Raw genomic sequence first — 57,671 nt, 5'->3', positions numbered from 1 at the left:
TGGCGCACCGGGCCCCAGGAGATCTTCGCCAGCGCGCGACCCGTCTCGAACACGTCGGTAAAGGGCATCCAGTTCTCGCTCTCCAGGGTGGTCTCGACGTCCTCGTGGACCGGCGTGACGTAGTTGCCCGGGGAGTGGGACTTCTGCTTTTCCATCACCGTCGGGCTACACCGGGAGGCGACGGCCTCGAATCCCAGGTCCTGGTTCTCCGAGTTGGCGTTGACCATGACCGGTTTGACCTCGAGGTAGGTCCCGCGCTCCCCGCCCTCCGCGTAGGGGAGGTGATCGACGGCCGTGTTCTCGTCCAGAACCTGCGAGGCCGCGTCCTCGTCGTCGATCTCGGGGCCGCTCGTCCAGCCGCGGATCCACGGCCCGCACTCGATCATCGCGAGGTTGCCGTTGATGTACTCGGGGTCGTTGACCTGCCAGCCGGTCCCCAGCTGGTCGGGGTCGGCGATGGGGTCGTCGCTCGCCCACACCTGGTAGTAGTACTTGTCGAAGACGAGGCCGAGCGTGTCCGCGTCGACGTTCAGCGTCCAGCCGTCCCCGTCGGTCGCGTAGAGGTTCTCGGTGTGCTGGTAGACGTGGGACATCCACTCCTGGAACGCGCGGACGCCGCCGTCCTTGGTGCAGTTGTGGAACGGCGTGACGTCGGTCTCTGCCTTGATCAGCCGACCGATCTCGAGGAACTCGTCCGCCGTCTCCGGCGGGTCCTGTCCCAGTTCCTCGAGGATGTCGGTGCGGTAGATCAACGCGCGTCCGTTCCCGGTGTAGGGGAGCGCGTACAGTTCGCCCTGGTACGACATCGCCTCGATCGTGCTCTCGACGTAGCCGTCGTACCACTCCAGGGCCTCGGCCTTGTCCCCGATGGGTTCGATGAGGTCCGCCTCGATGTACTCGGTGAGGTGCGAGAGGACACCCTCTACGGAGTCGGGGTCGCCCGACCGAGCGCCCGTGAGGTACGCCGAGCGCATGTCCTCGTAGGTGTAGTCGGTGATCTGCAGCTGCTCGCCGGTGCGCTCCTCGAAGAAGCTCTGGATGTTCGATAACGCCGTTTCGAGGTCCTCCTCGTTGGAGGGGAGCCCCGCGTCCCAGTGGAGTACGTCGGCGCCGGATCCACCGTCACCGCCGTCACCTCCCCCGGTCTCTGTCCCGAGACTATCCCCGCCACCGTCGCCGTCTCCTTCCAGGCTACCACCGTCTCCGCCGTCGCCACTACACCCGGCCAGGGCGATACCAGCGCCCAGGCCGATGCTCTGTACGAGTTTTCGTCGCCGAAGGCTGTCCGGACTGCTGTCTGGCATTGCTTCGCATTGACAGTCGTGAAGGATAGGTATATATATTTCCATTAATTTCCCGACAATACTCTCCGGAACCGGCGCCCAGTCCCGGACGTCACTGATGGCGGGCCCGCTCGTCCCGGCCACCGGTATATTTATCCAGCGAACGCCACTGTGTCGACGCATGCCGAAGATCACCTTCATCGGTGCGGGTAGCATGGTGTTCGCCACGACGCTCGTCGGCGACGTCCTCTCGTTCGACGAACTGGAGGACAGCGAAATCGCGTTGATGGACATCGACGAGCACCGCCTCGAACAGACCGCGCGGGTCGCGGAGTCGATGGTCGACAACGCCGGCCTGGACGCGACCGTCGAGTCGACCACGGACCGGGTCGAAGCCCTGGAGGGCGCGGACTACGTGCTCAACATGATCAACGTCGGGGACACCGAGCCCTTCGAGAACGAGATCCGCATCCCGGAGAAATACGGCGTGAAGCAGGCCATCGGCGACACCATCGGACCCGGCGGCATCTTCCGGGCCCTGCGGACCATCCCGACGATGCTCGACATCGCGAACGACGTGGAGGAGGTGTGTCCCGACGCGCTCTTCCTGAACTACACCAACCCGATGTCGATCCTCTGCCAGACGCTGTACGACGCCACGGACGTCGAGACGGTGGGCCTCTGTCACAGCGTCCCCCACACCGCCGAGGCAATCTCCAGTTACGTCGACGTCCCGCAGGACGAACTCGACTACTGGGTGGCGGGCATCAACCACGTCGCCTGGTTCCTGACGGCCGAACACGACGGCGAGAGCATCTACCCCGCGCTCCGCGAGGCGATGGACGACCCCGACATCTACGAGCGCGACACCGTCCGCTTCGAGATGATGCGCCACTTCGGCTACTTCCCGACGGAGTCCTCCCATCACATGTCCGAGTACGTGCCCTACTTCCGGACCGACGAGGCGACCATCGAGGAGATGACGGGGACGGACTACGCCGAGCGCATGGAGACCGCCACCTACCTCGAGGGCTGGAAAGAGCGGTCGGCCCATCGCGACGACCCCGACATGGACGTCGACCTCGAGACGGTCGCGCCGGAGCGCTCCGAAGAGTACGCCTCCCGCATCATCCACGCCGTGGAGACCGACACGCCCCGGCGGATGAACCTCAACGTCTCCAACGAGACGAACGCCATCGAGAACCTCCCGAAAGACGTCTGCGTCGAGGTTCCCGTGCTCGTCGACGGGACGGGCGTCAACCCGTGTTCCGTGGGCGAACTGCCCACCGAAATCGCCCACTTCCCGCGCCAGCACGCGTCAATCCACCGCCTCGTCGTCGAGGGCGCACTGGAGCACGACCGCGAGAAGATCCACCAGGCGGTGAAACTGGACCCGCTGACGGCCGCGGCGTGTACGCTCGACGAGATTCACGAGATGACCGAGGAACTGCTCGCGGCGAACGAGGATCACCTCCCGCGACTGGAGTGACGAAGGACCTGCCGCGACTGGAGTGACGACCCCGAGTCCGGAGTGAGAATCGGTTCGCGAGCGTTACTCGGCTATTTCTGCGCCCTGGTCCGTCTCCACGCCGGTGAGCGACCCGAAGTCGTCGACCTCCGGCGGCGTCCGGTTCCTGACGGCCTCGCCCGTGTCGCCGTCGAAGAGGTGGATCTTCTCCTGCGGGAAGGTGACGTGGATGGTCCGGCCGGCCTCCAGTACGATGTCGCCCTCGAGCGTCGCGGTGTACTGCTGGTCGCCGACGTTCAGGTAGACGTAGGTGACGTCACCGAGCGGTTCCGTGACCTCGACCTCTGCCGGTATCGCGTTGCGAGTGTCGGCCGGAACGGCCTCGACGTCCTCCGGTCGGATGCCCAGGGTGAAGCGGTCGCCCGTGCCCTCGACGTCCGCGTAGACGTCGTCGTCGAGTTCGTACTCGAAGGTCTCGTTGACGAGCGTCGGCGACCCCGCCGTGTCCAGTTCCAGCTCGAAGAAGTTCATCGACGGCGAGCCGATGAAACTGGCGACGAAGCGGTTCGCGGGTTCGTGGTAACACTCCAGGGGCGTCCCGAGTTGCTGGAGCTGGCCCCCGTTGAGGACGGCGATGCGGTCGGACATCGTCATCGCCTCGGTCTGGTCGTGGGTGACGTAGACGGTCGTGACGCCGAACTCCTGCTGGAGCGACTGCAACTCGGTGCGCATCTGCGTCCGGAGCTTCGCGTCGAGGTTGGAGAGGGGCTCGTCCATCAGGAACACTTCGGGCTCGCGGACGATGGCCCGGCCGAGCGCGACGCGCTGTTGTTGCCCGCCGGAGAGCTCGTCCGGTTTCTTCCCCAGCAGGTCCTCGATCCCCATCATCGCCGCGACCTCCTCGACCCGCTCGTCGATCTCTTCCTTCGAGAGGTCGGTCGTCATCTTGAGCCCGAAGGCCATGTTGCCCCTGGCGGTCTTGTGGGGATACAGCGCGTAGTTCTGGAACACCATCGCCATGTCGCGGTTCTTCGGCTTGTTGTCCGTGACGTCGTTCCCGTCGACGAGAATGTCGCCCCGGGTCGGCGTCTCCAGGCCGGCGATACAGCGAAGGGTCGTCGACTTCCCACAGCCCGAGGGCCCGACGAGGACGATCAGCTCACCGTCCTCGATCTCCGCCTCGAAGTCGTCGACCGCGACGATGTCGCCACTGTCGTCGTTGAATACCTTCGTCAGGTTGCGAATCTCTAGCTCGCCCATAGTCGATGATGTAGGATGACGATGATAAACCTTTCCGCGGTGGGGCGGAGTAACGCGCCACACCAGGAGCGGGGCCGGGGACCGGTCCGCGACGGCTAGGCCCGCGACAGTTACGTCGGCGAGGAAACGGTGCGGGGCGCCTCGACGAGTTCGTCCGGGAGGTAGTCCGCGTTGGCCGCCAGCAGGTCGTCGACCATGTCGTCTATCTCGTCGAGCGTGCAGGCGGCCGCCGTCAGCGGGTCCAGTTTCACCGCCCGTCGGAGCGCGTCCTGGTCGTGGTCGAGGGCCGCTTTCACCGCGAGGCGCTGCACGCTGGTGTTCGTCCGGTTGAGCGCCACCAGCTGGGCGGGGAGCTCGCCGACGGAGCAGGGGTGGACCCCCTGGCCGTCGACGAGGCAGGGCACCTCGACGCAGGTGTCGTTCCCGAGGTTCGCGATGGCGCCCGCGTCGTTGCGGACGTTGATATTCATCCGCCGGCGCTCGCCCGTCTCCATCGAGTGGATGATGCGCGAGCCGTACTCCTCGGATCGCTCGATCTCCGGGTCGATGTCGTCGGCCGTCATCTCGCGGGCCTCCTGCTGGTACTCGCACCAGTGCTCGAAGTAGTGGCCCGTGGGCATCCAGTCGACGAAGTAGTCCTCGAACTCCTCGTCGACGGTGTACTCCTCGATGGTCGCCTCCTCGGTCCGGAAGTACGGCACGTACTCGGACATGTGGTTGCTCGACTCCGTGACGAACGCGCCGAAGTGGCGGAGAATATCGAAGCGGACGTTGTCACGTTTGTACGTCTCCGGGTCCTCGGCCGCCTCGTACAGCCCCGGATAGATGCTCTCGCCGTCGTGTTCGACCTCGAGGAACCACGCCATGTGGTTGATGCCGGCCACCCAGTAGTCCAGTTCCTCGCGCGGAACGTCTGCGTAATCTGAGACGGCCTCGGCGGTGTGCTGGACGCTGTGGCAGAGGCCGACGACGTCGATATCGGTGGCCTCGTCGACGGCCCAGCACAGCATCGCCATCGGGTTCGTGTAGTTGAGCAAGAGTGCGTCGGGACACAGCTCCTCCATGTCGCGGGCCAGGTCCAGCATGACGGGCGCGGTCCGCAGGAACCGGAAGACGCCGCCGGGACCGAGCGTGTCGCCGACGGCCTGGTTGACGCCGTACTCCTGGGAGATGCGGATCTCGTTCTCGAAGGGCTCCCGGCCGCCGACGTGGATCATGTTTAGCACGTAGTCGGCGCCGTCAAGGGCCTCCCGCCGGTCGGTCGTGGTCTCGATGGTCGCGTCGACGTCGTTGTGTTCGACCATCTCCCGTCCCGCCGTCGCGACCCTGTCGAGTCGCTCCTCGTCGATGTCCATCAGGGTGATCGTGCTCCCCTGCAGCTCCGGGTACGAGAGGACGTCGCCCATCAGGTTGCGAGCGAAGACGATACTGCCGGCGCCAACGAAGGCTATCTTCGGCATACCCGAAGATGTCCTGTCGACCAGATAAATCATGGGGGTGCCTCGCACGGACGGCGCCCCGGTGGCGGGGTGAACGGAAGCGACCGGGACGGAACGCCGGTGTCGGAGCCGAAGGCGGGATCGGATGCAGAACCTAACAGTCGTTCTCGGCACTGACAGCGGGGGTAGTCGCCGCGTACCGCCCGCCTGCCACGGGTGGAAAGGGGTTCGGATCAGCCCGCTTCAGACCGCCTCGAGGACTGCGGCCATCGCCTCGTCCGGGTCGCCAGTGGGCGAGAACTCGCAGCCGACGTAGCCGTCGTAATCGGCGTCGTCGATGGCGTCGAAGACGTTCGCGTAGTTCAGTTCGCCCGTCCCGGGTTCGTGCCGGCCCGGGACGTCGGCGACGTGGATGTGACCGATCTCGTCGACGTGCTCCGTGATCGTATCGATGACGTTGCCCTCCGTTATCTGCTGGTGGTAGACGTCGTAGAGGAGCGCCACGGCATCCGAACCGACTTCGTCGACGATCTCGAACCCTTCCTCGCTCGTGGTCAGGTAGTAACCCGGGTGGTCGACGGTCGTGTTGAGCGGTTCCAGCGCGATAGTGACGCCCGCGTCCTCGGCGTCCGGGGCGACCTGCGAGAGCACCTCGACGACGTTTTGGTGCTGGGTCCGGCGGTCCAGGCCGTCCTGGTCCGGGCCGGTCGTCGCGATCAGCGTGGGGATTCCCAGGTCGGCCGCCGTCTCGATCGACTCGCGGATCGTCGCGACGGCGTCGTCGGCCGCCGCCGGGTCGGTCAGCTCGCCGCCGGCGACGCAGGCGACGACGTCGACGCCCGCCTCGTCCGCCGCTGCCTCGATGGCGTCGAGGTCCTTCTCGCGCCAGTCCCAGAACTCGACGGCGTCGACGCCGGCGTCGGCGGCCCGGTGGACCCGCTCGTGGAACGGCTCGTCGTCGTACACCATCTCGATACAGACCGACAGGTGGACCATCTACTCCTCCCCCGCCGGTGCGGGCGTCAGGTCGCCCGCGTCGAGCATCGCCTGGAGCGGGTTGTCGTCGATGGTCAGCGGGAGGTCCACGCGGCCGCGACGTCGGGACGACTCCCACGTCGCGAAGATGAGTTCGGTCGCGTTGAGCGCGTTCTCGGCGCCGAGTTCCGGCGTCTCCCCCTCGCGGAGACAGCGCACGTTCTCCGCGATGGCGCGGTCGACGAAGGCCCAGTCGTGGAGGCCGTCCTCCGTCTCGACGGTCTCCCAGTCACCGCCGTCGCGGCGGATCCGCAGCGCTGGGAGTTCCTCGCCGTCGTCGCCCTCGGGGCCGACCTCGATGACGCCGTCGGTCCCGATCAGGCGGTTGTGACAGGCGAAGGCGCTGGCGGGACCGCCCGTCCCGGTGCTGTCGGAGGCTGCGACGCCGTGGACGCCGTTCTCGTACTCCCAGTGGACGATCGCCTGGTTCTCGTTGTGTGAGCCGAAGAGGACGTTCTCCTCGGAGTAGTCGATCTGCCCCAGCACCCACTCTCCCGACGTCTCGTCGTTGAAGTAGTTACAGAGGTCGAAGGAGTGGCTGCCGTAGTCGAAGATGCCGACCGGCGCCGCGAACTCCACGCGCCGGAGGTCGCCGATCTCGCCCGCGTCGAGCAGGTTCTTGGCGGTCCGGACGGCGTCGCTGAACCGGCGCTGGTGGTTGAACGTCAGCTGGACGTCGTGGTCTGCGGCCGCCTCGGTCATCTCCCTGGCCCCGCCGTAGGTGTCGGCCATCGGCTTCTCGCAGTGGATGGCGTCGACGACGCCGCTCCGGATGCAGTCGAGCGCGATGGACGCGTGCACCGCCGGGGGGACGCAGATGGAGACGATATCGGGCTCGACGGCCCCGAGCATCGCCTCGTAGTCCGTGAAGACGTTCTCGTCGGCGAGGGCGAACTCGTCGGCGAAGGCCCGCGCGTTCTCCTCGACGACGTCCGCGCAGGCGACGAGTTCGCAGTCGTCGACCTTCTCGTACCCCGTCGCGTGGTGGTACGCCATCGCGTACCCATCGCGGCCGGGGTCGTCCGGTTCCGTACCCGTTCCGATAACTGCGACGCTGTAAGACACGCCAGCAACTGCGCCGGGAGCGAACAAAAGCGTTCGCACGGTACCGGGCTCCGAGTAGCGACCGGCCCGGTCACCCAGCGAATACTTTACGCAGGGCCGGTGTCACGTGGGAGTATGGACGACTGGCTCGACCCACAGACCGTGGGACGCAATCGGCTCGCGCCGCACGTCGACGTACTGCCGTACGAGGACCCCGAGACCGCCCGGGGGCGCGAACGCACACGATCACCGTGGATACGCTCGCTCGACGGCGAGTGGGCCTTCGACCTGGCCGCGACGCCGGCGGACGCGCCCGAGGGGTTCCAGGACCCGGCGTTCGACGCCGGCGACTGGGACGGCATCGACGTGCCGAGAAACTGGCAGACGGCGGGGTACGGCGACCCCCATTACACCAACGTCGTCTACCCGTTCCCGCTCGACCCGCCGAACGTCCCGACGGAGAACCCGACCGCCTCGTACCGTCGCACGTTCCACGTCGACGAGGACTGGGACGGGCGACAGGTCCGCCTGCACTTCGAGGGGGTCGACTCGGCGTTCCACCTGTGGGTCAACGGCGAGCGGGTCGGCTACAGCGAGGGCGCACGGCTCCCCTCGGAGTTCGACGTCACAGAGCACGTCGAACCCGGGGAGAACACGGTCGCCGTGCGCGTGTACAAGTGGACCAACGGGAGCTACGTCGAGGACCAGGACATGTGGTGGCTCAGCGGCATCTTCCGGGAGGTGTACGCCTACGCCGTCCCGGAGACCCACGTCGCCGACGTCGACGTGCGGACGGACCTCGATGCCGAGTACCAGGACGCCCACCTCACGGCCGCCGTCGACGTCGCGAACGTCGGCACAGCGGACGCGACCCGCACCGTGGCGGCGACGCTCCGGGACGAGGACGGCGGCGTCGTCGCCGAGCTGGAGAGTGCTACCGAGGTCGCTGCGGGCGACACCGCGACGGTCACGCTCGAAACCGACGTCGACGACCCGGAGACGTGGACCGCCGAGACGCCGACGTGTTACGCCCTCGAGGTCGCACTGGTGGACGCGTCAGACGAGGGGAACGGCGAGCGGACGGACGGCGAGGTGACGGAAGTCGTCGCGGAGACCGTCGGCTTCCGCGAGGTTGAGATAACGGACGGCCAGTTCCTCGTCAACGGCGAGGCGGTGACGATCCGCGGCGTGAACCGCCACGACTTCCACCCGGACCGGGGCCGCCACGTCCCCGTCGAGTCGATGCGCGAGGACGTGGAGCTGATGAAACGGCACAATATCAACGCCGTCCGGACGGCCCACTACCCCAACGACTCGCGGTTCTACGACCTCTGTGACGAGTACGGCCTCTACGTCGTCGACGAGACGGACCTGGAGTGCCACGGGATGGAGCTTGCCCGCGAGACGCCCCACATCAGCGACGCCGACGAGTGGGAGGACACCTACGTCGACCGGATGGTCCGGATGGTCGAACGCGACAAGAACCACCCGAGCGTCGTCGTCTGGTCGCTCGGCAACGAGTCGGGCTTCGGCTCGAACCACGTCACGATGGCCGAGGAGACCCGCGAGCGGGACCCGACGCGACCGATACACTACGAACCGGACGAGGAGCAGGTCGTCTCGGACGTCGTCGGTCCGATGTACCCGCCGTGGGATCAGCTCGAGGAATGGGCGGCCGAAGACGACTACGACCACCCGGTCATCCTCTGCGAGTACGCCCACGCGATGGGGAACGGCCCCGGCAACCTCCGCGAGTACTGGGACGCGTTCTACGAGCACGACCGCCTGCAGGGCGGGTTCGTCTGGGACTGGCTCGACCAGGGGCTCCGCCAGACCACGGCCGCCGGCGAGGAGTGGTTCGCCTACGGCGGCGACTTCGGCGACGAACCCAACGACGCGAACTTCAACATCAACGGCCTGGTGTTCCCGGACCGGACGCCCTCGCCCGGGCTGACAGAGTACAAGAAGGTCATCGAGCCGGTGACGTTCGAGCCGTCGGACCTCAACGGCGGCGAGGTGGTCGTCGAGAACCGCTACGACTTCCGCGACCTGGACCACCTCCGGGCCACCTGGCGCGTCGAGGCGGACGGGGAACTCCTCGAGAGCGGCGCCGTCGACCTCCCCGACGTCGCCGCCGGCGAGCGCGCGACGCTGCCCGTCCCCGTCGCGCCCGAGCGCCTGGACGACGACGCCGAGAACCTCCTCACGGTCGAGGCCCGACTCGGGGGCGAGACCAGGTGGGCGCCGGCGGGCCACACCGTCGCGACCGGGCAGTTCGAACTCCCCGACGGCGAGCCGTCGGCGCCGTCGCCCGGCGCGTCGGCACCGCTCGGCTGTGAGACGACCGACGACGGGATCGTGGTCTCGAACGGCGAGTTCGAACTGACCTTCGACGACACCCGCGGCGTCGTCGAGTCGCTGTCCTACCGGGGCCGGGAGGTGGTCTCCAGCGGTCCACGCGCGGGTCTCTGGCGGGCACCGACCGACAACGACGAGGGGCTCCCCCTCTCCCGGACGCTGCTCAGCCGGCTTCGAGAGGCCCACGAGAACGGCGAGCGGCTCACGCACGACGACGTCAGGACCATCGGGTTCGCCCAGCTCTGGCGGGAACACGGGCTCGACGACCTCGAGTTCAGGACGGACGAGGTGAGCCACGAGGTCCGCGGTGAGGACGCCGTCGAGATAACTGTCGAGGGGCGCCTCGCCCCGCCCATCTTCGATCACGGCTTCGCGACGGCGCAGGTGTACACCGTCCGTGACACCGGCGCCGTCGAGATCCGGACGCGGATCGAGCCCGAGGGCGACCTGTCGCTGCTCCCGTCGCTCCCCCGCGTCGGTCTGGACCTGACGCTCGACGGCGAGTTCGACCACGTGACCTGGTACGGCCGCGGGCCCGGCGAATCGTACGTCGACAGCAAGGAGGCGGCGCTCGTCGGGCGATACGACGGCGCCGTCGCGGAACTCCACACGCCCTACGTCCGCCCGCAGGCCAACGGCACCCGGACGGACGTCCGCTGGGCGACGTTCACCGACGATGGCGGCGTCGGCATCGCCGTGACCGGCGAGTCGCTCCTCGACGTCACCGCTCACGACTACGCGAGAGCGGACCTGGCGGCCGCGGCCCACGACCACGAACTCCCCACTCGCGACGAAATTTCGGTGTCGCTGGACCACGCCCACTGCGGTCTCGGGACGGGGAGCTGCGGGCCGCCGACGCTCGAACAGTACCGGGTCGACCCCGGCGTCTACGAATTCGGCGTCGAGATTCGACCGTTCGTCGGCTGAGAGCGGGACGAGGCCGGCCGTCTCAGCGACGAAAATCGGAGTAGTCGGCGCGTACTCGCGAACCGCGCTGTCGAACCGCGCTGTCGAAAAATCGGCCCGGACCGGAGTCTCTGGCCCGGGGCTACCACTCGGCGACGCTGCCGTCCTGGTGTCGCCAGACGGGGTTGTGCCAGTTCACCGTCTTCTCTGACTGTTCGCGGACGTGGTCCTCGTTGATCTCGATGCCGAGACCCGGGTTGTCGGGGATCGTCACGTAGCCGTCGTCGTACTCGAAGACGGAGGGGTCGGCGAGGTACTCGAGCACGTCGCCGGTGTCGTTGTAGTGGATGTTCAGGCTCTGCTCCTGGATGAGGGCGTTGGGCGAGCAGGCGTCGACCTGCAGACAGGAGGCGAGCGCGACCGGGCCGAGGGGGCAGTGGGGCGCCAGCGCGACGTCGTAGGCCTCGGCCATCGCCGCGATCTTCTTCACCTCGGTGATACCGCCGGCGTGGGAGAGGTCCGGCTGGATCACGTCGACGGAGCCGTTCTCGAAGATCTCCTTGAAGTCCCAGCGCGAGTACATTCGCTCGCCGGTGGCGATGGGCGTCGTCGTGTGCGCGGCGATCTGCGGGAGCGCGTCGTTGTGTTCGGGGAGGACCGGCTCCTCGACGAACATGGGGTCGTACGGTTCGAGTGCCGCGGCCAGGCGCTTGGCCATCGGCTTCGTGACGCGTCCGTGGAAGTCGACGCCGACGTCGACCTCGTCGCCGACGGCCTCGCGGACCTCGCGCAGGCGGTTGACCGCCGCGTCGACCGTCGCCGGGTCGTCGACGCGCTCGACCTCGGCGGTGGCGTTCATCTTCAGCGCGGTGAAGCCAGCCTCGACCTTGGTCTGGGCCTGGTCGGCTACCTCTGAGGGGCGGTCGCCGCCGATCCACTGGTAGACGCGGATGCGGTCGCGAGCGGGACCGCCCAGCAGGTCGTGAACCGGCGCGCCCAGTTGCTTCCCCTTGATGTCCCAGAGGGCCTGGTCGATGCCCGCGATAGCGCTCATCAGCACCGGCCCGCCGCGGTAGAACCCGCCGCGGTACATCGTCTGCCAGTGGTCTTCGATCCGCGTCGGGTCCTCGCCCAGGAGGTAGGTGTCCATCAGTTCCTCGACGGCCGCACGGACCGTGTGGGCGCGGCCCTCGACGACGGGTTCACCCCAGCCGACAGTGCCGTCGGCCGTTTCGATCCGGAGCATGAGCCACCGTGGCGGCACTTCGAACAGTTCGTAGTCGACGATATGAGTCATTCAGATAGCCTCGTGTCTCCCGTGTTTGCGCCAGGGGTGTTTAATTATTCCTGTCAGGCCGGGACAGGGCGCCCCTGACCGGCGTATTCGCCCCGAGCCGGCCCCGGTGAACAGTGCGCTCCCGTCACGGAGTGTTCACTCACAGTAAACGATTTACGGGCCCCGTTCGTACGCCGGGTATGACCGACGGCGTCCCGCGAGTGAAAGCGACGGAGACCAGCTTCCGGATCATCGAACTCCTGGACGAGCGACAGGGGGCGGGTGTGAGCGAACTCGCCCGCCAGGTCGACATCTCCAAGAGCGCCGTGTACAAGCACGTCAAGACGCTCGAACGGCTCGGCTACCTCGTCAGAGAGGGCGACGACTACTACCTGAGCAACCGGTTCCTCGGCCTCGGACGGGGAGCGCGCGGTCGGCTCCCGGTCGAGGCGATCCGGGAAGTCATCGGGGACCTCGCGGAGACGACCGAGCACACGTCGAGTTTCATCGTCCACGAGGACGACCGCGGCGTCTACGCGCTCCGCGTCGGGTCCGTCGACCCCGACGGCGACGTCAGTGAGGGCGACGTCGCACCGCTCCACGCCACGGCCGGCGGGAAAGCAATCCTCGCGTTCCTCCCGGCCGACGAACGGACGCAGATCGTCGAGAGTACGGGCCTCGAACGCTACACGGAGAAGACGATCACCGACAGCCGCGAACTGGAACGGGAACTGCGGTCGGTCCGCGACCAGCGCGTCGCCTTCGACCGCGAGGAGTTCATCGACGACCACCAGTGCGTCGCCTCGCCCGTCGTCGACGGCGACGGCGAACCCGTCGGTGCGGTCAGCGTCACCGGAAACATCCACCACATGTCCGGCAAACGGCTCGAAGAGGACGTGACGGGGCTGGTGACCAGCGCCGCGAAGTCCATCGAGAACGCCCTCCTCTCCGCGTAGCGTTCTCCGATAGTAAACGGCAGCGCGCGGAGCCGGAGATAATAACAGACCTAACTCCGTTATTCCTCCGGAAGACTCGCCCCTGATATGGCATCACATGACATTCACAGACCGATCGTTAACTATCAGTAAACGCGTCTCAGGAACCCGACCGGTTCGGCCCGTCGTCGGCTCCGAGCACTCCCGACGCGCGAGGAAACAACCCATGCGGGATCGGGGCGGTTCGAACTCACTGGAGTCCGATAATTAATCGATCGTATAAGTATTCGGAGTACTATCGGGCGATTTCACCGAACGGCCCACCGACGAGCAGATCTGGCCGCATCGGTGCCGCAATTCGACGGAACAGCCGGAAATGGGGCGGGATAGCCGGGGGACACTGGCTAGAAGCCACCGCTCCGCCGGTAGCGTGACGAGGGCCACAGAACCGGCCAGTGATCGGCGTTCGTCTCCGCCTTCCCGTGGTTCGATACCGCACTGGACGGCTCGCACGTCCGAGAGTGAGCGCGCCACCGACCCGGTCGTCGAGGACCCGGTTGTCACGGACCGCCGAGAACGGTTGCAGATAATGTCAGAAACATCGTTATTATCCAGAGGTGCTACGTTCGGCGAGAAGACGGTGATCGCGGGCGGACGGGTCGCCGGAGCAGGAGAGAACTGTTAAAGCCGTCCGTCGTCGAAATTCGGACACCCATGAGCGAGACGACGGAGTACGAGGTAGTGGTCGTCGGGGGCGGCCCGGCCGGCCTGTCGGCGGCGCTGTACACCACCCGGCTGGGCCACGCGACGGCGGTCGTCGACCGGGGCGGTGGCCGCGCCGCGATGATGGCCGACACGCACAACGTCATCGGCGTCACCGAGGACATCTCCGGAATGGAACTGCTCGCCACCGCGCGCGAGCAGGTCGAGAGCTACGGCGCCGACTGGTTCGAGGACTACGTCGAGTCGGCCGAGGCGGTGGCGGACGGGGACGAGAACGAAGAGCGGTTCCGCCTGGAGACCGCCGCCGGCGAGGAGATACTGGCCGACCGCGTCGTCCTGGCGACCGGGTTCTCGGACGTCCGGCCCGACCCGCCGCTCCCCCGGACCGGCGCGGGCCTGCACTACTGTCTCCACTGTGACGCCTACATGTTCGTCGACGAGTCGGTGTACGTGATGGGCCACGGGGATTCGGCCGCCTACGTCGCCATGATCATGCTCAACTTCGCCGACAACGTCGACTTGCTCCTCCGGGGCGACGAGCCCACCTGGAGCGAGGAGACGGGCGAACTCCTCCGGGCCCACCCAGTCGACGTCGTCGAATCGGACGTCACGGGCGTGAACAACGGCGAGGACGGCTGGCTGGAGTCCCTGGAGTTCGCAGACGGGAGCGTCCGGGAGTACCGCGGCGGGTTCGCGATGTACGGCTCCGAGTACAACACCGACCTGGCCGAACAGCTGGAGTGTGAGCTGAACGACGACGGCACCGTCGCCGTCGCCGACCACGGCAAGACCAGCGTCGAGGGCGTCTACGCCGTCGGCGACCTCACGCCCGGTCACAACCAGGTTCCCATCGCGATGGCCGAGGGCGCCGAGGCCGGCATCGACGTCCACATGGACATCCGGACCTATCCGATGTCGCTCGAGGATATCGAGGGATCGAGCGTCGACGAGGGAGACGTCCCGGCGGTCCCCGAGCAGATCCGTGAGGCGGCACAGAAGCGGGAGTAACGGCCGCGACGTGGCTCAGTCTCCGACCGCACGCGACAGACGGCACCGCCGGAAAGCGGGCAATTTAACCTCGTGGGCGGAACCCTACTCTGTATGACCGACACGGACGGGACGAACGTGCTCTTCGTCGTCCTCGACACCGTCCGCAAGGACCACCTCTCCGTCTACGGCTACGAGGAGCCGACGACGCCCCACCTCGCCGAGTTCGCCGAGGAGGCCGCGGTCTTCGAGAACGCCGTCGCGCCCGCGCCGTGGACGCTCCCGGTCCACGCCTCGCTCTTTACGGGACTGTACCCCTCCGAACACGGCGCGACCCAGGAGACGCCCTACCTCGAAGGGGCCACGACGCTCGCCGAGTCCCTCTCCGCGGCGGGCTACGACACCGCCTGTTACTCCTCGAACGCCTGGATCACCTCCTACACGAACCTCACCGACGGCTTCGACGACCACGACAACTTCTTCCAGATCATGCCCAGCGAACTGCTCTCCGGCCCGCTGGCGACGCTCTGGAAGACGATGAACGACAACGACACCCTCCGCACCGTCGCCGACCGCATGGTCCAGGTCGGCAACAAGATCCACGAGCACCTCGCCGAGGGCGGTGGGGGCGACACGAAGACGCCCGCCGTCGTCGACAAGACCATCGAGTTCGTGGACGACTCTGACCAGTTCTTCGCCTTTATCAACCTGATGGACGCCCACCTGCCCTACCATCCTCCCGAGGAGTACGCCGAGGAGTTCGCCCCCGGCGTCGACTCCACCGAGGTGTGCCAGAACTCCAAGGAGTACAACTCAGGCGCCCGCGACATCGACGACGAGGAGTGGGAGGCGCTCAACGGCCTCTACGACGCCGAGATCCGCCACATGGACGACCAGCTCGACCGGCTGTTCTCCCACCTGCAGGAGACCGGCCAGTGGGAGGACACGATGGTCGTCGTCTGTGCGGACCACGGGGAATTGCTGGGCGAGCACGACCTCTACGGCCATGAGTTCTGCATCTACGACCCGCTGGTCAACGTCCCGCTGATGGTCAAGCATCCCGACGTCGAACCGGGGCGAGACGAGGAAACGACGGTCGAACTGATCGACCTCTATCACTCCGTGCTCGATGCCACCGGCGTCGAGGGCGACGGCGAGTCGCTGGACGAAGCCCGGTCGCTGCTGCACGCCGACTACCGGGAATTTGCCGGCAGCAGTTCGGGCCGCACCGGCGAACTCGACGGCGTGGACCGGGGGGACGTCGGTTTCGTCGAGTACCACCAGCCCGTCGTCGAGTTGCGCCAGCTCGAAGGGAAGGCCAGCGGTGCCGGCATCGAGCTCGATACGGACTCGCGCTTCTACTCGCGGATGGGCGCTGCCCGCACGCCCGACGCGAAGTACATCCACAACACCCGCATTCCCGACGAGGCCTATCGACTGGACGAGGACGCGGGAGAGATAGACAACGTCGCATCGTCGGCCGACGAAGACGGCGCCATCGCCGCCGTCCGCGACGCGCTGTTCGCGTTCGTCGATTCGATCGACGCCGACTGGCCCGACGAGGCCGACGGCGCGGACGGTGAGGTACTGGACGACATGGACGACGAGGCCAGGGACCGTCTGAAGGACCTTGGCTACATCGACTGAGCCGTGTCCGACCAGGGCGGGGCCCTCCTCGACTACGCCGACCGGAAGACCGTCCTCCAGATATCCGGCGGCTTCGCCGTCGCGGGGCTCGTCCTCGTCCTGCTCGTCGACTTCGTCGGGACGGCCGACGTCGTCGACGGACTCCTCGGGGCCGATCCCGGCTGGATCGCCCTGGGCTGTCTCTCGACGCTGCTGTGTCTGGCCGCCTGGGGCAAGTCCTGGCAGATCGTCCTCGCAGTCTCCGGCGTGAGCGTCCCGTACCGGCGGCTCCTCGTGACGTACTTCGCGGCCACGTTCGCCAACTACGTCACCCCGCTGGGACAGGCCGGCGGCGAACCGTTCATCGCCTACGTCCTCTCCCGGGACACCGAGGCCAGCTACGAGGAGAGCCTCGCCAGCGTGGTCACCGCGGACACGCTGAACCTGCTCCCGTTCTTCACCTTCGCCGGCGTCGGGTTCGCCACGCTGCTGTGGCAGTCCAGCCTCCCCGCATCGGTACGCCCCTTCGCCGGGATGCTCGCCGTCCTCGCGGTGGGACTCCCTATCTTTGGCGTCGTGGGCTGGCGCTTCCGCCGTCGGATCGGCCACGCAGTACACCGGTTGCTCTCCCCCGCCCTCCGGCGGTTGCCCGTGGTGACGCCCGCGGGCGTTCTCCACCGGATGCGGGAGCTGAACGAGGCGTTCCAGCGGATCGCTCGCGACCGCTGGGCGCTCGTCCGCGCCCTCGGGTTCGCCTACGTCGGCTGGGTCTTCTTCGCCCTCCCGCTGTTCGCCGCCGCCGAGGCCGTCGGGGCGACCATCCCGCTGTTGCTCGTCATGTTCATCGTCCCCGCCAGTACGCTCGCGGGACTGGCGCCCTCACCGGGCGGCAGCGGCGCGGTGTCCGGGCTCCTCGTCGTCCTCATCCTCGCGCTGACGACCGTCTCGTCCGGGTCGACGGCGACCACCGTCGCCCTGCTCTACCGCGTCGAGAGCTACGTGTTCGCGCTGGTCGTCGGCGGGGCCGCCGCGGTGTACGTCCTGAAGCGGAACTGAGCGGACGCGTAGCGGCCGCGAAGGTCGATGGACGAGCACCGTGAGTCCATCGGAACTGAGTTCTCGCGAAGCGGCCGCGAAGCGGCCGCGAGGGGATGTGGATCGGTGACAAAGACGGACTAGTCCAGAAAGTACTTGGTGGGTAAACATCAGCTAACTCACATGCAGTGTTCCCGCAGAGACACGATAGCCCTCCTCTCCAGTACAGCCCTCCTCGGAACCGCCGGTTGCATGCAGGGGTCGTCCGACGAACCCGAAACGAACGGGACGGCCGGCGAATCGGGGACGGCGGCGACGGCCGACGGGTCGGAACAGACGCCGGCCAGCGCCCTATTTGCCACCGTCTCGGGACCCGACGGCGAACAGACCTTCTTCCAGAAGGACACCGTGGCGAACGTCGGCGACGTCCGCGAGCAACCGGATTCCGACGGCTACGAACTCGCAGCCACGCTCACCGACGGGGGAACCGACAGCGCGAGCGAGGCGCTCCAGGCGACCGGGGCCGCCGAAGCCCCCGACGACGCCACGATTACGGTGACGGTCGACGGTGAGGAAGCGAGTACGTACGCAGTGGCGCCGAGCCTCGCAGAGAGTGTCACCGAGGACGACTGGGACGGACTCCTCCTCATGCAGTTCGAGGACGAAGAGACCGCGAAAACCGTCAAGACCAAAATCGAGGAAAGCTGAGTCAGCGGCGTCCTCGCACCCAATTCTGGAACGCCCCCACAGACTGAGTGGCCGGTCCGTTCGGGCTGCCGAACGGGACGGCGAGTTCGGGGCTGCGGTCAGCGGAGCCCTCGCTCCCGCTCCCACGCGCGGACGAGCGCGGTCAGCGTCCGGTTGACCGGGACCGCTTCGCCCGCCGCGGCGTCGACGACGTAGCCGTTGATGGCGTCGACCTCCGTCCTGGACCCCGAGTCGACGTCCTGGAGCATCGACGAGCGATTCGCCGCGGTGTCGGCCGCGACGGACGCCACGCGTGAGACGACGGGTTCGTCGGAGAGGTCGACTCCCTGCTCGCGCGCGACGCGAGCGACTTCCCTGGCCGACGCCGCGGCGACGTCGCCACCCGGCCCGTCGACCAGGGCTCCGTTCTCGACGCGAGCCAGCGCCGTGGTCGCGTTGATCCCGGCGTTGACGGCCAGTTTCTCCCAGAGCCGCCGGTGCACGTCGTCGGCGACGACGGTCTCGATGCCGGCGTCGTCGAAGGCCACCCCAACCTCGTCCGCGACGGTCGAGGAGCCGCCCTCGCGCGGGCCGAGTGCGACCTCCCCCACGCCGGTACACGCGACGTGGCCGGGTTCCGCGAGGCGAGCGCCGTAGGTGCACGTCCCCGCGAGGACCGGACACTCCAGCTGCGCGGCGAGCGTCGCCTCGTTACCCATCCCGTTCTGGAGCGAGAGGCAGCTACCGAGGTCGCAGTCGACCAGCGCCGCGGCGGCTTCGGGGGTGTCGTACGCTTTTACGGTGACGACAGCGAGGTCCGCGGCGTCGGGAACGCTGGTCGTCGCCGATGGCGACGTGGTGAACTCGAACGCACCGGAGACGCGAAGTCCGCCCTCCCGAACCGCGGAGACGTGCGGGTCCCGCCCGACGAGCGTGACGTCGTGCTCCCGGGCGAGTAGTCCGCCGACCAGGCTTCCCAGACTTCCTGCGCCGAAGACGACGACGTTCATTGGCGATGTGTGGGCGTGGCCCCGTGAAAAAGGCGCTGCCCGCGTGATGCGTGTGGGTGTGAACTAAGCGGGTGGTTCGTGGGACTTTTGCTGGGAGAAATGACACCGCCAACACCCAGAAAGCCCTCGGCGCGCTCCGGTCCCGCGGACCGACTGCGCGCGCTCGTCCCTCGCGTGCTTATCGGTCCGGGGTTCCCGGACCCCGCCTCGCCCTTTCAGTCCTCCGAGGACAGCACCGCAGCCCTGCCCTTCCCCTGGTCGGCCGACGAGACGGCCTCCCGGCCGGGCGGTTGCGGAGCGGTCAGGAAGCGTGTCGCGCCGCCAGGCGCGACCGGGGAGGGGTGGCGGGGCCAATCGCGAGTGCGTTTTATCGCGCGAGCGACGGCTGTCCCTGGGGGACTGAAAGGGCGAGGTGGGGTCGCGCTGCAAGGCAGTCGCTCAGCGGGCCCTACCCGAACGCACGTGAGGGTATCCCGCTGAGCGACCGCGAGCCCGCCGAGGGCTTTCGAGGTGTTTACGGTCGTGCTCACTCAGGTCGTTTCGGCCGTCACAGATCGATACGTAGCTGATCTGTACTGACCAGCCGTGAAAGTACGGGAAGAGACGACTCGAAGAGCCCGACGTCCCTAGTCCTCCGTCCAGTAGTATATCTCCTCCTTCGGCGCGCCGCAGTTGGGACACTCCTGGGGGATGTCCTCGATTTCGCCCATCTCGCCGCAGTTCCAGCAGCGCCACATCAGTTCGCCTTCGCCGGAGCGGCCGGGGGTGACGTGCTCGCTGGACAGCGCCTCGATGCCGTCCTCCTGGGTGACGTAGAAGCCGTGTTCGTCGAAGCCCCGTATCGTCCCGAGCGCGACGCCGTCCTCGGAGTACACCGTCTCGCCGAAGCCGATGCCCAGTTCCTGAGCGGTTTCGTGGTCGTCTGCCATATCGTGACAGTTCACTGGGAACGCCTATAAAACTGGACCGGCGGGCCCGCCTCAGAGTGCGTCGCCGTCACCGCCCGACTCGACGTCGGAGCGGACGGCTGCACGCTGTTCGGGAATGATGTCGAGGTCCGCGTCGACGTCGCCGAGCACGAGCAGCGCGTAGTAGCGGAGGTACGTCTGGACCGGGACCGTGACCAGCAACGCGACCACGAGGGCGGCCAGAGCGAACAGCAGCCCCGTCACGACGAGCCAGGCGATGCCGACCGGTTCGAGGACCGACAGCAGGCCGATGCCGACCGCGAGGAGGATGCCGAAGGGGACGAACAGGACGGCGACCAGGATGCCGGCCACCACGGCGATCAGGACGCCGCCGACGAGCGAGAGGATCCAGGCCGCGACGGCGTAGGCCAGGTACTGCTTCCACTGGCTTTTGATAGTGGGCCAGAGGCGCCGCCAGCCGTCGACGACGCCGCGGTCCTCGAGTAGCATGATCGGGACGACGAAGTTCGTGGTGAAGCTGTCGACCAGTCCGACGACGATAGCCAGGACGAAGACGACCGGCAGGAGGACCACCAGCGCGAGGACGGGCGCGGCGAAGCCGCCTGTGCCGAGTGCCACGGGCGCGAAGAACAGTGCCATCACGGCGAGGAACGGCGCCAAGAACAGCAGCCCGACGACCAGACGGAAGCCGAACAGACGGAGTCCCTTGCGCCAGTAGCGGCCCCAGTACTCGCGGATCGAGACGTCCTCCGTCCGGAGCGACTCGACGAAGACGAACTCCATCACCGCGGCGACGAAGAACAGCGCCAGCGCGAGGGCCACGAGAACGAGGACGACGGCGCCGACGAGCAGCCAGAAGTCCGGACCGGGGTCGAACGCCGGGAACTCCTCGGCGGGCGGCGCACCCGGTTCCCCGCCGTTGGCCCCCGAGAAACTCGTCCCCGGGAAGTTGGCGCCCGCGCCACCGACGAAGAAGACGATCAGCGCGAGTTTGAGCCACGTCGTGCGGTCGATGCTCGTGAGGAACGCCCGCGTCACCGCGTAGGCGTCGTCGACGTCGTCCAGCGCGTACAGTGCCATACGTGTGCCTACGACGGCAGACCCCTTAGTTCTGTAACAGGAATTTCAGACGCGGAACGTCGAGCGAAGGTTCAGGAGAACAGACTGGTGTGCACCGGGGCGAAGTCGCTCTCGCCCTCCTCCTCGTCGCCAGCAGTGTCCGTTACGGCGTTGCCGGCGACGCCCGCTTCGAGGAAGTCCGCCACCGGCGGGCCGACGTGGTCGGGTTCGACGAGGAAGGCGTCGTGGCCGTGGTCCGAGTCGACGACGTGGTGGGCCGCCTCCACGTCCGCGCTCCGGAGGCTGTCGGCCAGCGACTCGGCCTGCTGGGTGGTGAAGTGCCAGTCGCCGGTAAAGGACATCACCAGCGCCTCGCCCTCGAAGGCGGCCAGCGCGTCGGCGTCGGACTCGAAGCCCGAGGACAGGTCGTAGTTGTCCATCGCGCGCGTCAGGTAGAGGTAGCTGTTGGCGTCGAAGCGCTCGACGAACTTCTCGGCCTGGTAGTCGAGGTAGCTCTCGACGTCCCGGTAGGGGAAGAAGTTCGCGGCCGGGTCGGCGGGGAACGACCGGACGGCGTCCCGGCCGGCGGCGCGGCGGCCGAACTTCCGCTCCATGCTGGCCTTCGAGAGGTACATGACGTGGCCCAGTTGTCGCGCCAGTGCCAGCCCGTCTTTCGGGTTCGGCCGGTCCTCGCCGTAGTAGTCGCCACCGTTCCAGTCCTCGTCGGTGGTGATGGCCCGGCGGGCGACGGCGTCGATGGCGAGACACTGCGTGTCGAGACGGGCCGCCGCGGCGATGGGGACGATGCGCTCGACGTGGTCGGGGTGGCGCGTCGCCCACTCGAGGACGTTCATCCCGCCGACGGACCCGCCAACGACGGCGTGGAGGTGGGGGACGCCGAGTTCGTCCAGCAGCGCGCGCTGGGCCTCGGTCCAGTCGCCGACCGTCACGGGCGGGAAGTCGGTACCGTAGGGCTCGCCCGTCTCGGGGTTCTCGCTCGCGGGCCCGGTCGAGCCGTAACAGGAGCCGGGGACGTTCGCGCAGACGACGTAGTACTCGGTGGTGTCGACGGCCTTCCCGGCGCCGACGATGTCGTCCCACCAGGCGCGGGCCTGGCCGCCGGTGTCGCTGCGGTGAGTACCCGCGACGTGGGCGCTCCCCGTGAGGGCGTGACAGACCAGCACCGCGTTGTCGCCAGTGAACTCGCCGTAGGCCTCGTACTCGATCTCCAGGTCGGGGATCGTCTCCCCGCACTCGAACTCGAACTCGCCGAGCGAGACCGTGTCGTGTTCGACCTCCATCCTATGTCCCCTCCACGTCAGTTCACCCGTCCGATAGCCTGCTCGAAGTCTGCGACGATGTCCTGGGACTCTTCGATGCCGACGCTACATCTGACCAGGTCGGGCGTGACGCCGCTCTCGCGCTGTTCTTCCTCCGACTGCTGGGCGTGCGTGGTCGAGGCCGGGTGGATGACCAGCGTCTTCGCGTCGCCGATGTTCGCGAGGAAGGAGGCCAGTTCGACCTCCTCGCAGAAGCGCCGACTGGCCTCGTAGCCGCCCTCCAGCCCGAAGGTGACGATGCCACCGAACCCCCCGTCGAGGTACTTCCGGGCCGCCTCGTGGGTCTCGTGGTCGTCCAGCCCGGGGTAGGTGACCCAGGCGACGTCTGGGTGGTCCTCGAGGAACTCCGCGACGGCCAGCGCGTTCGAGCAGTGCTGGTCCATCCGGAGCTTCAGGGTCTCCAGTCCCTGCAGCGTCGCCCAGGCGTCGAAGGGCTTCTGGCCGTCGCCGAGGTTGCGCACCGAGCGCTGCTTGGCCGCCATGGCGAACGCCTGGTCGCCGTACTGCTCGGAGAAGTTGACGCCCTGGAAGCCGGGGCTCTCGCCGCCGAGTTCGGGGTACTTCTCGGGGTGGTCGCCCCAGGGGAAACTGCCGCCGTCGACGAGGACGCCGCCCACCGTCGTTCCAGACCCGTGGATCCACTTCGTCGTCGACTCCCAGATGACGTCGACGCCGTAGTCGAGGGGGTTACAGAGATACGGCGTCCCGAAGGTGTTGTCGACGAACACCGGAACGTCGCGCTCGTGGGCGACTTCGACGATCTCCTCGATGGGCGGCACCACGAGCGAGGGGTTGCCGATGGTCTCGAAGTGGACGTAGGCGGTGTCGTCGTCGATGGCCTCGGCGTAGGCCTCGGGGTCGAGCGTGTCGACGAAGCGTGCCTCGATCCCCCGGCGCGCGCCGATGGTCCGCATGTAGCCGTGGGTGCCGCCGTAGATAGACGCCGCCGAGACGATATTGTCGCCCGCGCTCGCGAGGATGGAGGTCCCCGCGTCGAGGGCGGCCATCCCCGCGCCGGTCGCGACGGCGGCCGTCCCTCCTTCGAGGTCGGCGATGCGCTGTTCCAGCATCGCCACGGTCGGGTTGTCGAACCGGGAGTAGACGTTGCCGTCCTCTGCGAGCGAGTACAGGTCCGCCGCGTGCTGGGCGTCCTCGAAGACGTACGAACTCGTCTGGTAGATGGGGGGCGCGCGAGCGCGCGTGGCGGAGTCGGGCTCGGCCTGGCCCGAGTGGACACAGCGCGTCCCGAACCCCTGGGCGTCGTCGTTGGTCATGTACGTCATGCATATATCTCCAGACATCTATAACCAAGAGTTACGGCAATATTCGCTGTGACAGTAGTTGTCGCACGACGTCGGAGAGAGGCAGAGGAAATAATAGAAAATTTATTATTTCCGAGAATAGACAGGGTACTTGCAATGTCAATCGACACACTGTATCCCCCGATTCATCAGAAAGTGAGAAGACAGTACCAGATCCAGGAAACGCGCCAAATCACCCACAAATTGCGTTGGTGGAGAAATGTAGATCTACCGACCACCAAAGCATCAGGAGTAGAAAATCCATTTTGGCGTGCAAACAGTAGAATATATCAGAATAAATTTCTATATTGAAATCTGATTTATTTCGCGAGTCTACCGAGACGTCGCGTCGTCACTCCTCCGACAGTGGGCGCGCTCTACCGACCAGTATCCGGTATTAGCGGAAGTCAGTGGCCAGTGCGACGGGCGGCCTCGACGAACAGACGGGTGATCTACATAACAATATTAGTCCCGTTATTCGAACGGCGGAACCCTGCTCGGACGGGAATACGGATCCGGCGTTCCTGAACGACACGCTGTCGGTTAGCCGATCCCAGGTAGACTACCGGTCGTCTGTCTCTGGCTGTCAACGGTCGAACAGAATCGTCCGGTTCTACCGGACAGATGCGAGACGGCCGGTGGACGGCAGACCTATCGCCGTAGGTGCCTGACAGAACCTGTCTCCCCCGGGGCGCCACGGGAGCGCCCCGGCACGACGAGAGGCCGTGCCGTTCTCTTTCCGGTGATGGCGGATGGGTTGGTGGGGCGCACCCGCCCGGAACGCTCACGGCGCCGCTACCCGACGCGCGAGCGGTTGCACACCGACGCTGCCGGTACTGGTCGTCGACGCGCAGGTCGCAGCCGCTGGAGGCGCGTTGCGACATCCGGTTGGCCGTCCAGCTGTCGAAAAATGGATCCCGACGCACGGGACGAAGTGGTGAGCCGGCGGTCGTCAGACCGGGTCGAAGTACCACTTCTGGTTGTCGCCCTCCCACCAGCCGTACTGGATGACGTTCCCGCCGTCGCTCGTCGAGGAGTCTTCGACGTCGGCCACGTGGCCGCTGTGGCCGTTGACCAGTCGATAGGTCCCGTCACCGTTGTCGACGACGTCCCAGGTCTGACACGCGTGATTCGTGTCCGAGTACTGCCGGACGTTCGCCCCCTGGTCGGTCGAGGCGCTCGCGACTTCCAGGAACAGGCCGCTGTGGCCGTTTGCCAGGGTGTAGGTCCCGTCGTCGTTCTGGCTCACGTCCCAGGTCTGGCACGCGTGACCCGTGTCCGAGTACTGCCGGACGTTGTCGCCGTCACTCGTTCCGGCGCTGGCGACTTCCAGAAACAGGCCGCTGTTGACGTTCGTTATCCGGTAAGTGCCGGTCGAAATCGAACCGCCACCGCTGCCGCCGCTTCCTCCGCTACCACCGTCGCCGCCGCTTCCACCGTCGCCGCCACTGCCACCGCCACCGCAGTAGCCGCCCTGGCCGGGATTGGGCATCTCGAGGGACGGCGTGCCGTCGCAGCCGATCACCGGCCAGCCGTTCTCCCACTGGATCGGGTCCAGGAAGAGCTGGCGCGCGGGCGGCCAGCCGTACTCGCCAGCGAACTCCGGGCCCTGGGTGTCGTAGGCGTGATAGACGAACCACCAGGAGCCGTCGTCCGCGACCGTCACGTCGCCGTGACCCGGCGCGACGAAGCGATCGTTGTCCCCGAGGTGCGTCGGACCCGCGTTCCACTCGTCGCGGTCGAGTATCGGGGTCCCGTTCATGTCGTGGTACGGCCCGAGGAAGTTCTCCGAGCGCCCGACTTCGATCTCGTACGTGCTGTCGAACCCGTCACAGCAGTCGCCGGTCGAGCCGAAGAAGTACCAGTAGTCGCCCCGCTGGAAGATGACCGTCCCCTCGTAGGCGCTCCCGGCGATCTGGTCGAACGTCCCCGAGTGGAAGTCCTGGAGATCGGGGGTGAGTTCCACCACGTAGACGCCGGCGAAGTTGGCCCAGAAGAGGTACGGCGTCCCGTTCTGGTAGACGAAGTACGGGTCGATGGTGTTGCCCGGGTAGGGGTGGTCCGGGTTGGAGAGGATCTCCCCGTGGTCCGTGAATGGGCCGTCGGGCGTGTCGGACGTCGCGACGCCGATGCCTGGCACCTGACTGTCGTCGTCCCCTCGCGGCCAGAGGGAGTAAAACAGCACCCACTGGCCGTCGTGGTAGTGAACGTCCGGCGCCCAGATCGACCCGTACAGCCACCCGGGCCTGGAGTCGAACGCGTCCCCCTCGTCCGTCCAGTTGACCAGGTCCTGCGAGGAGAGGATGGGCACCAGCCGCTCGTCGGCGTCGTCGTTGTAGCTCATGTTCGAAGCGTACGTCCAATAGGTCCCGTCGTCGGCCCGATGGATCGTCGGGTCGGCGAAGTCCGGTCCGTACAGCGGGTTGTGGTAGTGGGTATCGCTCGGGTCTGCCGTCGCCGAACCGGTCGAGACGGCCGCCCCGGCCGCACCGAGTGCCCCTGCGCCGAGTGATTTCAGGACGCTACGTCGCTCTATCTGCGGATCGTCATGACTGTCTGTCATGCGGTTCGGACTAATGCAGACGAACTTGAAATATATTTCCCTCAATATAATTTTAGTAGTGTGGGAGACGTGGAAAGTGAGCGGTTCGGAAGCGAGAACGACCCCAGGCCGAAGTCCCGTCACTGACCGTCACCAACCAGCCGGTTGGACTGAGTGACGTTCGCACTGTCCGCTCTCGAGACGCCCTCGTCGTCGGTGACGCGTCAGGTGGTGACGTCCACCAGGCAGTAGGCGCCACCGTCGACGTCGACAACGGGCCACTGCCGAACGGAACCGCGCCGGACCACACAATTATCATACAACAAATAGGACTTCCAAATACACAGAAATTCTATGCTACTCCGAGAGTCCGCCCCGGGCTGGAAAGAGAGACGACCGCAAGAACGGGCAAGCGAACGGAAAATCCCACAGAGACCGCCCACGCGCTTACTGTCGGCGAACGACCCCCATCAGCACACCGATCGTGAACGTGCGAGGCAGGTCGCCCAGAGTGACGAAGTCGAGACGCATACCAGCCACGAGACCACCTGAGAGAGCAGTATTCACCGGAGTTAGTCAGCGCGTCGTCGGCCGGGAGCGTGTAAGTCGTCTCAGGCACGATCACCATCCGGCAGCTCGCCAGGTACCAGAATTGACAGCGTAAATTTGTACACGTGAATTTGATACTACTGGCCTCGCAGGACCGCTACAGCTCGGCTCATGGCTCGTACCCGTCGACGGACTCCGTCGTCGTCCGGTCGACTGCTGACGTCACCACGCCGGTCTCGGCCCCACCGTCGCCGCGTCCTCGGTCCCGAACCGGTCACTCACAGACGGCTACATTTATTGCCCGCCGAGAACCAAACGAACTATCACGAGTGCAGTCCCCCAACGCCTTCCGTGCGATCCGTCGATTATCATCCCTCTGAGGCATGTCTACTGACGATTCTCCGTTTCCCGACCTCGACGGCTCGCGCGACTACTCGCGAGTGCTTCTCGTCCTGGTCTCGCTGCTCGCCGTGCTGGTCGCGTCCTCGGCCCTCCCGGTGCTCGCACCGGCGGGCACCCAGAGCCCGGTCGAGTCGCTGGTCCCGATTCCCGCCGGCTCCGGCGGCGGGGGCGGCGTCTCGACGGCCGGCCCCGGCGGCGGCAGTATGGGCGCGCTGAGTCCCGGCCAGCAAACGAACGTCGGCGGGTCGCTCGGCGGCCAGAACGCACTGCAGTCCCAGAACGCCGAGATACACTTCGTCGTCCGGAGCACCGACCCAGCGTACTGGCGCACCGGCGCCTACGGCAACTATACGGGCGTCGGCTGGAGACAGGACGGCGAGACCCGACCGTACAACGGGTCCATCGAGACGCGCGGCCCCGACGGCCGCGAGGTGACCTACGAGGTAGAGCTCAACCGCACTGCGAGGTCGCTCCCGACCGTCTGGCGCCCGGAGACGGTCTCGCGTGAGAACCTGCTGGTCACCGACGGCGGCGCCGTCCAGGCCGAGGCGGCGCTCGGCCCCGGGACGACCTATCGTGGCGTGAGCGACCGACCGCCGTCGGACGAGAACCTGCTCCGGACCGCCGGCACCGACTACCCCACCGAGATCGAGGAGCGATACACCCAGTTGCCGGCCAGCACCGAGGGACGCCTCGGGGCGAAGACGAGTCAGATAACAGACGGCGCCTCGACGCCCTACGAACGGGCAACCCGGATCGAGGCCTGGCTGGAGTCGAACAAGGAGTACTCGCTGAACGTGAGCCGACCGCCCGACGACGACGTCGCCAGCGAGTTCGTCTTCGAGATGGACGCGGGCTACTGCGAGTACTTCGCCACCTCGATGGTGGCCATGCTCCGGAGCCAGGACGTCCCGGCCCGCTACGTCGTCGGCTACTCCACCGGCCAGCCCGTCGACGAGGACACCTACACCGTCCGCGGGATGAACGCCCACGCCTGGGTCGAGGTGTACTTCCCCGACGTCGGCTGGGTGCAGTTCGACCCGACGCCGGCCAGCGAGCGACTCCAGCAGGAGCAGGAATCGCTGGAGAACCAGACCGGCGAATCCTTCGAGACGCCGTCGCCCGAGGCGACCCCCACGCCCGGCGCGACGCCGACGCCCGACGATACCGACGGAAGCACCGGCACGGAGACGGCCGACGGTTCAGGACCGGCGACGCCGACCGGGACGCCGACGGACACGCCCACGCCGACTGGGAGCACCGACGGCGAGGGCGACGAGACCGGGCCAGGGAGCGGTGACGGCGAGGGCGGCGGCGACGGGACGGCCGACCGACAGCGCGAGGCCGGCGAGTACTTCGTCACGCTCAACCGCTCGGCCGCCCCCGGCGCGACGGTCGAGGTCACCGTCCGCGACGGCCGGCTCATGCCCGGCGTCACCGTCCTGTTCAACGGCGAGTCTATCGGCCAGACCGGACCGGACGGCACCGTCGTCGGTGAGGTTCCCTACGCCGAGCAGTTGAACGTCTCCGTCGTCGACGCCCAGAATGCCGGGCTCGTCGCACCCGTCGTCCCCCGGGGCGAGGACGGACGCCTCTTCGCCGTCGACGGAGTGCAAGCCAACGCCTCGACGACGTTCACCCTGTCGACGAACGCGACGGTGACGGTGACCGGCGACGCCGTCACCGGCGAGACGGTGACCGTGACGGCGTTCGTCGACGACGTCCCCGTCCGTGACGCCCCGGTCACCCTCGACGGCGAGGAAGTCGCCCGGACTAACCGGGACGGCCGGGCGGACGTGAAGCTCCCGACCGAACCCGGGAACGTGACGCTGGCCGTCGAACGCGGCTCCGTCACCGGCGAGACGACGCTCGACCTGGCGCGACTGAACGTCACCACCGAACCGACCGCCCCGCTCGCGCTGCCCTTTACCGGCGTCGCGGTCGACGCGACCGTGGACGGCGACCCGGCGCCCGGCGCCAACGTCATCGTCGACGGCGAGCGGGTCGCGACGACGGGCGTCGACGGGACGGCCACGGCGACGCTCCCCTTCGCGTCCGGGGCCACCGTCGAAGTCACGAAGTACGGGCAGCGTCGGGGCACGACGTACGACGGCCTGTTCCTGAATCTCGGGCTGGTCGGCCTGGCAGTGGGCCTCCTCGTCGGCGGCGTCGTCGCCGCGGCGGGCAGGTACGACGTCGACCCGAGTAGCGGCCGTCACTGGGCCTGGCTCGCCGGCCAGTGGGTCGTCGGGGCTGTCGTCGCCGTCGGCGGCGCCGCCGACACCGCGCTCGCCCGCCTCGCGGAGCGGGCACGCCTCACCGTCGACCACCTGCGCGCGCTCGTCGAGGGGCGCCGCGACGTCGCGGACCTGCTCGACGCGTTGCGGGCGTGGCTCCGTGACCGGGTCGCGGAAGCACGCACGCCAGTCGAGGACCTGGGCGTCGCCAGCGTCGTCTCCAACGGCGACGACGGCGGGTACGCCGGAGACGCCCACGCGACGATCCGGGAGTCGTGGGGTCGGTTCCTCGACGCCGTCTCGATCCGGCGACCGCACACCCGGACGCCGGGCGAGATAGCCGCCCACGCCGTCGCCGTCGACGGCCTCCCCGAGGCCGAGGTCGAACGGCTCCGGGACGCGTTCCGTGCCGTCGAGTACGGCCAGCGCGACCCGGACGAGCGCGCGCCCGGCGTCGAATCGGCGGCCGAGGCCATCGAGGCTGCGGTCGAGGCTGCCGACGCCGCGGCGGCGAACGACGCAGGCGACGGGGACGCGACTGACGGGGACGGGACTGACGGGGACGCCGAGGCTGATCCCAGCGGAACCGACGCGGGGGTGGCCGACTGATGCGACCGCGGGTCCTCCTCTTCGGCGCGCTCGGTACGCTGGCGACGGTACTGGCGGCCGTCGCGGTGTTCGCCTCCGGCGTCGTCGAGGCCATCGGGCCGCTCGCCGGCCTCGCGAGTGCGCTGGGGGAGGTCGACCGGCGACAGCTGTTGCTCCTGGCGAGCGCCGTCGTCGGGCTGTTCGTGTCGGTGGTGAGCTGGCGAGCGACTGCCTCCGCGAGCGGCGAGGCCGACGCCTTCGACGCGGCGACCGCCGGCCCGCCGGAGTCGGTCACGAGCGGGCGCCAGCGCCTGACGGCGGCGGGAATCGAACGAGATATCGACGCCGCCGTCCGGGGGAACGACGGCGCGAACCGGCACGTCCACGACCGCCTCGGGGAGACCGTGGCCCGCGCCTACGCTCGCTCCGTGGGGTGTTCGGTGGCGGAGGCGCGCACCGCCGTCCGGACCGGCGAGTGGACCGACGACCGGACCGCGGCGGCCACGCTCGCCGACGACGACGGGCCGACTCACTCGCTGTGGTCACGACTGCGCCTCTGGCTCGACCCGGAGGGCGAGCGCCAGCGGCGGTTCGAGTCGGCCGTCCGGGCGGCCGCGCGACTGGTCGGTGACGACCCGGCAGGAGGCGAGCGATGAGCGAGCGCGTCGGCCGCTGGGGCGTCGCGCTCGTCGGCGCGCTGACGCTCGTGAGCGTCGGGCTGCTCGCCGCCGAACCGTTCCTGCTCGCGGCGACGGCCGTCCCGCTCGCCTACGTGCTGTACGGCGCCGTCGCCCGGGTCCCGCCGGGAGCGAGCCTCCGCGCCGAACGCGTCGTCGAGACGGGCAACCCGACGCCGGGAGAGGCCGTCGACGTCGCACTCACGGTGACCAACGACGGCGACGCGGCGCTAACCGACGTCCGCATCGTCGACGGCGTCCCCGGCGAACTCACCGTCGTCGACGGGTCGCCGCGGGCCTGCGAGTCGCTCCGGCCCGGCGACTCCGTCACCGTCCGGTACTCGCTACTGGCCAAGCGCGGCACCTTCGCCTTCGACGACCCGGTCGCCCGTGTGCGGCCGCTGGCGGCGACGGCCGTCGCCACCGCGACGCTCGACGCCGCGGGCGACGCCTCGGTCACCTGCGCCAACGTCGTCTCCGAAGTCCCACTCGCGGACGCGACGCTGCCGCGGGCCGGGACGCTCCCCACCGACAGCGGCGGGAGCGGCCTGGAGTTCCACGCGACGCGCAACTACCAGTCCGGCGACCCCGTCTCCCGCATCGACTGGCGACGCTTCGCCAAGACGAACGAGCTCACGACCGTCCAGTACCGCGAGGAACAGGCCGTCCGCACGGTTCTGGTCGTCGACGCCCGCCCCGTCACGCGGGTCACTCCCGACGCCGGTTACCCGACGGGGGCGGAACTGGGCGCCTACGCCGCCGAACGACTCTTCGACGCGCTGGGCCGGACGAGCGTCGTCGCCAGCGTCGTCGCCGTCGGCCTCGACGCCGACGACGTCGTCGGTGGCCTGGACCCCGACGACCTGGTCTGGGTCGACCCCGGCGGTGACGGCGGCACGGCCGCGCGGGTGTCGCAGGTGTTCGACGGGATACAGGCGGCTGTGGCACGGGGCGAGCGAAGCGAGGCCCGTGGGACGAGCGAACGGGGAGCGGAGCGACCCGCGAGCCGCAGGGAAAGCGGGACCGAAGCGGAAGCCAGCGCCCGGACGGACCCGGAAACCGACTCGCCTCCCTCCCCGGAGACAGACGACGAGACGGTACCCGCTGCAGACGGCGGCGAGGCGCCACACGTCGACGAATCCGCCCGCCGACTGCTGGCGCGCCTGCCGCCGACGGCCCAGGTCGTCCTCTTCTCGCCGTTCGTCGACGACTGGCCGGTCACGCTGACCCAGAGCCTGGCCGCGCGGGGCTACCCGACGACGGTGGTCAGCCCCGACGTCACGCACGGCGGCGGGCTGGGCCAGTCCGTCGTCGGGCTGGAGCGCGACCTGCGCATCCAGTCGGTCGAACTGGCCGGCGCGACGTGCATCGACTGGGACCTGGACGAACCGATCGACATCGCCCTGCGAGCGTCGCTCGCGGACCTCTTCAAAGCATGACCGGACACGACGCCGTCGACGACCCGCAGCCGACCCGCACGAGCACGCTCGTCGTCGTCCTCGCGAGCGTCCTCACCGCCGCGGCGCTCGTCCGCGCCGCGGACGTCGTCTGGCCGGCCCTCCTCGGCGCGATGGGGGCCGTCACGCTCGCCGGCGTCGTCTGGGCGTCGGGCTGGAAGCGCCACGAGGCCGCCGGTAGCGTGCTGGCCAGCGTGCTGGTTCTCCCGGTCGGTATCGGCATCGTGGCCGCGACCGCCGGGACGGTGCTGGTACTCGCCGGCGGGCTCTTCCCGGTCCCGTCTGCCGCCGACGTCCCCGGGACGGTCATCGCGCTCACCGCGCGGGCGGCGGTCGTCACCGGCGCCGTCGCGGCCGTCTTCGGCGCGACGACCGCGACGCGGGGCGTCCTCGACGCCGACACGCTCGAAGACGCGACGACGACGGCAGTCCGGACCGCGGTCGTGCCGTTCTGTCTCGCCATACTGCTCGCCGGCAGCGCCGCGTTGCGCTTCCTCGAATCGAACGACGCCGGTCCGGGGATACAGACCGTCGTCGGCGACGTCCTCCGGGAGATCACGAGCCTGTTCTTCCAGCCCGACCCGCTCGGACCGCACTTGCCCACGTTCGCGGTGATGGCCGGCGCCGCCCTGCTGGCTGCCCACCGGGGAGTCCACGCGCTGCCGATCACCGAGCTCCTCCCCGAGAACGAGACCGGAGACGACTACCGCGAACGCATCGAGGCGGGACAGCGACGACTGCTGTGGGCGGGCCTCGTCGTCCTCGCGGCGGTCCCGATCGCCGCCATCGTCCACCTCGCCGTCCCGCCCCGCCAGCTGCGGGCCGCACTCGGATCGGGACTGTACGACGTCGTGCTCGCCGTCACCGCCAGCCCCGCGCTCCGCTCGCTGGCCTGGTGGGTGATCGTCTGTGGCGTCGCCGTCGCCGGCGTCGTCTGGCTGCTGCGGCGGCTCGTCCAGAGCTCGCCCGACCGCATCGGGAGCGTGCTCGCCCCCTTCGCCGGCGGGGTGGGCGTGGTCGCGCTGGCGTTCGCCGTCTCCGACGACGTCCTGTTCGAGGCCGTCGCGTGGGTCGCCGGACAGCTCCCCGGCCAGTTCTCGACCCAGTTCAGAGAAGTAGTCACTCCCGTGATCAACGTCTACGGCTTCACGACCATCGGCGTCGCCGCCGCGGCAGCGCTGCTCTTCCTCGCGACGGTGGCCGTGAGCGCGCTCTGGGCCGTCCTCGCCACGGGCTACGTCGAGGGGCGGACCGCCGGCGTCACCATCGCCAGCCTGGCGCTGTTCAACACCGCCGCCTTCGCCGGCGTCCTCGACGTCTCGAACCTCCTCGTCCTGGGTGCCCTCGTCGCCGCCGTCCTCGTCTGGGACGCCGGCGAGTTCGGCGTGACGCTGGGCCAGGAGGTCGGCCGCCTGGCGAACACCCGCCGCGCCGAACTCGTCCACGCGACCGGGACTCTCGCCGTCGGTGTAGTCGGCGCCGGCGTCGCGCTGCTCGTCAGCCGGGTCGGCGCCGTCGACGCCGGCACCGGGCCCGTGGCGCTCGGCCTGGTCGCCGTCCTCGGTGGGTTGCTGTTGCTGGTCGTCGCGCTCAGGTGACGGAAGACCGAGAGAAGAAGCGCCTTATTGTGCAACAGCCGGGACTTCGACCTCGCTCACGACGTCGTCGACCACGTCGTGTCGCTCGACGCCACGCACGCTCGCGTCGGCCGTGAGCACCAGCCGGTGGGCGAACACGTCCGCGACCACCGCTTTCACGTCGTCCGGGACGACGTAGTCGCGGCTCTCGATGACGGCCCGTGCGCGCGAGGCCTCGAAGAGGCGCTGGATCCCGCGGGGGGAGACGCCGACGTCGACGCGGTCGTCCTCGCGGGTCGCCCGCCCCAGTTCGACGACGTAGTCCCGGATCTTCCCGTCGACGGTCACCGACTCGGCGACGCGCTGGAGGTCGGGAATCTGCTCGCCGTCGACGATGGCCGTGACGCTGGGTGCCTGGGCGGTGCGGTCAGCCCGGCGGTCGATGAGTTCGCGTTCGCCCTCGAACTCGGGATAGCCCATGGCGGTCTTGACGACGAAGCGGTCGCGCTGGGCCTCCGGGAGGCCGAAGGTCCCCTCCTGCTCGACGGGGTTCTGCGTCGCGATGACGAAGAACGGCTCGGGGAGGGCGTGGGTCTGGCCGTCGACGGTGACCTGCCCCTCGCCCATCGCCTCCAGCAGGGCGGCCTGGGTCTTCGGCGGCGCGCGGTTGATCTCGTCGGCCAGGACGACGTGGGAGAAGATGGGGCCGGGCTGGAACTCGAAGGTGCCCGCGCCCTCGTTGTACACGTTCGAGCCGGTGATGTCCGCTGGCAGGAGGTCCGGCGTGAACTGGATCCGGCGGAAGGACAGGTCGAGCGCGTTCGCGAACGAGCGGGCGGTCAGGGTCTTGCCGGTGCCGGGGACGTCCTCCAGCAGGACGTGCCCGCGGGCGAGGACGCCCGTCAGCACCGCTTCGAGGAAGGCGTCGTCGGCGATGACGGCGCTGCCCACCGCGTCGAGGATCTCGGCGCAGCGGACGGCGGCGGTCTCGTGGTCCATACGGGATGGCCGGCGCGCGGCAAAATAAGTGTGGCTTCAGCGGTCTCAAGATAATCAATCGGGATGACTCAGATCAGGGAATGTGAACGAATAGAAAGCCCCCTCGCGCTCGCCGACTCCGAACGCCACTGCGCGCCTCCCTCCGGTCGGTGCTTGTGGGTTGGTTCGAGAGACCGAAGGTCTCTCGTCATCTGCTCACGGGCGGCTTCGCCGCCCGTTCGCATGGTTCGTGGGACTCGAAGAGTCCCACGCTCATCACGAAAGAGCGAAGCTCTTTCGAACGATATCGTTCGGCGACCGGATGGTCGGCCGTGCCGACCATCTCAAACCTGGCGGCTTCGCCGCCAGGCGCTCGGCCCCTTTCATTCCCACCCGCATCGAATGGGCGAACAGTCTTCATGACGACGGCGCGCCAACTATCGAGACGATGAGCGACACAGATTCCTCCCGCGCTCGTCTCGTCGGCATCAACCACGTCGCGCTGGAAGTCGGCGACGTCGAGGACGCCCTCGACTTCTACGGCGAAATCTTCGAATTCGAGGTGCGCGGCCGAACCGACTCGGCCGCCTTCCTCGACATGGGCGACCAGTTCCTCGCGCTCTCCGAGGTGGACGACCCAGGCGGGGCCGACCAGCACCGTCACTTCGGGCTGGTGGTCGACGACGCCGACGCCGTCGAGCGGCGTCTCGACGCGCTGGACGTCGAGACGCTCACCGGACGAGGACTGGACTTTCTGGACCCCTGGGGTAACCGGATCCAGGTCGTCGACTACGAAGAAATTCAGTTCACGAAGGCCGGCCACGTGCTCCGCGGGATGGGACTGTCGGACCTGGAGAAGTCCGACGACGCGATCGCCGAACTCGCGGAGAAGGGGATGGCGCCCGAGGAGGACTAGCCCGACCACCGAAGTCGTTAATTACCGGGCGGGAGAGTGCGAACACAGATGCCCTCCGACCCGCGCTGTCCGCGCTGCAACGGGAAGGTGAGCGCCAGGGCCGCGTGGTGCATGCACTGCGGCGCGGACATCCAGGTGCCGGGCGAACGGGGCGTCGCCGCGGTGCGGTCCGGCAAGAGCGAGGGGACGCTGGCCCGGCTCGTCAGGAGCTTCGACCGGAACGACGGGACGCGCCAGGTGCTCTCGATTCTCGTCACGGTTCCCGTTCTAATCGTCCTCGTCACCGTCGGGGCGCTCCGTGGCGGCGTCGGGATCGCGCTCGTAGGGGCCGTCGCGCTCGGGGTGTACTTCCGGCTGTGCGGGAGCGCGAGACGGATCGTCGTCCACGGCGCGTACGGCACCGCGGCGCTGATCGGCTGCATCCACCTCGTCGCGACGGATCTCGGTTCCGCGAACCTGCCCGGAGAGCTTTTCCATGGACCGGTGCTCCTGCTCGTCGCACTGCTCCTCGCCGCCGGGTGGTGGACCGACCAGCGCGTCCCAACTCGTCACTGAGCAATCGGGCGTGAGCGAGCGTTCCCGAGCGCTCCATTCCGTGACGGTATCAAAACTACCATACCGTCCGGCCGCAACGGGACCACTACTGAGAGGTGTCCTGCGTGAGCAAAAAACGCGAATACAGAGACGATTACCCCGACAAGACGCTGTACATCCCGGGTCCGACCGAGGTCCGCGAGGACGTCATCGAGGAGATGGCCCAGCCGATGTTCGGCCACCGGATGGACCGGATGACCGACCTCTACACCACCATCGTCGAGGACACGAAGGAGTTCCTCGGCACCGACAACGAGGTCATCGTGCTGACCGGGTCGGGGACCGAGTTCATGGAGAGCTCTATCCTCAACCTCGTCGACGAGAACGTCCTGGTGACGACCTGCGGGAGCTTCAGCGAGCGCCAGGCCAACGTCGCCGAGCGCCTGGGCAAGACAGTCGACACGCTCGAGTACGACTGGGGCCAGGCCGTCAAGCCCGAGGACGTCCGCGAGGCCCTGGAGACGAGCGACAGGGACTACGACGTCGTCACCTGCGTCATGAACGAGTCCTCGACGGGCGTCCGCAACCCCATCGAGGAGATCGGCGACGTCGTCTCGGAGTACCCGGACACCTACTTCGTCGTCGACGCCGTCTCCTCGCTGGGCGGGGACTACGTCGACATCGACGAACACTCGATCGACGTCATCTTCACGTCGGTCCAGAAGGCCTTCGCCATGCCGCCGGGCGTGGCGGTCTGCGTGGTCAGTGACGACGCATACGAGCGCGAGGTCGAGAAGGACTCGGCCTCCTGGTACGGCGGCTTCCAGCGCTCGCTCGACTACTACGACCGGAAGGGCCAGACCCACTCGACGCCGGCCATCCCGGTCATGCTGGCCTACCGCAAGCAGATGAAGCACATGCTGGCCGAGGGTCACCTGGGACGGGACCGGCGCCACGAGGAGATGGCCGAGTACGTCCAGTCGTGGGCCGACGAGCACTTCGCGATGTTCTCCGAGGAGGGGTACCGCTCCCAGACGGTGGGGTGCATCGAGAACACGCGGGGCATCGACGTCGCCGAGACCATCGAGACCGTCTCCGAGGAGTACGACATGGTGTTCTCGAACGGCTACGGCTCTCAGCTCGGCGAACAGACGTTCCGCATCGGCCACATGGGCGAGCACACCGTCGAGAGCGTCAAGGAACTCACCGACGCCATCGAGGACGTCGCCGGGCTGTAGTCGGTACAGGACCGACTCCCTTTCTGATACACCGAGTCCCAAGAGCGAAGAGGCCGCTGTGTGAGTGCCGACTGACGACCCCCCGGCGGGACATATCCAGCTGACGTTTCGGACAGTTTTTCGGTATCAAACGTTATAAATCGGGCCGGAAATCGCCCCATATGTGCCAGTTTCGATTATCAATATTGAATAACGAGAGGCAACCATATCAACGAGGTCGGGGTAGATCCGGACGTGACACAACAGAACGTATCGGCGCGGGTCGCCGGGCGGTACAGCCGCCGGATCGGGGCGGCGCTGGCCGTGACCCTCCTCGTGACGCTGGCATTCGGCGTCCTGTTCGCGGCCAACGCGGCCGCGACCGGCGCCGGACTCCAGAGCGTCGCCGCGACGCTCTTCGTCGTGACCCTGAACCTGGGGCTACTCGGCATCGTCCTCGGCGGCAACGCATCGATCGAACTGCGACGGCTGACGGAGACTGCGGAGGCCATCGAGGCCGGTGACCTCGACGCGAGTCCGGACGTCGACAGGCGCGACGAGTTCGGGCAGCTGGCGACGGCCTTCGACAGCATGCGGCGCTCGCTCGACGAAGCCTTCGAGGAGTCCGAGTCGGCCCGTGACGAGGCCGAACAGGCCCAGCAGCGGGCCGAGGACGCCCGCGAGGAGGCCGAGGCGTTCAACGATCGGCTCCTCGAGCACGCGACGGACATCGGCGACGCCATGACCGCCGCGGCGGACGGCGACTTCACCCGAGAGCTGGAGACGGACGTCGACGTGGACGCCATCGAGCGCATCGCCGTCGCCTACGAGGAGATGGCCGGCGAGCTGTCGGGCACTGTCGGCGAGATCCGCGCGTTCGCCGGGGATGTCGAGCACGCAAGCGACGCCGTCGCGTCGGACGCGGCCGAGGTGGAACGGCTCAACGGATCCCTCGCCGACGACATCCGGGAGCTGGCGGGCGACATCGAGTCACAGGCGAGCCAGCTGGAGACGGCCGTCGGCGAGACGAACGACCTCTCGGCCACTATCGAGGAGGTCGCCTCGACCACCGACGAGGTGGCCAGGCAGGCCGCCGACGCCGCCACTGTGGGCGCCACCGGCGCCGAGCACGCCGAAGCGGCCGTCGAGACCATCGAGGACGTCGAGGCGGCCGTGACCGAACTGGGCGACCTGGTGAGCGAACTCGACGGGCGCATGAGCGACGTCGCGACGACGACCGACATCATCGACGGCATCGCCGAGCAGACGAACATCCTCGCGCTCAACGCCAACATCGAGGCCTCACACGCCGGGAACGGCGGCGAGGGGTTCGCCGTCGTCGCGGACGAGGTGAAGGGCCTCGCCGAAGAGACCCAGTCGGCCATCGACGACATCGAGCGCATCATCGACGGAGCGCGCGCGGACGTCGACGACGTGACCGACGAGATGGACCGCACGCGCGAGCGGATCGACGCCGGCGTGGACACGGTCACCGAGACCGGCGAGACGCTGGCCTCGCTCACGGACACCGTCGACCAGGTCGACGACGCGATGGGCGAGATCGCTCGCGCCACCGACGACGGTGCCGCCGCGACCGAGGAAGTCGCCGCGACGATAACGACCGTCGGCGAGACCGCGAACGAGGTCGCCGGCCGGTCCCACGAGCTCGCCGAGACCGCCGAAGAGACGGCGGCGACGATGAGCGACGTCCGCCAGCGGGCCGACGACCTGGCCGACCGCACCGCCGACCTGATCGACCTCCTGTCGACGTTCGACACCCGGACCGAAACTGGACCGGCGGCCCGCCCGACGGGACCGAACGCCGGCGACGGCGACGCGGGTGTTGCCGATGATTAGCGCGTCACTCGTCTACGCGGCGACGGCGGCCGTCTACGCCCTGACGCTCGTCGGCCTGCTCGCCTGGCTCCCCCGCATCGGCGAATCCAGGCGGCGGTACTGTTACCCGGTCGTCGCCGTCGTCGGTATCGCGACGGTGACGACCGCCCTGTCGGCGCTGGGCGTCGGTGTCCTCACCGTCAACGGGAGCGAACTCGACGTCCCGAGCGTCGCCGACGACCTGATCAGCTACGCCGTGCTGTGGGTGGTCGCGGGCCTCCTCGTCGACGAGTCGCGACGAACGCTCGCGCTCCTGGCCGTGATTCCGGCGGTCCAGGTCGTCGCCTTCAACGTCGCGTCCGTCGGGGGCGGCGCCATCGGCCTCGTCTGCCTGGCCGCCGTCGTCGTCGGCCACGTGGTGATAGCGTACCTGCTGCTCGGCCCGGTCTGGAAGCGCGCCCGGGACGTCCCCGAAGCGCAGCGACTCCTCCACTGGAAGGCGCGGAACCTGCTGTTGTTCCTCATCGGGATGCTCATCGCCTTCGCGCTGCTGTCGGTCGGCGGCGCCTTCGACGAGCTTGGCATCGCGGTCCTCGCCGAGTACGTCGGTCTGCTGATCCGGGTCGGGTTCGCGGGCTTCCTGTTCGCCAACGTCGACGCCATCGCCGTCGACGGGTTCGGAGACGGGGCTGGCGACGGATCCGCCGCCGTCCCCGACGCGGGCGGTGTACCCGGTGCGGACTGAGCGCTGTCGTCGCGCCCTGTACCGGGGCGGCTACTGTTCCAGAAAAGCGAGTTTTGCGGAGCCAACTAGAGCAGCCTCCGACATCGTGCGGACCACACCAGGGAACGAAACCGTCGTCGAATTGGCCGTCCTATCCTCCGATCAATTGCCGCGGGACACGCCGGCCGAGAGACCCGCTGCACCGGCCACTGTGACCAGAAATCCCACGACAGCTAGCACGAGCCACGCGCCGAACAGCGGCGCGAGCGCCCGATAGCCCAGTGTGTTTAGCGCGGTGCCTCGTTCGGTAACGAAGGTGAGACCCATCGCGAGTGGCGGCAGGACCGACGATAATCCCCCAGCCGCTGTGCCAGCCAGGAGCAGCCGCCGTGGCCACCCTTCGGGGTCGGAGCGATTCACTGTCACCGCGAGCAACACCGCCTCGCCGAACGCGACGAGGCTCGTGGTCCCGACGACGAGCGCGAGAGCCACAGCGAAGCCGGCGACGATCCCACCACTCGACGAACCGGCCGGAACGAGTAGATAACCGGCGAAGCCGAGCCCGGTAAGAGAGAGAAGAGCGGAGCCGACAGCGATCGGATGGATGCGGGTGATCGCGCGCATATATTCGGTCCCTCACTGATCAGGTAAACAGTTTTCCACAGGAATATGTCGAAAAGAACGGGGTCGTAGCACCCGGCCGACAGCAGGACCCGTGCCGAGAATGGCGATTTTTTATACGTGCACGGGCAACTCCCGCCAACATGGCCACCGCCGAGGATCTCGCCGACAACCCCTACGTCGATGACCCGCCGACGGACTTCGCGCCGGTCGAGGAACTCGACGAGGACGCCGCGCGCGAACAGGCCGAGCAGTTGCGTGAGGCTATCCGGTACCACGACCACCGCTACTACGTCGAGAACGACCCGACTATCGGCGACCGAACGTACGATGCCCTGTTCGCTCGGCTGCAGAACCTCGAAGGAACCTTCGGCCTCGACACCGACGGGAGTCCGACCCAGCGCGTCGGCGGAGCGGCGCTGGACGAACTCGGCGAGGTCGAACACGTCGCGCCGATGGGTTCGATCGACCAGAGCGGCGAGGTGGCGGACGTCCGCGAGTTCGACGAGCGGGTCCGGCGCGGGCTCGACGTCGACGCCGTGGAGTACTTCTGCGAGCCGAAGTTCGACGGGCTCTCCGTCGAGGTGGTGTACGAGGACGGCGAGTACGTCCGTGCGGCGACGCGGGGCGACGGCACGGTCGGCGAGGACGTCACCGAGAACGTCCGCACTATCGGGAGCGTCCCACAGCGCCTGCGCGGCGACTACCCCGAGTTCCTGGCGGTGCGCGGGGAGGTGTACATGCCACGGGACGCCTTCCAGGCCTACAACCGCGAGCGCGTCGAGGCGGGCGACGACGCCTTCGCCAATCCCCGCAACGCCGCGGCGGGTACACTCCGGCAGCTCGACCCCAAAATTACCGCAGAACGCCCGCTCTCGGTGTTCTTCTTCGGTGTCCTCGACTCCTCGGCGGAGTTCGACTCCCACTGGGAGGTCCACGAGCGCCTCCCCGAGTGGGGGCTGCGAGTGAACGACCGCATCGAAGTGGCCGACGACATCGACGCGGCCATCGACTACCGCGACCGGCAACTCGACGTGCGCGACGACCTGGACTACGAGATCGACGGCGTCGTGTTCAAGGTCAACGACGTGGACGCCTGCCAGGAACTGGGGTCGACCAGCCGCGCGCCCCGGTGGGCCTTCGCCTACAAGTTCCCGGCCCGGAAGGAACAGACCACGCTCCGCGACGTCGTCGTGCAGGTCGGCCGGACCGGCCGACTGACCCCCGTCGCGCTGCTCGACCCCGTCGAGGTGGGCGGCGTGACGGTCTCGCGGGCGTCGCTGCACAACCCCGCGCTCATCGAGGACCTCGGCGTGAACGTCGGCGACGAGGTGCGCGTCCAGCGGGCCGGCGACGTCATCCCCGACGTGGCCGAAGTGGTCGAGAAACACAGCGAGGGCGTCGTCGAATTTCCCGACGAGTGTCCCGTCTGCGGGAGCCCCGTCGAGCGCGACGGCCCGCTGGCGTTCTGTTCGGGCGGCCTGACCTGCCCGGCCCAGCGCGAGCGCGCCATCGAACACTACGCCAGCCGCGACGCGCTGGACGTCGAGGGTCTGGGCGAGAAGGTCGTCGAACAGCTCCTCGACGCCGGCCTCGTCGAGAGCCCCGCCGACCTGTACGAGCTCACGGTCGACGACCTCGTCGACCTGGAGGGGTGGGGTACCAAGAGCGCCCGGAACCTGATCGCGGAGCTGAACGACGCTCGCGAACCGCCGCTCGATCGGTTCCTCGTCGCCCTGGGCATCCACGACGTCGGCCCCGTCACCGCGCGCAACCTCGCCCGCGAGTTCGGCTCCTTCGAGGCCATCCGCGCGGCCGCAGAGGGGCGGACCGACGACGAAGCCGGAGAGGACGACGGGAGTGAGGACGGCGACGCGACCGGCGACGACGGCCAGGTGACCCTCGACGCGCTCGCCGAACGGAGTGAAGACGGCGACGGTGACGGCGACGACGGTGACGGCGACAGCGACGACAACGGTGACGGTGACAGCGACGACCTCCGCGGCGACCGCGAGGCGTTCAAGCGCGTCGACGACGTCGGCCCGGAAGTCGCCGACAGCATCGTCGAGTTCTTCCACAGCGAGGGGAACCGCGCGGTGCTCGACGCGCTCGTCGACCACGTCGACCCGCAGGAGGCCGACGTCGAGGCCGGCGGCGACGAACTCGAGGGACTCACCTTCGTGTTCACCGGGTCGCTGGACGACTTCACCCGCAGCGATGCCCAGGAACTCGTCGAGCGCCACGGCGGGTCGGCGACCAGCAGCGTCTCCGGCAACACCGACTACCTGGTCATCGGTGACAACCCGGGCCAGAACAAGCGCGACGCCGCCGACGACGAGGGCGTGCCAACGCTCGAAGAGGACGAGTTCGTTGAATTGCTGGACGAGCGCGGGATCGAACGGTAGGAAGGGGTGATCGCTCGAGTTCCTTCTCGTGAGTGCTACTCGAACTTCGACGCCCGGACACACAGGAACGTCGGGTGTTTCAGCCGTTTCTCGTAGGATTCGGGCTGCTTCTCCTCGAACGTCTCTCTCGGCTTCGGTTCGACCAGTTCGTCCAGTCGGAACCCGGCGTCGACGAGCGGGTTGACGACCTCGGCGAACGGTCGGCGGTAGAACGGGACCTCGACCGGTTCACCGTCGGCCGACCACGTCATCCGTTCGCGTTGGGTCTCGAAGTAGTTCTCAGCGTCGAACGCCTCGTAGACGTCGAGCGGATGGTGGGTCGAGAACACGAGGAACCCGTCCGGCCCGAGAATACGAGCGAACTCCCCGAAGACTCGCCGCCAGTTTTCGACGTAATGGAGTGCGAGGCCGCTGACGACGCCGTCGAACTCGCCGTCGTCCGCGAATTCGAGGGGCTCTTCGATGTTAGCCCGGTGAATCGCTGCGCGACCGCCGATCCGGTCGTTCGCCCGTTCGAGCATCTCACTGCTCTTGTCGACGGCGACGACATCCGCACCCCGCTCGATCAACCACTCCGTGTACCGACCGCTCCCACAACCCGCATCGAGAACCCGTTTCCCCACGACGTCGGGGACGAGTTCCGTCGTCGCGGGAAATTCCAGGTCGGCACAGTACGGGTCGTCTTCCTGCTCGTCGTACGTCGCCGATAACCTGTCGTAGGCGTCCTCGACGGTGGGTCTCTCATCAGGGGGCATGAATCCACTTTCGTGTCACCACACCGACCGGTAGTTATGATTTCGGTTTCGAGCCGTTGCTCGCACGAAATCACCGCCGGAAACGGCACTGTAGGATCAACCGTCGAAAAGAGACAGTCGCTGCACCGAACGATATCGCGGACGGGGACGAGAGAAAAAGACGGTCGGTCGCTCCTTACAGGTCGTACTGGTTGAAGGTGTAGTAGCTGACGGCGGCGGCCAGGCCGATCCACAGCAGGAGGTAGAACAGTGCGGCGCCGTCGGAGAAGTAGATCGGCATCGACTGGGCGCTCTCCAGACAGTTCGTCCGGGCGATGAAACCCTGTGTCGTGTTGGCGTTGCCGGCGAGAACGTCGTTACAGATAGTGGTCTGTTCGGAGGTGTTGCCGCCGCTGAACATCCTGAACCGGGCCGAGCGCGCTGCGTTCGACCCCTCGCCCAGCATCGAGTTCATGATCGTCTTGTAGGCCTGCGAGGGGTTCAACAGTTTGAGAAAGAGGACGAAGCTCCAGTTCGTCGCGCCAGTGACCCCCAGATAGTCCCACAGGCCGTCACCGATCGAGTTGGCCCAGAGGTTCCAGAAGAAGGTGATGGAGACGAAGAAGGTCATGTTGCCGACGATGGAGTAGAGGCTGTTTTCGACGGCGCCGGAGATACTGACCGCCACGGCCACGATGACGAGGGCGAACACCATCGAGAACAGGGCGAAGGTGACGTACAGGCCTGGCTTGAAGGTGAGTCGCGAGGCCATGAGGAAGAGCGCGTTGACGAGGAAGGCCCCGGCCAGCGGGACCCCGACCACGCCACAGCGGCCGACCACTTTCCCGATGATGACGTCCTTGCGGGAGTGGGGCAGCGAGAGCAACAGCTTCAGCGACCCGCTGGTGCGCTCTTTGCTGATGGCCGCGTAGCCGGCGAAGATGGCCACCAGCGGCAAGAATAGCGTGACGATGTTGAGATAGACGATCTCGATGAGCAGCTGCATACCGACGGCCTGGTCGCCCCGTACCCCGACGTCGAAGTACAGCGCAGCCGCGGCCGGGATGACGAAGAAGGCCGTGAAGACGAGCGAGAGGACCCACAGTCCCTTCGAGCGCAGCGCGTCGCGGAACTCCTTCCTGGCGACGACGTCCCAGCTCATGCGTCTCCCTCCGCGCCGGCAGTGGCGGCACGTGACTGTGGCTGGTCCGTCCCGTCCGTGTAGGCGGCGAACAGCTCTTCGAGCGAGGGCTCGTGGGTGTCGAAGTCCTCGACCTCGACGCCGGCCTCCTCGATGGCGGTGAGGACGTCCATCTTGATGTCGTCCGAGCAGGTGACGACCAGTTCCGACCCGGTCTCGTCGACTGCGGTGACCCCCGGCACGTCGCGGACGGCCGAGACGACCGCGTCGGTCCGCTGGTCCACGCTGACGGTGAGCGTCGTCTCTACGTCCGTCGCCTCCTGGAGGTTCTCGATGGAGTCCTCGGCGACGAGCGTACCGTCCTGGATGATACCGACCCGGTCACAGACCGACTCGACCTGACCGAGGATGTGCGAGGAGAAGAAGACCGTCGCGCCGCGCTCGTTCTCCTCGCGGACGATCTCGCGCATCATGCGCGCGCCGTTCGGGTCCAGCCCTGAGGAGGGCTCGTCGAGGATGAGCAGGTCGGGTTCGCCGACGAGGGCCATCGCGAGCACGAGGCGCTGGGCCATCCCCTTGGAGTAGCCGCCGGCCTTCCGCTGGGCGTCCTCCTCGTCGAGGCCGACGCGGTCCAGCAGTTCCGCCGGGTCGACGTAGGCGTCCTTGGAGTCGATGACGAACTCGAGGTGTTCGCGGCCGGTCAGGCGGTCGTACACGTCGTACCCCTCCGGCAGGACCCCGGTCCGCTCCCGGATCGCCGTCGATTCCTCGCGCACGTCGTGACCCAGGACGCGCGCCGTGCCGTTCGTCGGCCGGACGAAGTCGAGCAGGACGTTGATCGTCGTGGACTTCCCGGCCCCGTTCGGGCCGAGGAAGCCGTATATCTCGCCCTCCTCGACGGTGAGGTCGACCCCTTCGAGGGCCGTCACCCCACCGAACTGTTTGCGTACTCCGTCGAGTTCGATGGCAGCCATACGCGCCGGTTTATCCCCGCCCACGTATAATCTTTCGTGGATTCGACCGACGAGTGCAACAGTCGGCTCAGATCTCGTCTCCGGGGTCGTACTGCTCCATTACCCGCTCTGCCTCCCTGGCGTAGCGCTCGCGGTCCGCGTCGTCCCGCACCGGCTCCAGGTCCTCCTCGGCCACGTCGACAGCGGCCGTGACGGCCTTGTTTCGCAGCATCGCCGAGGACCGCTGGCGCGTCTGCTGGCGCTCCCCGTCCGGCGTCGCGTAGACGAGCGTCACCAGCCCCTTCGTCCCGTACTCGCGCTCGACCAGCCAGCAGCGCGTCTCGCTCATACGATCATTCGTTCGGACTGTAGTGGTCTTGTAGGCTGTGTTCTCTGTTTCACGGACCGGGAAGGGAGCCGAATCCAACAACGGCGGAAAGCCCCTGGCGCTGGACTGGCCGGGCAGAAATGCCCCAGAACGACGCTAATGGGGAGCAACGGACACTCGACGACTGCAGTTCCTGGCCGACCCACCGAATATCACATCTGGATATTTCGGGCGAGGATTCAAGCCGGGCTACCGGGATGGGAGAGTAATGGCACGCTGGCGCACGCGCGTGGACGACCTGCTCTACGACGGGGAGGACGTCGAGACGGACGTCGAAGTCGGCGAGGGGGCCGTCGTCGTCACGAGCCACCGCGTGCTGGCGTTCACGCCCGAGAGCGACGGGGCGAACTACGACTACGTCGACCGGCCGAACGTGACCGGCGTCGAGCGGACGAATCGAGGTACCATCGCTTACCTCTTCCACGCCGTCAAAGCCCTGCTCGTCGGCGGCGTGCTGCTCGCCGCCGGACAGCTCGTCAGCCTCGACGGGATGGTCGACGGCATCGAACTGAGCACGGCCGGCGGGGCGGGGATGGGCCTGGGAGGATTTCTCAGCGTGATGCAGAACCTCCTGAATCTGCTCGCGATGCTCGACGAGATCATGACACTCGCCGGGGCCGGCGCGCTCCTCCTCGGTGCTCTCTCGCTCGGCGCCTACGCGCTGAGCCGCGAGACGCTGCTCGTCGTCGAGGTTGCGGGCGACGACGACGTCGAACTACCTGCGGGCGAGGACGGCGAGGACGACTCCGTCGCCGGCCGGCTGGAGAAAGCTGTCCGTCCCGACGACGGCAGCGAGGACGGGGACGAAGCGCGGGACTCGAACCGGGAGCCGGACCCGCTCGCCTGAGTCGGGGACGGCGCCAGCCTGCTCGCGGGTCGTTCCTCCCCGCTCGCATTTAGCTGGCCCCTCCCTTCGGTCGGGGCCAGCCTAACCGTGCCGCTCAAATTCTCCGAGTGCCAACCCCGGGTAGATGGACGTAACCACCCTCCGCGAGCGTGCCGACGAGTTGCCGCGCGAGCCGGGGGTCTACCACTTTCTGGCCGACGACGGCCGCGTCCTCTACGTCGGGAAGGCCGTCGACCTGCGGAGCCGGGTCCGCTCGTACGCGGACCCGCGGTCGGCCCGCATCGGGAAGATGGTACGCCGGGCCGTCGACGTCGATTTCGCGGTGACCGACACGGAGACGCAGGCGCTCCTGCTGGAGGCGAACTTCATCAAGCGCCACCAGCCGCCGTACAACGTCCGGCTGAAAGACGACAAGTCCTACCCGCTGGTGCAGCTCACCGAGCACCCCGTCCCCCGCATCGAGGTGACCCGTGACCCCGACGAGGGCGCGATCGTCTACGGCCCGTTCACGAACAAGGGGCGCGTCGACACGGTCGTCAAGGCCCTCAGAGAGACCTACGGCCTGCGCGGCTGCTCGGACCACAAGTACTCGAACCGGGACCGGCCGTGTCTCGACTACGAGATGGGTATCTGCACGGCCCCGTGTACCGGCGAAATCGGCGAGGAGGAGTACCTCGCAGACGTCGAGAGCGTCCGTCGGTTCTTCGAGGGCGAGACGGGCGTCCTCGCCGACCCGCTCCGTCAGGCGATGGACGAGGCCGCCCAGGCCACGGAGTTCGAGCGCGCGGCGAACATGCGCGACCGGCTGGCCGCCGTCGAGGCACTGGGCGGCGACAGCGACGCCGCGGTCAGCGACACGGCCGACGAACGGTCCGTCGACGTCCTCGGCGCGGTCCGGGAGGGCGAGCGCGCGACCGTCGCGCGACTCCACTCGGAAGACGGCCAGCTCGTCGAGCGGGACCGCTACCGCCTCGACGCACCCGAGGGCGACGGCGTCGGCGAGGTGCTGGCCGCATTCGTCCCGCAGTTCTACGCCGAACGGGACCTCCCCGACGCCATCCTCTGCTCGGAACACCCCGCCGACGCGGACATCGACGCCTGGCTCGCCGCCGAGAACGTCGACCTCCGGGTGCCCGGTGCCGGCCGGGAGGCGACGCTCGTCGACCTCGCGCTGAAGAACGCACGCCGCGGTGGTCCCGCCAGAGACGACACCGCCGCCCTCGCCGAGGCGCTGGGACTCGACGCCGCCGACCGCATCGAGGGGTTCGACGTCAGCCACGCCCAGGGGAAAGCCGCCGTCGGGTCGAACGTCACCTTCGTCGACGGGAGCCCGGAGAAGGCCCACTACCGGCGGAAGAAGCTCACCGACGAGAACGACGACTACGCTAACATGCGGGCGCTCGTCCGCTGGCGCGCCGAACGCGCCGTCGAGGGCCGCGACGACCGACCGGACCCCGACCTGCTCCTCATCGACGGGGGCCAGGGCCAGCTCGGTGCCGCCCAGGACGCCCTCGCCCTCGTCGGCTGGGACGTCCCGGTCGTCGCGCTGGCGAAGGAAGAAGAGCTGGTGGTCACGCCCGACAGAACCTTCGACTGGGACGACGACGCGCCCCACCTCCACCTGCTCCAGCGGATCCGCGACGAGTCCCATCGCTTCGCCGTCCAGTACCACCAGACCGTCCGGGACACCGTCGACACCGTCCTCGACGAGGTTCCGGGAGTGGGACCGTCGACCCGAAAGCGACTCCTCCGACGGTTCGGCAGCGTCGACAGCGTCCGCGAGGCGTCGCTCGACGAACTGCGGACTGTCGACGGCGTCGGCGACGAGACGGCCGCGACGCTCGACCGGCACCTGAGCTGAGAGCGTCGCCCTCGGCGACGTGCAGGGCGTTCCAGAAACGGGTCAGACGTTCGAGAACGGCGTCACGGGCGCGTACCGGCCAAAAAAGGTCGAACGGGATTCCGTCACCCCTTGGGTGGTGGTGGGTGGTTGATAGGGGGTGTGAGCGCGGTCGGGTCCACGCGGCAAGCGCGTTTCCGCTCTGTGGACCCAGCAGGACAGTAACACGTATACGGGTTCACTATACACCGCATAAGTGTCACCCCTGCGGCCCGCCACCGGATCCGACCATCGAACCGGCGCCGTCCATCGGTTTTCGATCGGATTCGGGTCTGTGCCTGTTTCGAACTGTCGACGCGAACCGGGAACTGTCGACGCGAACCGGGTCCGGGCACCCGTCGATTTCGACGGACGTGACCGGCCCATCGATGGGCGTCCGGACAGACCGAAAACACGAATCAGCGCCCGCCAGTCGAGATTTACCTGGAGCGGAGCCGCCGTGCCGTCGCGACGACGACGACGAGCGCGTGTATCGCGAGCACGGACAGAACCCCGTACGACTGGACGGCGGGGACGACGTACGCCGTCGCACCGAGGACGAGGAGCGTCGCGAGACTCACGAGCGCGTAGTACGAGGTGTACTCGTCGTCGCCGTCACCGGTGGCCTCGACCTGGAGGTGGCGCTCGACCACCGGAAACGCCGGTCCCGGCCCGACGGTCTTCTCCGTGGAGTCGTACCCGACGACGCCGGCGTCGGCGAGTTTCGGGAGGTGATTCTGGCACAGTGAGATGTAGACGCTGTCCCGGATGTCGTCCGGTGACGTCTCCTCGTCGCTCACGCGCGTCGCGACGTCGGTGGCCAGCTCCTGGACTGTAGTCGTTCCTCCGACCGAGGCCAGACACTGGAGACACGACCTGCGACGCTCGTTACCCAGCAGGTCGAACAACCGTTCTTCGCTGAGACCCGCGTCGCCGTGTGACGGCCCCGCTGCCGTCTCGATCCGAGCGCCGTTCATACGATATTCCAGTAGTACTGAATAAAACCTATAGACGGCCTAAGGGTGAATCGTCGGTTCAGTGAGTGTGCCACCGATTACGCGCCCGCCTCGACGATCGATTCGCGATAATAGTACACTCCAGCCAGCACGGCGACCAGTGCGCCGACCGCGACGGCGACGAGCGCAGCCGGTCCCGCCAGGGTCGTCGCCGCGTAGACGCTCGCGACGAGCGCCAGTCCGCCACCGGCAGCGACCAGAGACGGCTGGTTCCAGCCGCCAGCAGTGTCGCTCGCGGAGCTCGCGTCATCTCGGTTCTGATCGACCGGGCCCTGGTCGGCCGGCCCCTCGTTGACCGGGCCGTCGTCGACCGGACCCTCGTCGGTCGTTTCGGACTCGGGCAGGAGCGTCGGTTCGTTGACGAGGTACGGGTCGAACTGAGCGGTCCGCGCCGTTCGCTCGACGACGCCACGGTCCTGTTCGTAGTTGATGATACCGTCACGGTCCATCTTCGGGAGGTGTGACTGATAGAGCGCGATGTACACGCGCTGGCGCTCCTGCGAGCGCAACTGGGCGACCGTCGTATCGTTCTCGACGGCCGCGATCGCCTCCGTGACGTCACGCATGTCTGCGGGCCCGTCGTGTTCCTGCAGGTACTTGAGGACCAGGCGGCGACGTCGACACTGAAGGATGTGGAAGACGTCGTCGCGGTCGAGTCGGTCGGTCGGTGCCTCTGTCTCCGTGATCAACGTGGATCCCTCGTGAGTGGAGGACATGTTCTACACCCACCTCTATCGACCCCGGGACCATATACCGGGTCGAACGTTCCCCCCGTGAAACAGTCTTAACACCGCGTATGACCGTTCCAGACGACGGTTTCACCAGTTTCGCCGACCGTCGGCACTTGGGCCGTGACGTCCGAAGACCCGAGTAATTCACCCGAAAACAGACGACAGCGGGAAGAGATACCGCAACTCGACAGGGGGACGGGGACCCACAGTAGGACGCCAAATGAGGGGATCGTGGCCGGACAGGGGCTCCACAGCGACACGCAGCTTACCGACCGGCGCTGGAACCGCTTCCCCCCGAAACAAGCCGCAGTCTGTCGATTGAAACGACTGAAACAGTCTGGATGGTCGGTTCAGGCGGTGCCAGAGGAGAGTTTCGAGCGGGCTCTACAGGGACACGCCGGAAGCGAGACCTCGGTCAGTCGGCCACGGAGCCACGGAGAATCGTGTGCAGGACCTGTCGCGTCTGCCGTAGCTCCGACGGCACGTGCTGAGCCACGAGACGATGCCCGACGGGCCATCGGTTCGGTGATGCCGTGTCGCGATAGCGCTATCGCTGGGCGGGAATCGGCCCCGAACGGTGGGGACGAGCGGTCGAAGCGGTACGGCGACGCCGTGCTATCCGCCGGTCGCGGTGCTCACGAGACGAGACGACGACACGCCGCCCGGGTCCGTCTGACGGGCGGGCTCGGGCGTCTGTTCGGGGAGGCAGATGAGGTTCTCCCTACCGAGAGACACCTTCACGACGTCTCCCTCGTCGTCCATCCGTGAGAGGAGCCTGCTCACCTTCGCCTTCGACCAGGACGTCGAGTCGACGATCTCGCTCTGTTTCATCTGCCCGCCTTCGGCCTCGAGCATCCGCAAGGTCCGCTCGGCGTCGGTCACCAGCGCGTCCTGGTGGCGCTCGAAGACGTCTCTCGCGGTCGAAGCGTCGGTCACGTCCCCTTCCTCGCCGACGTTACTCGCCGCCTGAACAGACGCTGCGGGCGGTTCACTGACACCGGTGGAGCCCTCGGACGGGGACGGCTTGCCACGACCACGTCGGAAGACGGATCGGGCCCACGCTCGCGGGCTCCGGTCGATGGTCGAGAGGGCGACGCCGATGCCGAGCAGGAATCCGACCAGTCCGCTCCCGTACAGCGCCGGTGTGTACGGGTTCGTCGGGTCGAAGCCGAGCTCGGCTTCCGTGCCGTCAGAGATGTAATCACCGTCCGTGTCGGCCACGGTCGGATCCGCACCCTGCTCTAGCTCCCGGGCATCGTCGAGTCCGTCGTCGTCGGTGTCGGCCACGGTCGGGTCCGTGCCTAGACCAGCCTCTCGTCCGTCGGCGAGTCCGTCGTCGTCGGTGTCGGCCACGGTCGGGTCCGTGCCAGCATCGAGTTCGCGGGCGTCACTGAGCCCGTCGTCGTCAGTATCGACGGCCGTCGGGTCCGTGCCCAGTTCGGCCTCCCGGGCGTCGTCCAGCCCGTCGCCGTCCGTGTCGACCACGGCCGGATCGCTACCGAGTTCGGCCTCCCGGGCGTCGTCCAGCCCGTCGCCGTCCGTGTCGACCTGCGTCACGTTGGCACCGAGTGCGACCTCTCGCCCGTCATCGAGCCCGTCACCGTCCGTATCCGGTACTGTCGCGTTCGCACCGAACGCGAGTTCTCGTTCGTCGTCCAGCCCGTCGCCGTCCGTGTCGACGGCCGTCGGGTCCGTGCCCAGTTCGACCTCGCGGGCGTCGTCCAGTCCATCGCCGTCCGTGTCGACGGCCGTCGGATCCGTGCCCAGTTCGGCCTCCCGGGCGTCGTCCAGCCCGTCGCCGTCCGTGTCGACGGCTGTGGGGTCCGTGCCCAGTTCGATCTCGCGGGCGTCGCCGAGGCCGTCACCGTCCGTATCGGCCAGGACCAGTGAGGTCCCCGCTTCGACCTCTCGCTCGTTGCTGACACCGTCTCTATCGAGGTCGGCGTCAGGCTCGATTCGCCAGACGGTGACCGTCGCGTTATCGACGGTCCCCCCATCACGCGTGTGCCGTAGCGAAACGGTGACAGACGTCCTGTCCGAGGGCTTGCTGACGTTCGTGAATTCGACAGTCTGCTGATCACCGACGTCACGGACCTGTTTGCACGCGCCCGAGCTGAGACAGATCTCGTGGTCCGCAGCTGCCACGGTCGACACCGAGACGTCGACCTGCCCGTCAGTCGTGTTCGCTCCGTCCGCCCACACGAAAGCCATCTCGTCCGTACGGAAGACGGACTCGTTGACGGTGACCTCCGTAATGGCCGGCGTCGCGTCCGATTCGATCGTCTGTTCCCCGTGACCCGTATCGGTGACTGAGCCCCCCTGATGTACACCTCCTGCTGCGGCCGCAGTGAACGGCACGATGCTGACCCCCATCAGCACCAGTAGCAGCAGCGGGAATACAGGGTTCATCACCCCCCTTGGTATTCTCATCGGTCTCAGGTATCAGCACATCACCACATAATATATAGCTTTTTACTCCGTAATCTGATATTAAACCCGCGAGAGTGTTATTAGCACCAACATACGTCCCAGATAGTGCGTCGCCGGCGCTTACAGTGTATCTCCGGCGTTTTTCGCCCAGATTACGCGATCCGGAGATCCGAGAAAACGAGCCGAAAATGCCGAATCGTCGTATATTAATGTTTGGACTGTTTCGTCGAGTTGAGTCGAGTTTCGTATCTGATCGCTTATACAACGGCGGTTAATACGATATTGTCAGCCGGGCGTCTGACGGATCGGCGCGCTGACCGGTCAGGAGTCACCGACGAGGACGGGCGTTCACCGGAACGGCTGACAGCGATCAGCCGGTCAACCAGCCAGTCAGTTCGTGTTCGTCCCGCTTCCCGTCGAGGAGTTCGACCGGACTGACCGGGCAGTGGGCCGTCGCCGAATCGAGCCACGTCGTGATGTCGTTGATCCGGAGCTTCAGCCGCCACGGGAGCTTCTGGACCACCGGGTCCTCGCCGAAGTTCACGCGGTCCAGATCCGTCTGGTCGTAGAGGGCGCCCCGATCCGGCCATGGCCCCTCGTAGCCGGAGACGAACGGGAGTTTTCGGCGAACGAAGTTGGTGATCTGGTTGATGGTGAACGAGTCGGTGGGCCTGTCCGGCGGGCGATGCCGCAACATGTCCTCGTCGAGTTTTCGAAGCGCCTGCAGGAACGTCCGCGTGTTCCGATGCTCGGGGGGCGTCGCGAGGTGCCACTCGATCAGCTCCGCATCGAGCATGACGCAGGATTCGACGAAGTGGTCGGCGAGGTGGTAGCGAAACGACCTGGTCGGCTGGTTCTGGACGCCGATCAGTGCCATCCCGTTGTAGGGGTTGTCGAATCGATCGCCCCACTCCTCGTATAGTTCGCGTATGCGGCGCCGGACGAGCGATTCCCTGGATTCGTCGTACCGGTCGTTCGTCGCCGCCAGGTGCCGACACTCCCCGAGGAACCCGAAGGTCTCGATCAGATGGTCGACAACGTTCGGGTCCTGCGTCAGGCGATAGGGCGGGAACGTGTGGTCGAGGAGGTCGATGCCGTCGACCGGCAGAAAGTGGCCGTGGAGGAGTGAATCGGCCATGGCGCCGTGATAAATCGTCGTGACGTCCATCTGGTCGACGTAACTTGCGTGATGGGCGTGAAGGGATTCCACTATCCCGTAGCCGTACTGGATGTCGTCGATGTCCGTGTTCAGGTACGACTCGTCGGGGACGAGTGTCGCGTGAGAGACGTCGTACTGGTCGGCGAGTGCCGCCGCGACGCCGACCTCCGCGTCGTCCCGCCCCCCGAGGGTGAACGCCGATTCGATGTCGGGGATCCCGGCCAGGACCGCTCGCGAGTCGTAACCGGCACTCAGGAGCATCCCCTTCCGTCCGGGAAGACGAGCGCGTCGGTCGAACGCCCGCTCCAGCCTGTCCGCCAGTTCGCTCACGTAGTCGAACTCGCGTGGTTGGTAGACGAACCGCTGGAGCGTCTCGGTCGACGTTGCCGTGATATAACCGTCGAAGGGGGCCCGCGACAGGCCGTCGAGGGTCGTTCGGTTCTCGAAGACGAAGCCGAGAGCGAGAAACTCGTCCAGGGGCTCGGCGGCCACCTCCGGTGACGGGATCGTCCGCGCGACCGTCGCCGCGTCGGTCCCGAAACAGCGCGTGGCGGACGCGTCCGCGTAGTAACACTCCCAGCTCCGGACGGGATCTGTCCCGACGATCGCCTCACGGTCGACGTGGTCGACGACGGCCAGAAAGGAGCCGTTGAGACCGGCGAGCGCGTCCGTCCCGCGACGGCCGAACGCGTCGAGCAACCACGCGGCGGGGTCGGTCTGGTCGGTGTTCCGGAGGTACACCTCGCCCCAGATGACGCAGACGCCGTCTTCGTCCTCGACGGCCGCCGAGCGCCCGTACATCCCGAGCGCCGGGTCTCGAATGCCGACCGTCACGCTCGGCCCCTCGAGTACCCGGTCGAATGCCGACGGCTGCCGGTGTCGCTCGAACGTCGACCGGGGGCCGAACGTCCCGAACAGTTCCTTGTTCGGGCGCGTGGACCCCTGCGAGTGAGACATCACAGACACACCTCACTCGACGGTGACACTCTTTGCCAGATTACGGGGTTTGTCGATCGAACGACCGAACCTGTCGGCCGTGTGGTAGGCCACGAGCTGGAGCTGGACGTTCGCGAGCAGCCCCTGGCAGACGGGATGGGTATCCGGAACAGTGAGGTGAGCGTCGGAAATCTGCGCACCCGCACAGTCCGGGGGCCCGACGGCGATGATCTCCGCGCCCCGGGTCTGGGCCTCCTGGGCGTTCGTCACCGTCTTCTCCGTCTCCTCGCCGGTGAACAGCGCGAAGATGGGCGTCTCGGGAGTGACGAGCGCGAGCGGGCCGTGTTTGAGCTGACCCGAAGCGAAGCCCTCCGCGTGCTCGTAGGTAATCTCCTTGAACTTGAGTGCCCCTTCGAGGGCGACGGAGCGCGCCAGGCCCCGGCCGATGAAGAAGTACGACTCGTAGTCGAGGATTCGGTCGGCGAGCCGTTCGGCCTGGTCCAGGTCCATCACCTGCTCGACGTCCTCCGGAAGCCGTTCGAGCGCGGCGAGCAGGTCGGCGAGGTCCTCGCGCGGCGAGGCGCCGTCGATCTCACCGGCCACGACCTGGGAGAGGAGCGTCAGCGTGACCGCCTGCGAGGTGAACGTCTTCGTCGCGGCGACCCCGATCTCGGGACCGGCTCTGATGTACAGCGTCTCGTCGGCCTCGCGTGCTGCAGTCGACCCGACGACGTTCGTCACGGCCACCGTGGGTGCGCCGTGAGCGCTGGCCTCTCTGAGCGCCGAGAGGGTGTCCGCGGTCTCGCCGCTCTGGGTCACCGCGACGGTCAGCGTCCCGCCGGCGATCGGACCCGCCGATTCGACGTACTCGCTGGCACGGATAGCTCGCGACGGCACGCCCGCCTCGTTCAGCAGTCGGGACGCGTAGAGGGCAGCGTGGTACGACGTCCCGCAGGCGACGAAGTGGACCTGCGTGACCGGGTCGAGGACGTCGAGGTCGAACTCCTCGAACGTGATCGCCCCGTCACGGGCGTCGACGCGGCCCCGGATGGCGTTCGCGAGCGAGGTCGGCTGTTCGTGGATCTCTTTGAGCATGTAGTGGTCGTAGGCGCCCTTTCCGGCCTCTTCGGGGTCCCACTCGACCGTCTCGACGTCGCGCGAGACCGGCTCGCCGTCGGTGTCGGTCATCGCGACGCTCGTCGGCGTCAGGACCACGACGTCACCGTCCTCCAGGTAGACGACCCTGTCGGTGTGCTCGAGGAAGGCCGGGATGTCGCTGGCGAGGAAGTACTGCTCGTCGCCGACGCCGAGCACGAGCGGGGAGCCCTTCCTGGTCGCGTACACGGCGTCCTCGCCCTCGAACATCGCGGCGATGGCGTAACTCCCCTCGAGTTCGTCGACCGCCCGTCGGAACGCGGCCTCCGGGTCGGCGACCTCGTCGCGGTAGTGGTCGATCAGGTGGGGAACCACTTCCGTGTCGGTCTCGCTCGTGAACTGGTGGCCCGCATCGACGAGCCGTTCCCGGATCGCCCGGTGGTTCTCGATGACGCCGTTGTGGACGACGGCGACGTCACCGGACTGGCTCGTGTGCGGGTGCGCGTTCTCGTCCGTCGGCGGGCCGTGCGTGCTCCAGCGGGTGTGGCCGATCCCGACCTCACCGGTCGGTGCGGCGGACTGGATCTCCGATTTGACCGCCGAGATCTCGCCCGCCTGCTTGTGGACCGACAGGCCCGATCCGTTCTGGATAGCGAGCCCAGCCGAATCGTAGCCGCGGTATTCGAGCCGTTCGAGGCCCGTGACGAGGTGGCCGACAGCGTCGTCGTGGCCGACGCGGGCGATGATCCCACACATCAGCCCGACACCTCCACGTACCGAGTCGGTACGCGCCCCGTCGCTATCGATCGCCTGGCCGTCCGTTCGGCTGCAATAGTATTCTTCGCGCGCGCACGCGAAAGAAATTCCGATTCGCAGTCGCCGTGGTGGGTATGTGTGGTGGCCATTGGTCTCTCAGTGTCGCCTCAAGGGCGGCAGTGTCACAGTTAACATCGTACCGAACCATACCTAATGACGGTCTAATCGGAGGATACGCGCCGTCGACGTGACCGGAGTCAGCCCAGTTCGGGGTGTACTGGCCCAGGCACCGGTGCCACCAGAGGGCGCCCGCCCGGGAGTCCACGCAGCGAGCGGTCCGGGCGACAACCGACCACTGATCGACCGGTGAAACGGTCTTAACACCGTGTTAAACCCGCGATCAACTGTTTCTCGGGCACGCGACCGTTCGCGAGACGAACGAATACCGCAAATATTGGCGTATAGCACCCCCTTCACCGGAAATTCTGGCTTATCCGCTGTATAGGAATGGGTCGGTACGCCTCAGGAAGTAACGAGTTCGGCCCGGCCGCGGACTGCCACGCCGCAACCCAGGCGACGACCGGCGCGGCGACGTGGTCGCGTCCCAGCCGGCCGACGAAGACCAGACACCATGAACTCCCTCTC

At 67.6% G+C, this 57,671-nt stretch carries 43 protein-coding genes (2 of these 43 cut by a window edge); 20 read left to right on the top strand and 23 right to left on the bottom strand.

The genetic code is table 11. From position 1 onward, the window contains the following. A protein-coding gene (locus BM337_RS02885) for an ABC transporter substrate-binding protein (protein WP_089813718.1) crosses the window boundary here: on the bottom strand, positions 1-1,304 show its 5' portion. The gene continues 106 nt to the left of window position 1, outside the view; 1,304 of the gene's 1,410 nt are visible here — the first part of the coding sequence; the start codon lies at positions 1,302-1,304; its stop codon lies off the left edge, out of view. Between the two features lie 160 nt (positions 1,305-1,464). Here BM337_RS02885 and melA (BM337_RS02880) point away from each other — a divergent pair, with 160 nt between their 5' ends. Then, positions 1,465-2,772, top strand: coding sequence for an alpha-galactosidase (melA, locus tag BM337_RS02880; RefSeq protein ID WP_089813717.1), 1,308 nt, complete (start codon positions 1,465-1,467; stop codon positions 2,770-2,772). Positions 2,773-2,835: 63 nt separating this feature from the next. Here melA (BM337_RS02880) and BM337_RS02875 read toward each other — a convergent pair whose 3' ends face one another. The 4 genes from BM337_RS02875 to BM337_RS02860 form a co-directional block, all read right to left on the bottom strand. Further along, positions 2,836-4,011 (bottom strand): ABC transporter ATP-binding protein, encoded by a 1,176-nt coding sequence (locus BM337_RS02875; RefSeq protein WP_089813715.1) that lies wholly within the window; start codon positions 4,009-4,011, stop codon positions 2,836-2,838. 110 nt (positions 4,012-4,121) lie between these two features. Further along, complete coding sequence (gene melA, locus BM337_RS02870; RefSeq protein ID WP_089813713.1) at positions 4,122-5,471, bottom strand: alpha-glucosidase/alpha-galactosidase; 1,350 nt, start codon at positions 5,469-5,471, stop codon at positions 4,122-4,124. Positions 5,472-5,693: 222 nt separating this feature from the next. Next, positions 5,694-6,446 (bottom strand): hydroxypyruvate isomerase family protein, encoded by a 753-nt coding sequence (locus BM337_RS02865; protein WP_177227117.1) that lies wholly within the window; start codon positions 6,444-6,446, stop codon positions 5,694-5,696. After that, positions 6,447-7,550, bottom strand: a complete 1,104-nt coding sequence (locus BM337_RS02860) for a Gfo/Idh/MocA family protein (RefSeq protein ID WP_177227116.1) — start codon at positions 7,548-7,550, stop codon at positions 6,447-6,449. A 114-nt stretch (positions 7,551-7,664) separates the two neighbouring features. On the opposite strand from BM337_RS02860, the gene BM337_RS02855 reads away from it, so the two are divergent. Further along, positions 7,665-10,814, top strand: a complete 3,150-nt coding sequence (locus BM337_RS02855; protein ID WP_089813711.1) for a beta-galactosidase, LacZ type — start codon at positions 7,665-7,667, stop codon at positions 10,812-10,814. Between the two features lie 121 nt (positions 10,815-10,935). Here BM337_RS02855 and dgoD read toward each other — a convergent pair whose 3' ends face one another. Further along, positions 10,936-12,090: a galactonate dehydratase gene (dgoD, locus tag BM337_RS02850; protein ID WP_089813709.1), complete on the bottom strand. Its 1,155-nt coding sequence runs from the start codon at positions 12,088-12,090 to the stop codon at positions 10,936-10,938. Positions 12,091-12,269: 179 nt separating this feature from the next. On the opposite strand from dgoD, the gene BM337_RS02845 reads away from it, so the two are divergent. The 5 genes from BM337_RS02845 to BM337_RS02825 all read left to right on the top strand — a co-directional run bounded on the left by BM337_RS02845 (position 12,270) and on the right by BM337_RS02825 (position 18,083). After that, positions 12,270-13,025 carry an IclR family transcriptional regulator gene (locus tag BM337_RS02845; RefSeq protein WP_089813707.1) on the top strand — a complete coding sequence of 252 codons (756 nt, stop codon included), beginning with the start codon at positions 12,270-12,272 and terminating at the stop codon, positions 13,023-13,025. Between the two features lie 693 nt (positions 13,026-13,718). After that, positions 13,719-14,735 (top strand): NAD(P)/FAD-dependent oxidoreductase, encoded by a 1,017-nt coding sequence (locus BM337_RS02840; protein ID WP_089813705.1) that lies wholly within the window; start codon positions 13,719-13,721, stop codon positions 14,733-14,735. A 93-nt stretch (positions 14,736-14,828) separates the two neighbouring features. Further along, a complete protein-coding gene (locus tag BM337_RS02835) occupies positions 14,829-16,361 on the top strand; it encodes a sulfatase (RefSeq protein ID WP_089813703.1) in 1,533 nt (510 codons plus the stop codon). Positions 16,362-16,364: 3 nt separating this feature from the next. Beyond that, positions 16,365-17,396, top strand: a complete 1,032-nt coding sequence (locus BM337_RS02830) for a lysylphosphatidylglycerol synthase transmembrane domain-containing protein (protein WP_089813701.1) — start codon at positions 16,365-16,367, stop codon at positions 17,394-17,396. A 162-nt stretch (positions 17,397-17,558) separates the two neighbouring features. After that, positions 17,559-18,083, top strand: coding sequence for a preprotein translocase subunit SecD family protein (locus tag BM337_RS02825; RefSeq protein ID WP_143117623.1), 525 nt, complete (start codon positions 17,559-17,561; stop codon positions 18,081-18,083). A gap of 98 nt (positions 18,084-18,181) precedes the next feature. Here BM337_RS02825 and BM337_RS02820 read toward each other — a convergent pair whose 3' ends face one another. From BM337_RS02820 to BM337_RS02795, 6 genes are all read right to left on the bottom strand, one after another. Continuing rightward, the gene (locus tag BM337_RS02820; protein ID WP_089813696.1) at positions 18,182-19,072 is read right to left on the bottom strand and encodes a ketopantoate reductase family protein; all 891 of its coding nucleotides are present in this window, start codon (positions 19,070-19,072) and stop codon (positions 18,182-18,184) included. Positions 19,073-19,698: 626 nt separating this feature from the next. Beyond that, positions 19,699-20,001: a DUF7130 family rubredoxin-like protein gene (locus BM337_RS02815; RefSeq protein WP_089813694.1), complete on the bottom strand. Its 303-nt coding sequence runs from the start codon at positions 19,999-20,001 to the stop codon at positions 19,699-19,701. A gap of 51 nt (positions 20,002-20,052) precedes the next feature. Then, positions 20,053-21,081: a DUF7544 domain-containing protein gene (locus BM337_RS02810; protein ID WP_089813692.1), complete on the bottom strand. Its 1,029-nt coding sequence runs from the start codon at positions 21,079-21,081 to the stop codon at positions 20,053-20,055. A 71-nt stretch (positions 21,082-21,152) separates the two neighbouring features. Then, on the bottom strand, positions 21,153-22,361 hold the full coding sequence (metX, locus tag BM337_RS02805) for a homoserine O-acetyltransferase MetX (RefSeq protein ID WP_089813689.1): 1,209 nt from the start codon (positions 22,359-22,361) through the stop codon (positions 21,153-21,155). Between the two features lie 17 nt (positions 22,362-22,378). Next, complete coding sequence (locus tag BM337_RS02800) at positions 22,379-23,674, bottom strand: O-acetylhomoserine aminocarboxypropyltransferase/cysteine synthase family protein (RefSeq protein ID WP_089815532.1); 1,296 nt, start codon at positions 23,672-23,674, stop codon at positions 22,379-22,381. A gap of 979 nt (positions 23,675-24,653) precedes the next feature. Next, the gene (locus BM337_RS02795) at positions 24,654-26,264 is read right to left on the bottom strand and encodes a family 43 glycosylhydrolase (RefSeq protein ID WP_089813687.1); all 1,611 of its coding nucleotides are present in this window, start codon (positions 26,262-26,264) and stop codon (positions 24,654-24,656) included. Positions 26,265-27,175: 911 nt separating this feature from the next. Here BM337_RS02795 and BM337_RS02790 point away from each other — a divergent pair. From BM337_RS02790 to BM337_RS02775, 4 genes are read left to right on the top strand one after another with little or no spacing between them, the layout of a single operon-like run. Beyond that, on the top strand, positions 27,176-30,040 hold the full coding sequence (locus tag BM337_RS02790; RefSeq protein ID WP_089813685.1) for a transglutaminase TgpA family protein: 2,865 nt from the start codon (positions 27,176-27,178) through the stop codon (positions 30,038-30,040). Beyond that, positions 30,040-30,675 carry a DUF7269 family protein gene (locus BM337_RS02785; RefSeq protein WP_089813684.1) on the top strand — a complete coding sequence of 212 codons (636 nt, stop codon included), beginning with the start codon at positions 30,040-30,042 and terminating at the stop codon, positions 30,673-30,675. Before BM337_RS02790 ends, BM337_RS02785 begins: the two co-directional genes overlap by 1 nt. Then, on the top strand, positions 30,672-32,135 hold the full coding sequence (locus tag BM337_RS02780; protein ID WP_089813681.1) for a DUF7507 domain-containing protein: 1,464 nt from the start codon (positions 30,672-30,674) through the stop codon (positions 32,133-32,135). The genes BM337_RS02785 and BM337_RS02780 overlap by 4 nt, the downstream gene beginning before the upstream one ends. After that, a complete protein-coding gene (locus BM337_RS02775; RefSeq protein WP_089813679.1) occupies positions 32,132-33,751 on the top strand; it encodes a DUF7519 family protein in 1,620 nt (539 codons plus the stop codon). Before BM337_RS02780 ends, BM337_RS02775 begins: the two co-directional genes overlap by 4 nt. Before the next feature lie 24 nt (positions 33,752-33,775). Here the strand turns inward: BM337_RS02775 and BM337_RS02770 are convergent, their stop codons facing one another. Further along, on the bottom strand, positions 33,776-34,729 hold the full coding sequence (locus tag BM337_RS02770; RefSeq protein WP_089813677.1) for an AAA family ATPase: 954 nt from the start codon (positions 34,727-34,729) through the stop codon (positions 33,776-33,778). A 427-nt stretch (positions 34,730-35,156) separates the two neighbouring features. Here BM337_RS02770 and BM337_RS02765 point away from each other — a divergent pair, with 427 nt between their 5' ends. The 5 genes from BM337_RS02765 (at position 35,157) to BM337_RS02745 (ending at position 39,956) form a co-directional block, all read left to right on the top strand. Continuing rightward, positions 35,157-35,624, top strand: a complete 468-nt coding sequence (locus tag BM337_RS02765) for a VOC family protein (protein WP_089813675.1) — start codon at positions 35,157-35,159, stop codon at positions 35,622-35,624. A gap of 48 nt (positions 35,625-35,672) precedes the next feature. Next, positions 35,673-36,179 (top strand): hypothetical protein, encoded by a 507-nt coding sequence (locus BM337_RS02760; RefSeq protein WP_143117622.1) that lies wholly within the window; start codon positions 35,673-35,675, stop codon positions 36,177-36,179. Positions 36,180-36,283: 104 nt separating this feature from the next. Next, the gene (locus BM337_RS02755) at positions 36,284-37,396 is read left to right on the top strand and encodes a pyridoxal-phosphate-dependent aminotransferase family protein (RefSeq protein ID WP_089815530.1); all 1,113 of its coding nucleotides are present in this window, start codon (positions 36,284-36,286) and stop codon (positions 37,394-37,396) included. 234 nt (positions 37,397-37,630) lie between these two features. Then, positions 37,631-39,232 carry a methyl-accepting chemotaxis protein gene (locus tag BM337_RS02750; RefSeq protein ID WP_089813671.1) on the top strand — a complete coding sequence of 534 codons (1,602 nt, stop codon included), beginning with the start codon at positions 37,631-37,633 and terminating at the stop codon, positions 39,230-39,232. Then, on the top strand, positions 39,225-39,956 hold the full coding sequence (locus BM337_RS02745; protein WP_089813669.1) for a bacteriorhodopsin: 732 nt from the start codon (positions 39,225-39,227) through the stop codon (positions 39,954-39,956). Before BM337_RS02750 ends, BM337_RS02745 begins: the two co-directional genes overlap by 8 nt. A gap of 141 nt (positions 39,957-40,097) precedes the next feature. On the opposite strand, the gene BM337_RS02740 is transcribed toward BM337_RS02745, so the two are convergent. After that, the gene (locus BM337_RS02740) at positions 40,098-40,559 is read right to left on the bottom strand and encodes a hypothetical protein (protein WP_089813667.1); all 462 of its coding nucleotides are present in this window, start codon (positions 40,557-40,559) and stop codon (positions 40,098-40,100) included. Between the two features lie 140 nt (positions 40,560-40,699). Between BM337_RS02740 and ligA the strand changes: the two genes are divergently transcribed. Further along, positions 40,700-42,961 carry an NAD-dependent DNA ligase LigA gene (gene ligA / locus BM337_RS02735; protein WP_089813665.1) on the top strand — a complete coding sequence of 754 codons (2,262 nt, stop codon included), beginning with the start codon at positions 40,700-40,702 and terminating at the stop codon, positions 42,959-42,961. 35 nt (positions 42,962-42,996) lie between these two features. Here the strand turns inward: ligA and BM337_RS02730 are convergent, their stop codons facing one another. The 4 genes from BM337_RS02730 to BM337_RS02715 form a co-directional block, all read right to left on the bottom strand. Further along, positions 42,997-43,716 (bottom strand): class I SAM-dependent methyltransferase, encoded by a 720-nt coding sequence (locus BM337_RS02730; protein WP_089813662.1) that lies wholly within the window; start codon positions 43,714-43,716, stop codon positions 42,997-42,999. A 175-nt stretch (positions 43,717-43,891) separates the two neighbouring features. Continuing rightward, positions 43,892-44,857, bottom strand: a complete 966-nt coding sequence (locus BM337_RS02725) for an ABC transporter permease (RefSeq protein ID WP_089813660.1) — start codon at positions 44,855-44,857, stop codon at positions 43,892-43,894. Further along, on the bottom strand, positions 44,854-45,810 hold the full coding sequence (locus tag BM337_RS02720; protein WP_089813658.1) for an ABC transporter ATP-binding protein: 957 nt from the start codon (positions 45,808-45,810) through the stop codon (positions 44,854-44,856). The genes BM337_RS02725 and BM337_RS02720 overlap by 4 nt, the downstream gene beginning before the upstream one ends. Before the next feature lie 67 nt (positions 45,811-45,877). Then, the gene (locus BM337_RS02715) at positions 45,878-46,138 is read right to left on the bottom strand and encodes a DUF7967 family protein (protein WP_089813656.1); all 261 of its coding nucleotides are present in this window, start codon (positions 46,136-46,138) and stop codon (positions 45,878-45,880) included. A gap of 247 nt (positions 46,139-46,385) precedes the next feature. Between BM337_RS02715 and BM337_RS02710 the strand changes: the two genes are divergently transcribed. Both BM337_RS02710 and BM337_RS02705 read left to right on the top strand, forming a co-directional pair. Continuing rightward, positions 46,386-47,024 (top strand): hypothetical protein, encoded by a 639-nt coding sequence (locus BM337_RS02710; protein WP_177227115.1) that lies wholly within the window; start codon positions 46,386-46,388, stop codon positions 47,022-47,024. 124 nt (positions 47,025-47,148) lie between these two features. After that, a complete protein-coding gene (locus tag BM337_RS02705; RefSeq protein WP_089813654.1) occupies positions 47,149-48,885 on the top strand; it encodes an excinuclease ABC subunit C in 1,737 nt (578 codons plus the stop codon). Between the two features lie 458 nt (positions 48,886-49,343). Here BM337_RS02705 and BM337_RS02700 read toward each other — a convergent pair whose 3' ends face one another. The 5 genes from BM337_RS02700 to glmS form a co-directional block, all read right to left on the bottom strand. After that, complete coding sequence (locus BM337_RS02700; protein ID WP_089813652.1) at positions 49,344-49,880, bottom strand: DUF7344 domain-containing protein; 537 nt, start codon at positions 49,878-49,880, stop codon at positions 49,344-49,346. 77 nt (positions 49,881-49,957) lie between these two features. After that, complete coding sequence (locus BM337_RS21475) at positions 49,958-50,635, bottom strand: DUF7344 domain-containing protein (protein ID WP_245778591.1); 678 nt, start codon at positions 50,633-50,635, stop codon at positions 49,958-49,960. Between the two features lie 630 nt (positions 50,636-51,265). Further along, positions 51,266-53,059 (bottom strand): DUF7343 domain-containing protein, encoded by a 1,794-nt coding sequence (locus BM337_RS02690; RefSeq protein ID WP_143117621.1) that lies wholly within the window; start codon positions 53,057-53,059, stop codon positions 51,266-51,268. Positions 53,060-53,450: 391 nt separating this feature from the next. Then, positions 53,451-55,196, bottom strand: a complete 1,746-nt coding sequence (locus BM337_RS02685) for an asparagine synthase-related protein (RefSeq protein ID WP_177227114.1) — start codon at positions 55,194-55,196, stop codon at positions 53,451-53,453. Positions 55,197-55,208: 12 nt separating this feature from the next. After that, the gene (glmS, locus tag BM337_RS02680) at positions 55,209-57,026 is read right to left on the bottom strand and encodes a glutamine--fructose-6-phosphate transaminase (isomerizing) (RefSeq protein ID WP_089813648.1); all 1,818 of its coding nucleotides are present in this window, start codon (positions 57,024-57,026) and stop codon (positions 55,209-55,211) included. A gap of 631 nt (positions 57,027-57,657) precedes the next feature. Between glmS and BM337_RS02675 the strand changes: the two genes are divergently transcribed. Continuing rightward, positions 57,658-57,671 carry the 5' portion of a nucleotide sugar dehydrogenase gene (locus tag BM337_RS02675; RefSeq protein WP_089813646.1) on the top strand. It continues 1,342 nt past the right edge of the window, so only the first 14 of its 1,356 coding nucleotides appear in the window; its start codon is at positions 57,658-57,660; its stop codon lies off the right edge, out of view.

It is taken from the genome of Halomicrobium zhouii (assembly GCF_900114435.1).
Classification (GTDB): Archaea; Halobacteriota; Halobacteria; order Halobacteriales; family Haloarculaceae; genus Halomicrobium; species Halomicrobium zhouii.
This window is presented reverse-complemented; position numbering and strand designations above follow the sequence as displayed.

What these genes read in the sequence shown, in the direction of transcription:
- BM337_RS02865 (WP_177227117.1), bottom strand. Translation starts at nt 6,446, where the DNA reads ATGGTCCACCTGTCGGTCTGTATCGAGATGGTGTACGACGACGAGCCG.
- glmS (WP_089813648.1), bottom strand. Translation starts at nt 57,026, where the DNA reads ATGTGTGGGATCATCGCCCGCGTCGGCCACGACGACGCTGTCGGCCAC.
- BM337_RS02715 (WP_089813656.1), bottom strand. Translation starts at nt 46,138, where the DNA reads ATGAGCGAGACGCGCTGCTGGCTGGTCGAGCGCGAGTACGGGACGAAG.
- BM337_RS21475 (WP_245778591.1), bottom strand. Translation starts at nt 50,635, where the DNA reads ATGTCCTCCACTCACGAGGGATCCACGTTGATCACGGAGACAGAGGCA.
- BM337_RS02705 (WP_089813654.1), top strand. Translation starts at nt 47,149, where the DNA reads ATGGACGTAACCACCCTCCGCGAGCGTGCCGACGAGTTGCCGCGCGAG.
- ligA (WP_089813665.1), top strand. Translation starts at nt 40,700, where the DNA reads ATGGCCACCGCCGAGGATCTCGCCGACAACCCCTACGTCGATGACCCG.
- BM337_RS02740 (WP_089813667.1), bottom strand. Translation starts at nt 40,559, where the DNA reads ATGCGCGCGATCACCCGCATCCATCCGATCGCTGTCGGCTCCGCTCTT.
- BM337_RS02765 (WP_089813675.1), top strand. Translation starts at nt 35,157, where the DNA reads ATGAGCGACACAGATTCCTCCCGCGCTCGTCTCGTCGGCATCAACCAC.
- melA (WP_089813717.1), top strand. Translation starts at nt 1,465, where the DNA reads ATGCCGAAGATCACCTTCATCGGTGCGGGTAGCATGGTGTTCGCCACG.
- BM337_RS02785 (WP_089813684.1), top strand. Translation starts at nt 30,040, where the DNA reads ATGCGACCGCGGGTCCTCCTCTTCGGCGCGCTCGGTACGCTGGCGACG.
- BM337_RS02825 (WP_143117623.1), top strand. Translation starts at nt 17,559, where the DNA reads ATGCAGTGTTCCCGCAGAGACACGATAGCCCTCCTCTCCAGTACAGCC.
- BM337_RS02845 (WP_089813707.1), top strand. Translation starts at nt 12,270, where the DNA reads ATGACCGACGGCGTCCCGCGAGTGAAAGCGACGGAGACCAGCTTCCGG.
- dgoD (WP_089813709.1), bottom strand. Translation starts at nt 12,090, where the DNA reads ATGACTCATATCGTCGACTACGAACTGTTCGAAGTGCCGCCACGGTGG.
- BM337_RS02820 (WP_089813696.1), bottom strand. Translation starts at nt 19,072, where the DNA reads ATGAACGTCGTCGTCTTCGGCGCAGGAAGTCTGGGAAGCCTGGTCGGC.
- BM337_RS02810 (WP_089813692.1), bottom strand. Translation starts at nt 21,081, where the DNA reads ATGGCACTGTACGCGCTGGACGACGTCGACGACGCCTACGCGGTGACG.
- BM337_RS02855 (WP_089813711.1), top strand. Translation starts at nt 7,665, where the DNA reads ATGGACGACTGGCTCGACCCACAGACCGTGGGACGCAATCGGCTCGCG.
- BM337_RS02770 (WP_089813677.1), bottom strand. Translation starts at nt 34,729, where the DNA reads ATGGACCACGAGACCGCCGCCGTCCGCTGCGCCGAGATCCTCGACGCG.
- BM337_RS02835 (WP_089813703.1), top strand. Translation starts at nt 14,829, where the DNA reads ATGACCGACACGGACGGGACGAACGTGCTCTTCGTCGTCCTCGACACC.
- BM337_RS02800 (WP_089815532.1), bottom strand. Translation starts at nt 23,674, where the DNA reads ATGACCAACGACGACGCCCAGGGGTTCGGGACGCGCTGTGTCCACTCG.
- BM337_RS02840 (WP_089813705.1), top strand. Translation starts at nt 13,719, where the DNA reads ATGAGCGAGACGACGGAGTACGAGGTAGTGGTCGTCGGGGGCGGCCCG.
- BM337_RS02760 (WP_143117622.1), top strand. Translation starts at nt 35,673, where the DNA reads ATGCCCTCCGACCCGCGCTGTCCGCGCTGCAACGGGAAGGTGAGCGCC.
- BM337_RS02745 (WP_089813669.1), top strand. Translation starts at nt 39,225, where the DNA reads ATGATTAGCGCGTCACTCGTCTACGCGGCGACGGCGGCCGTCTACGCC.
- metX (WP_089813689.1), bottom strand. Translation starts at nt 22,361, where the DNA reads ATGGAGGTCGAACACGACACGGTCTCGCTCGGCGAGTTCGAGTTCGAG.
- BM337_RS02780 (WP_089813681.1), top strand. Translation starts at nt 30,672, where the DNA reads ATGAGCGAGCGCGTCGGCCGCTGGGGCGTCGCGCTCGTCGGCGCGCTG.
- BM337_RS02700 (WP_089813652.1), bottom strand. Translation starts at nt 49,880, where the DNA reads ATGAACGGCGCTCGGATCGAGACGGCAGCGGGGCCGTCACACGGCGAC.
- BM337_RS02815 (WP_089813694.1), bottom strand. Translation starts at nt 20,001, where the DNA reads ATGGCAGACGACCACGAAACCGCTCAGGAACTGGGCATCGGCTTCGGC.
- BM337_RS02775 (WP_089813679.1), top strand. Translation starts at nt 32,132, where the DNA reads ATGACCGGACACGACGCCGTCGACGACCCGCAGCCGACCCGCACGAGC.
- melA (WP_089813713.1), bottom strand. Translation starts at nt 5,471, where the DNA reads ATGCCGAAGATAGCCTTCGTTGGCGCCGGCAGTATCGTCTTCGCTCGC.
- BM337_RS02875 (WP_089813715.1), bottom strand. Translation starts at nt 4,011, where the DNA reads ATGGGCGAGCTAGAGATTCGCAACCTGACGAAGGTATTCAACGACGAC.
- BM337_RS02725 (WP_089813660.1), bottom strand. Translation starts at nt 44,857, where the DNA reads ATGAGCTGGGACGTCGTCGCCAGGAAGGAGTTCCGCGACGCGCTGCGC.
- BM337_RS02720 (WP_089813658.1), bottom strand. Translation starts at nt 45,810, where the DNA reads ATGGCTGCCATCGAACTCGACGGAGTACGCAAACAGTTCGGTGGGGTG.
- BM337_RS02685 (WP_177227114.1), bottom strand. Translation starts at nt 55,196, where the DNA reads ATGTCTCACTCGCAGGGGTCCACGCGCCCGAACAAGGAACTGTTCGGG.
- BM337_RS02795 (WP_089813687.1), bottom strand. Translation starts at nt 26,264, where the DNA reads ATGACAGACAGTCATGACGATCCGCAGATAGAGCGACGTAGCGTCCTG.
- BM337_RS02710 (WP_177227115.1), top strand. Translation starts at nt 46,386, where the DNA reads ATGGCACGCTGGCGCACGCGCGTGGACGACCTGCTCTACGACGGGGAG.
- BM337_RS02790 (WP_089813685.1), top strand. Translation starts at nt 27,176, where the DNA reads ATGTCTACTGACGATTCTCCGTTTCCCGACCTCGACGGCTCGCGCGAC.
- BM337_RS02690 (WP_143117621.1), bottom strand. Translation starts at nt 53,059, where the DNA reads ATGAACCCTGTATTCCCGCTGCTGCTACTGGTGCTGATGGGGGTCAGC.
- BM337_RS02730 (WP_089813662.1), bottom strand. Translation starts at nt 43,716, where the DNA reads ATGCCCCCTGATGAGAGACCCACCGTCGAGGACGCCTACGACAGGTTA.